Annotated in this window: 37 protein-coding genes (1 of these 37 running past the window's edge); 14 read left to right on the top strand and 23 right to left on the bottom strand. The window is 59.7% G+C overall.

From position 1 onward, the window contains the following. The 6 genes from HQL98_05525 to HQL98_05500 form a co-directional block, all read left to right on the top strand. Positions 1 to 1,144, top strand: partial view of a DUF4445 domain-containing protein gene (locus tag HQL98_05525; GenBank protein MBF0271526.1) — the 3' portion only. The gene continues 461 nt to the left of window position 1, outside the view; 1,144 of the gene's 1,605 nt are visible here — the last part of the coding sequence; its start codon lies off the left edge, out of view; the stop codon is at positions 1,142 to 1,144. Between the two features lie 43 nt (positions 1,145 to 1,187). Continuing rightward, positions 1,188 to 1,856 carry a cobalamin-dependent protein gene (locus HQL98_05520; GenBank protein ID MBF0271525.1) on the top strand — a complete coding sequence of 223 codons (669 nt, stop codon included), beginning with the start codon at positions 1,188 to 1,190 and terminating at the stop codon, positions 1,854 to 1,856. Further along, the gene (locus HQL98_05515; protein ID MBF0271524.1) at positions 1,853 to 2,881 is read left to right on the top strand and encodes a uroporphyrinogen decarboxylase family protein; all 1,029 of its coding nucleotides are present in this window, start codon (positions 1,853 to 1,855) and stop codon (positions 2,879 to 2,881) included. The genes HQL98_05520 and HQL98_05515 overlap by 4 nt, the downstream gene beginning before the upstream one ends. Further along, positions 2,863 to 3,504, top strand: a complete 642-nt coding sequence (locus tag HQL98_05510; protein MBF0271523.1) for a DUF1638 domain-containing protein — start codon at positions 2,863 to 2,865, stop codon at positions 3,502 to 3,504. Before HQL98_05515 ends, HQL98_05510 begins: the two co-directional genes overlap by 19 nt. Then, a complete protein-coding gene (locus tag HQL98_05505) occupies positions 3,497 to 5,962 on the top strand; it encodes a PAS domain S-box protein (GenBank protein MBF0271522.1) in 2,466 nt (821 codons plus the stop codon). The genes HQL98_05510 and HQL98_05505 overlap by 8 nt, the downstream gene beginning before the upstream one ends. 93 nt (positions 5,963 to 6,055) lie before the next feature. Beyond that, entirely contained in the window at positions 6,056 to 7,537 is a 1,482-nt protein-coding gene (locus HQL98_05500) for a YdiU family protein (protein ID MBF0271521.1), read from the top strand. Positions 7,538 to 7,572: 35 nt separating this feature from the next. Here HQL98_05500 and HQL98_05495 read toward each other — a convergent pair whose 3' ends face one another. From HQL98_05495 to HQL98_05475, 5 genes are read right to left on the bottom strand one after another with little or no spacing between them, the layout of a single operon-like run. Then, entirely contained in the window at positions 7,573 to 8,643 is a 1,071-nt protein-coding gene (locus HQL98_05495; protein ID MBF0271520.1) for a DUF2135 domain-containing protein, read from the bottom strand. 1 nt (position 8,644) lies between these two features. Continuing rightward, positions 8,645 to 9,016, bottom strand: a complete 372-nt coding sequence (locus HQL98_05490; GenBank protein ID MBF0271519.1) for a DUF2300 domain-containing protein — start codon at positions 9,014 to 9,016, stop codon at positions 8,645 to 8,647. Continuing rightward, positions 9,013 to 13,641, bottom strand: a complete 4,629-nt coding sequence (locus HQL98_05485) for an alpha-2-macroglobulin family protein (GenBank protein ID MBF0271518.1) — start codon at positions 13,639 to 13,641, stop codon at positions 9,013 to 9,015. Before HQL98_05485 ends, HQL98_05490 begins: the two co-directional genes overlap by 4 nt. Beyond that, a complete protein-coding gene (locus HQL98_05480) occupies positions 13,575 to 14,240 on the bottom strand; it encodes a DUF1175 family protein (protein ID MBF0271517.1) in 666 nt (221 codons plus the stop codon). The genes HQL98_05485 and HQL98_05480 overlap by 67 nt, the downstream gene beginning before the upstream one ends. Beyond that, a complete protein-coding gene (locus HQL98_05475) occupies positions 14,210 to 15,871 on the bottom strand; it encodes a DUF2138 family protein (protein MBF0271516.1) in 1,662 nt (553 codons plus the stop codon). Before HQL98_05475 ends, HQL98_05480 begins: the two co-directional genes overlap by 31 nt. A gap of 441 nt (positions 15,872 to 16,312) precedes the next feature. Between HQL98_05475 and HQL98_05470 the strand changes: the two genes are divergently transcribed. The 5 genes from HQL98_05470 to HQL98_05450 all read left to right on the top strand — a co-directional run bounded on the left by HQL98_05470 (position 16,313) and on the right by HQL98_05450 (position 24,096). Next, positions 16,313 to 17,149, top strand: a complete 837-nt coding sequence (locus HQL98_05470; GenBank protein ID MBF0271515.1) for a DUF2202 domain-containing protein — start codon at positions 16,313 to 16,315, stop codon at positions 17,147 to 17,149. Between the two features lie 227 nt (positions 17,150 to 17,376). Beyond that, the gene (locus tag HQL98_05465) at positions 17,377 to 18,378 is read left to right on the top strand and encodes a magnetochrome domain-containing protein (protein MBF0271514.1); all 1,002 of its coding nucleotides are present in this window, start codon (positions 17,377 to 17,379) and stop codon (positions 18,376 to 18,378) included. Further along, positions 18,375 to 20,306, top strand: coding sequence for a ferric reductase-like transmembrane domain-containing protein (locus HQL98_05460; GenBank protein MBF0271513.1), 1,932 nt, complete (start codon positions 18,375 to 18,377; stop codon positions 20,304 to 20,306). The genes HQL98_05465 and HQL98_05460 overlap by 4 nt, the downstream gene beginning before the upstream one ends. Further along, positions 20,300 to 21,607: an MFS transporter gene (locus tag HQL98_05455; protein ID MBF0271512.1), complete on the top strand. Its 1,308-nt coding sequence runs from the start codon at positions 20,300 to 20,302 to the stop codon at positions 21,605 to 21,607. The genes HQL98_05460 and HQL98_05455 overlap by 7 nt, the downstream gene beginning before the upstream one ends. 392 nt (positions 21,608 to 21,999) lie before the next feature. Next, positions 22,000 to 24,096 (top strand): hypothetical protein, encoded by a 2,097-nt coding sequence (locus HQL98_05450; protein ID MBF0271511.1) that lies wholly within the window; start codon positions 22,000 to 22,002, stop codon positions 24,094 to 24,096. A gap of 157 nt (positions 24,097 to 24,253) precedes the next feature. Here HQL98_05450 and HQL98_05445 read toward each other — a convergent pair whose 3' ends face one another. From HQL98_05445 to HQL98_05410, 8 genes are all read right to left on the bottom strand, one after another. Beyond that, on the bottom strand, positions 24,254 to 24,661 hold the full coding sequence (locus tag HQL98_05445) for a DUF3124 domain-containing protein (GenBank protein ID MBF0271510.1): 408 nt from the start codon (positions 24,659 to 24,661) through the stop codon (positions 24,254 to 24,256). Between the two features lie 119 nt (positions 24,662 to 24,780). Next, positions 24,781 to 26,766, bottom strand: a complete 1,986-nt coding sequence (locus tag HQL98_05440; protein ID MBF0271509.1) for a cation:proton antiporter — start codon at positions 26,764 to 26,766, stop codon at positions 24,781 to 24,783. Between the two features lie 44 nt (positions 26,767 to 26,810). After that, the gene (gene cysM, locus HQL98_05435; GenBank protein MBF0271508.1) at positions 26,811 to 27,695 is read right to left on the bottom strand and encodes a cysteine synthase CysM; all 885 of its coding nucleotides are present in this window, start codon (positions 27,693 to 27,695) and stop codon (positions 26,811 to 26,813) included. After that, the gene (locus HQL98_05430; protein MBF0271507.1) at positions 27,692 to 28,435 is read right to left on the bottom strand and encodes a zinc-dependent peptidase; all 744 of its coding nucleotides are present in this window, start codon (positions 28,433 to 28,435) and stop codon (positions 27,692 to 27,694) included. The genes cysM and HQL98_05430 overlap by 4 nt, the downstream gene beginning before the upstream one ends. A gap of 55 nt (positions 28,436 to 28,490) precedes the next feature. Beyond that, positions 28,491 to 29,585 (bottom strand): hypothetical protein, encoded by a 1,095-nt coding sequence (locus HQL98_05425; GenBank protein MBF0271506.1) that lies wholly within the window; start codon positions 29,583 to 29,585, stop codon positions 28,491 to 28,493. A gap of 82 nt (positions 29,586 to 29,667) precedes the next feature. After that, positions 29,668 to 30,135 carry a hypothetical protein gene (locus HQL98_05420; protein MBF0271505.1) on the bottom strand — a complete coding sequence of 156 codons (468 nt, stop codon included), beginning with the start codon at positions 30,133 to 30,135 and terminating at the stop codon, positions 29,668 to 29,670. Beyond that, complete coding sequence (locus tag HQL98_05415; protein ID MBF0271504.1) at positions 30,132 to 32,087, bottom strand: hypothetical protein; 1,956 nt, start codon at positions 32,085 to 32,087, stop codon at positions 30,132 to 30,134. Before HQL98_05415 ends, HQL98_05420 begins: the two co-directional genes overlap by 4 nt. Before the next feature lie 77 nt (positions 32,088 to 32,164). Further along, entirely contained in the window at positions 32,165 to 32,911 is a 747-nt protein-coding gene (locus tag HQL98_05410; protein ID MBF0271503.1) for a serine/threonine protein phosphatase, read from the bottom strand. A 352-nt stretch (positions 32,912 to 33,263) separates the two neighbouring features. Between HQL98_05410 and HQL98_05405 the strand changes: the two genes are divergently transcribed. The 3 genes from HQL98_05405 (at position 33,264) to HQL98_05395 (ending at position 36,745) form a co-directional block, all read left to right on the top strand. After that, complete coding sequence (locus tag HQL98_05405) at positions 33,264 to 33,611, top strand: hypothetical protein (GenBank protein MBF0271502.1); 348 nt, start codon at positions 33,264 to 33,266, stop codon at positions 33,609 to 33,611. 249 nt (positions 33,612 to 33,860) lie between these two features. Then, the gene (locus tag HQL98_05400) at positions 33,861 to 35,705 is read left to right on the top strand and encodes an anion permease (GenBank protein MBF0271501.1); all 1,845 of its coding nucleotides are present in this window, start codon (positions 33,861 to 33,863) and stop codon (positions 35,703 to 35,705) included. Continuing rightward, entirely contained in the window at positions 35,702 to 36,745 is a 1,044-nt protein-coding gene (locus HQL98_05395) for a hypothetical protein (GenBank protein MBF0271500.1), read from the top strand. The genes HQL98_05400 and HQL98_05395 overlap by 4 nt, the downstream gene beginning before the upstream one ends. Positions 36,746 to 36,780: 35 nt before the next feature. On the opposite strand, the gene HQL98_05390 is transcribed toward HQL98_05395, so the two are convergent. From HQL98_05390 to HQL98_05345, 10 genes are all read right to left on the bottom strand, one after another. Beyond that, positions 36,781 to 37,902 carry a hybrid sensor histidine kinase/response regulator gene (locus tag HQL98_05390; GenBank protein MBF0271499.1) on the bottom strand — a complete coding sequence of 374 codons (1,122 nt, stop codon included), beginning with the start codon at positions 37,900 to 37,902 and terminating at the stop codon, positions 36,781 to 36,783. After that, positions 37,883 to 40,153 carry a response regulator gene (locus tag HQL98_05385; protein MBF0271498.1) on the bottom strand — a complete coding sequence of 757 codons (2,271 nt, stop codon included), beginning with the start codon at positions 40,151 to 40,153 and terminating at the stop codon, positions 37,883 to 37,885. Before HQL98_05385 ends, HQL98_05390 begins: the two co-directional genes overlap by 20 nt. A 190-nt stretch (positions 40,154 to 40,343) precedes the next feature. Continuing rightward, complete coding sequence (locus tag HQL98_05380; GenBank protein ID MBF0271497.1) at positions 40,344 to 44,027, bottom strand: AAA family ATPase; 3,684 nt, start codon at positions 44,025 to 44,027, stop codon at positions 40,344 to 40,346. A gap of 19 nt (positions 44,028 to 44,046) precedes the next feature. Next, positions 44,047 to 45,297 carry an exonuclease SbcCD subunit D C-terminal domain-containing protein gene (locus HQL98_05375; GenBank protein ID MBF0271496.1) on the bottom strand — a complete coding sequence of 417 codons (1,251 nt, stop codon included), beginning with the start codon at positions 45,295 to 45,297 and terminating at the stop codon, positions 44,047 to 44,049. Next, the gene (locus tag HQL98_05370; protein ID MBF0271495.1) at positions 45,294 to 46,220 is read right to left on the bottom strand and encodes a 5'-nucleotidase; all 927 of its coding nucleotides are present in this window, start codon (positions 46,218 to 46,220) and stop codon (positions 45,294 to 45,296) included. Before HQL98_05370 ends, HQL98_05375 begins: the two co-directional genes overlap by 4 nt. A gap of 119 nt (positions 46,221 to 46,339) precedes the next feature. After that, complete coding sequence (locus HQL98_05365; GenBank protein ID MBF0271494.1) at positions 46,340 to 47,650, bottom strand: putative DNA binding domain-containing protein; 1,311 nt, start codon at positions 47,648 to 47,650, stop codon at positions 46,340 to 46,342. 14 nt (positions 47,651 to 47,664) lie between these two features. Next, a complete protein-coding gene (locus HQL98_05360; GenBank protein ID MBF0271493.1) occupies positions 47,665 to 50,496 on the bottom strand; it encodes an AAA family ATPase in 2,832 nt (943 codons plus the stop codon). 282 nt (positions 50,497 to 50,778) lie between these two features. Then, positions 50,779 to 52,890, bottom strand: coding sequence for an exodeoxyribonuclease V subunit alpha (gene recD, locus HQL98_05355; protein MBF0271492.1), 2,112 nt, complete (start codon positions 52,888 to 52,890; stop codon positions 50,779 to 50,781). After that, positions 52,890 to 56,639 carry an exodeoxyribonuclease V subunit beta gene (recB, locus tag HQL98_05350; protein MBF0271491.1) on the bottom strand — a complete coding sequence of 1,250 codons (3,750 nt, stop codon included), beginning with the start codon at positions 56,637 to 56,639 and terminating at the stop codon, positions 52,890 to 52,892. Before recB ends, recD begins: the two co-directional genes overlap by 1 nt. Next, a complete protein-coding gene (locus HQL98_05345; protein MBF0271490.1) occupies positions 56,632 to 57,534 on the bottom strand; it encodes a hypothetical protein in 903 nt (300 codons plus the stop codon). The genes recB and HQL98_05345 overlap by 8 nt, the downstream gene beginning before the upstream one ends. Between the last annotated feature and the right edge of the window lie 137 nt (positions 57,535 to 57,671).

The following is a 57,671-nucleotide window of genomic DNA, read 5'->3' as shown; positions in this document are numbered from 1 at the left end:
CCAGGAGATCCACGGGGCCGACATCCTCAACCGTTTGACCGAAGCCAACCGCACCCCGCAACGGGCCGCAGAACTGGCCCAATTGCCGCGCGAAGCCATCCTCCACGCCGTCCGCGATATGCTCGCCCGCGATCTGGGGGAGGTCACACCCATGCTGAAGAAAATCGGTCAGGTGATGATCGTGGGCAATACCGCCATGCTCACTTTGCTGGCGGGCACCAACACCACCCCACTCCTGGATCCAAACGCCGAACATCTGCCCATCCACTGCCAACCCGATGACCCCGCCGCTTGGCAACGGCATTGGGAATGGCCCAACGCCCAAATCACCCTGCTGCCGCCAGTCTCCCCGTTCATCGGCTCCGACCTGTTGGCGGGCGTGGTGGCCAGTCAACTGCCCAAAGGCCCTCCCGGATCCCTGCTGCTGGACCTGGGCACCAACATCGAATTGGCCCTGTGGGATGGCCAGACCCTGTATATCACCTCCACACCCGGTGGCCCGGCCTTTGAAGTCTCCGGAGTCCGCCATGGCATGAACGCCGAAACAGGGGCCATCCATCGGATCACCCGCCAACACGACACCCTGACCTGCCACGTCACCAACGGAGAAAGTCCCAAAGGTTTTTGCGGTTCCGGCCTGCTGGACGCCATCGCTGTGCTGCGCCAACAAGCCATCCTGAAACCCTCCGGACGCTTCGCCTCTCCCTGCAGTCCCAATGGATACCCCCTTCTGCCCGATTACCCCCACATCACCGTCACCCCCAAGGATGTGGATACCTTCCAGCGGGCCAAGGCGGCCTGCGCCGCTGCCATGTCGATCCTGCTCCAGCAAGCCCGGATGACCTGGAGTGACTTGAACCATCTCTGGATTTGCGGCGCCTTCGGCAACGGCATCAACGGGCTGCATGCCCAACAATTGGGCCTCATCCCTCCCTTGAACCCGGAAAAACTCCACAGTCTGCCGGGCGCTGCCCTGCAAGGATGCGAAATGGCTTTGCTCTCCCCAAACGGGGCGCAACTCTTTCAACAGTGGCTCCCGGTGATACACCCGGTGAACCTTTCGACAAGTACGCGATTTGAAGAGGAATTCATTCAACATTTGCACTTGCGGGCCATCGGTGATATCATGCCAATCAACAATTAAAATTATGATTTTTATTCAAAAAGACCCCATCTGAAAACCACCAATGATCACAAAGATCATCCAGGCTTATAGCGAGGCGGTGTTCGACACCGACCGTCAGGCCGCCTTTCAGGTAGTGAACGGTGCCCTGGCCAACGGAATCACTCCGGAAGAGGTGGTATTCCAGGTGGTGATTCCAGCGGTCGAAGAGATGATGTCCCGCATCACCCATGATCCGGATGCCAATCTGGCGCAACACTTCATGACCGCCCAGATCGCCGCCGAGGTCACCGAAAAAATGCTGGAACAGTTTCAACATCCCCCCCAGGTAATCGGTCGGGTGGTGATGGGTACGGCGCGGGGGGATCTGCACTCCCTGGGCAAACGGATCGTGATGGGATGCCTGAAGGCGCTGATGGTGGAAGTCAAGGATCTGGGGGTGAACGTGCCGGCAGAACGGTTCATCCAGGAAGCGTTGGCATTCGACGCCCAGGTGATCGCCATCTCGGCCATGATGGTCCATACCGCCACAAGCGACGAAGGACCACGCAAGGTACGGCGTCTGCTGCAGGAACACAACCTGGAAGCGCGTATCCGCCTGGTGGTGGGCGGCGCGCCATACCGCTTCGACGACACGCTCTGCCAAAGCGTGGGCGCCGATGGTTGGGCACCGGACGGAGTGAGCGCGGGCAAGGTCATCACCGATCTCATTCAGGAGGTGCGACGCCCATGACCCCCAAAGAGATACTCAGCGCCACCCTCCTGGGGCAACCCACACCCCGAATTCCGATTTTTTGCAATCTGCTGGATCAGGGTGCCAGAGAACTGGGACTCCCCCTCAAAGAATACTACGCCAGCGGCGAAAACGTGGCCGCTGGCCAGTTGCGCATGCGCGAACGCTACGGATACGACAACCTCTGGAGCCTTTTTTATGTCGGCAAGGAGGCCGAACTGTTCGGCTGCCAGGAGATTCTCTTCGCCGAGGACGGCCCGCCCAATGTGGCGGATTTTGTCATCCAATCCCCGGACGACATCGATCGCCTGACGGTGCCCGACGACATCACCCATCACCCGGCTTGGCAGGAGACCGCCCGCTGTCTGAGAATCCTGCGCCAGGAGTCAGCGGGACGATATCCCATCTGCGCCTATCTGACCGCCTCCACCACCCTGCCGGCCCTGCTGATGGGCATGGAACGCTGGATGGAACTGCTGCTCTCGGGCCCCGAGGCGCTGCGTGATCGGCTGTTGGCCAAGTGTTCGGAACTCCTTCAAAAGCAGGCAGCGGCCTATCGGGAGGCGGGGGCAGATGTTCTGGTCTACTCCACCCCCTTCGGTTCCCCCTCCTTTGTGGGCATGAAACGCTTTGAAAGTTTCTCCCTGCCCTGGATGCGCCGCGACCTGGAGGCGGGCGGAACCGGGGGAATCGTCTATTACTGCGGCATGGCTCCTTTCAACCGGGTGATTCAACGGGTCATGGACGCCCTCAAAATCGGGGTCTATTACATCAGCCCCTTGGACCGTCTGGAAGAGGCCAAAACACTCATTGGGGATCGGGGCGTGACCTGTGGGGTGATCGACGACATCAAAATGATCACCTGGACCCCGGAACAGACCCGCGCCGAGGTGCAACGGCTCTGCCGGATCGGCATGCCAGGGGGCCATTTTCTGTTGGGTACCGGCGTGATGCCCCTGGCCATCCCCGAAGCCAACATACACGCCATGCTGAACGCCGCTTTTGAATGCGGTCACTATCCATGATCACCGCTCCGCCATGCCAACCCATGCGACTGGTGGGATGCGGGATTCTCCACAAAGAGGTGGACCACCTGATCCGCAAAAACGGCTGGCCCCTGGAAGCCCACTATCTGGACTCCACCCTGCACAACCATCTCGACCGCCTCTCCAGCCAATTGAATCAAGCCCTGGATCAAGAAACGCAACAACAACACGATACCATCGTCTTTTACGGCTGCTGCCATCCCCGCATGGAAAACTATCTGGACCACCACCACACCTTGCGCACCCAGGGCCAGAACTGCATCGTCATGCTGCTGGGCCATGAACGGTTCGTGGAGGAACTGGAAGAGGGCAGCTATTTTCTGCTGGAGGATTGGGCATTGTGCTGGCGTCCCATGCTCGCTTCGGTTTTTGGCACCAATCGCTCTGTGGTCCAGGAAATTTTCCACGCCAGCCACAAACGTATCGTGGCCGTGCAAACCTCCTGTTCCGGAGATTTCCGTCACGAGGCGCAAGCCGCTGCCGACTATCTCGCTTTGCCCCTGCGCTGGATGCATGTCTCCCTGGATCATCTCGAAACGGTGCTGATGGAGGCCATCGCCCGCAAAGCCGCCGACCAGACGGAGCGCATGCCCCATGGATAACCCGGAACGGGAAATGCGACATCTGAACGCACGCCTGCATCGACTGGCCGAAGAAAAATCCAATCTGCAACTGATCATCCGCCTCATCGAACGGCTGAATACGGGACAGGATCTGGACGAGATGGTCCACCAAATGCTCACGTCGGTGGTGGAGACCATCGGTGGCACCGACATATCGATCCACTACTGGATTGGCGAAGAGTTGCATCTGGCCTCGTTTCTGGCCGACGATACCAAGGTTTCGACCATCACCGATCCCCTGGTCGCCCAGGTGGCGCAAAGTCGCACCTTCCTGGAGCAGTCCACCACTCCGGGTCATGTCAAGCTGCACGATGGGGTCATTCCCGGTCCCTGGCACTGGGCCTTTCCGCTGCTGGTGGGGGAAGAACTGATCGGTGTGGTCAAGATCGAAAACCTGCAAATCAACAGCGCCTCCCTGCGACAACACCTGCCGATTTTTTTCGACCATCTGGCCCTGACCCTGGCCAATCGCATCCGCGACCACATCCGGCAACGGATCCAGGAGGCCTTGCGCTGCAAAACCGCGGAGCTGGACCGTTTTTTTCACCAATCCCTGGATCTGTTGTGCATCGCCGATCTCCAGGGGTATTTCCGCAAACTCAATCCCGCCTGGGAAGAGACCTTGGGATACTCCCTGATCGATCTGGAAGGCCAGTCTTTTCTGGATTTTGTCCACCCCGACGATCTGGCCGCCACCAAAGAGGCCCTCGATACCCTGTCGAGACAGCTCCCGGTAATTCATTTTGTCAACCGCTACCGACACAAAGACGGCGGGGAACGCTGGATCGAATGGCGCGCCCGTTCGGAAGGGGAGTTGATCTACGCCGCCGCCCGCGACATCACCCAACGTATGGAAATGGAATCCAACCTGCTGAGCAGAAAGCGTCAGTTTGATGAATTGACCAGCCGCATTCCGGTAGGGGTCTACACCTTTCGCATGTGCGCCGACGAATCCATGAGCTTTGATTATGTCAGCGACCGCTTTTGCCACATGCTCCAGCGTTCCCGTGAACAGATCATGCAGGATGCCAACGCCACCTTCGCCCCGGTCCATCCGGAGGATCTGCCTGAATTCATCGCAGCCAATCGGGAAGCGCGCCTCACCCTGAACCCGTTTCGCTGGGAGGGACGTTTTCTCATCCACAATCAGGTACGCTGGATGCTCATCGAGTCTTCGGGCCGCCGGGAAAACAACGGAGACAGCATCTGGGAAGGGGTCATCTCCGATGTGACCGAACGCCACCTCTTTGAAGAGAAATTACGCCAAGCCAAAGAGGCGGCAGAAGCGGGCAATCGGGCCAAGGGGGAGTTTCTGGCCGCCATGAGCCACGAAATCCGCACCCCCATGAACGTGGTTCTGGGCATGGCCGAACTGCTACTGGAAACCGACCTCAACCCACATCAACACCATTTCGCCCAAACCATGCACCGTTCTGGCAAGGCTCTGCTGGGGGTGATCAACGATGTCCTGGACTTCTCCCGCATCGAATCCGGACACTTCCAGTTGGCCCAGGAGCCTTTTTCACCGCGCCGGGTTCTGGAGGATACCGTGGACCTGATGCGCATGGCCGCCGAAGAGAAAGGGCTGACCATGACCGAATGGAGCGCGCCCCAAATCCCCGAATCGGTGCTGGGGGACGACAATCGGGTGCGTCAGATCCTGATCAATCTGTTGGGCAACGCCATCAAGTTCACCACCTCGGGTCAGATCGAGGTTCTGCTCACCCCCAGCCCGGATACGCCGGACAGCTTGCAGTTTTCGGTCCGGGACACAGGCATCGGCATCGCGCCGGAACAGTTGGGACAAATCTTCGAGCGGTTCATGCAGGCCGACACCGGTATCACACGCCGTTTTGGCGGCACAGGTCTGGGGTTGACCATCTCCCGGCGTCTGGTGGAAATGATGGGGGGAACCATCCGGGTGGAGAGCCAACTGGGTGCAGGCAGCACCTTTCATTTCACCCTGCCGGTGCGCACGGCGCAGGCAACCGTCTCCCCCGTGGTGGCCGATACCAACAGTCCCACGCCCAACGCCACGAGACTCAACATCCTGCTGGCCGAAGATGTGGAAGAAAACCGCATACTCTTTGAAGCCTATCTGCAAAACACCCCACACCGCCTGGTCATGGTGACAGACGGGGTGGAGGCGGTGGATCAGGTCCTCCAGGAGTGGTTCGATGTGGTGATCATGGATGTGCAGATGCCCCGCATGGACGGCTACACCGCCATACGGCAGATCCGAAAATGGGAACAAGAAAACGGCCATCCGCCACTGCCCATCGTCACCCTCTCCGCCCATGCCATGGAAGGAGAGGTGGAACGCTGCCACCAAGCCGGTGGAACCCTTTATCTCACCAAACCGATCGGTAAAAAAAAGCTGCTATCCACGCTCCAGGATATCCCCAAGCGTCCGCAACCCGACCCTCTCTCCTGCTGACAAGTCACCCCTTCGCGTGACCCGCGCATACCCTGAAGGTGGACACCAAAGCAGAAGAAAACAGATGGATCCTCACAACAGGAGTTCTGCCTGATGACACCACCTTCGATTGCCTTCAATTTCAAAAACAGCTACCAGACACTGCCCGAATCTTTTTATGCCCGGGTCGCCCCGGTTCCGGTGGCCAACCCACGTCTGATGGTGTTCAACCACGCCCTGGCCGCTGAACTTGGACTGGATCCCGCCGCTTTGGAACCCTGGGCGCCTCTGCTGTTTTCCGGGAACCGATTGCCGACGGATGCCGTTCCGATCGCGATGGTCTACGCGGGGCATCAGTTTGGACATTTCGTTCCCAGGTTGGGTGACGGACGCGCCATTCTGCTCGGCGAAGTCATCGACCGGAATGGAAACAGACGCGATATCCAGTTGAAAGGATCCGGCAGAACCCCCTATTCGCGTCAGGGCGACGGCAGAGCCTGGATGGGTCCGGTATTGCGGGAGTATCTCGTTTCGGAGGCCATGCACGCCCTGGGCATTCCCACCACACGCGCCCTGGCCGCAGTCGCCACGGGAGAAATCGTCAGACGCGAACAACCCCTGCCGGGCGCTGTCCTGACACGGGTTGCCGCCAGTCATATCCGCATCGGCACCTTTGAATATTTCGCCGCCAGAGGCGACCATCAGGCGGTGCGCCTCCTGGCGGATCATGTGCTGGCGCGCCATTTTCCCGAAATCGAACCCCAAAAGGATCCATATCTGGCCCTGTTGCAGGCAGTGACAGAACGACAGGCATTCCTGATCGCACGCTGGATGCTGGTGGGGTTCATCCATGGAGTGATGAACACCGACAACATGACCGTATCGGGGGAGACCATCGATTATGGCCCCTGCGCATTTCTGGACGCCTACGATCCGGGAACGGTCTTCAGTTCCATCGATCAGTGGGGGCGGTACGCGTTTGGAAACCAACCCGGGATCGCCGCCTGGAATCTGGCCCGATTGGCCGGAACACTGCTGCCGATCATGGGACTGGGCAACCAGGTTGCGCTGGAACGGGCAAGCGCGATCATCGACGGATTTCACGGACGCTTCACCCAATACTGGCTGGAAGGCATGCGCCGCAAACTGGGTCTTGGCGCCAGCGCCCCGGAGGATGTCGCGCTCATTCAGGATCTGCTGTCGATCATGCAAAACGGCGGAGCCGATTTCACGTTGACCTTCCGGAGACTGTGCGCCGCGGCGGTGGATCACGAAGCCGATGCGTCGGTCCGGTCTTTGTTCACGCAACCCGCCGCATTCGACTCCTGGGTGGTACGCTGGCGCACGCGCCTGCAACGGGATGCGATGGACGCCAAAGCACGGTATGCCAGCATGCGGGCGGCCAATCCGGCCTACATTCCACGCAATCATCGGGTCGAAACCGCCCTGGAGGCCGCACGCCAGGGTGACATCGGACCGTTTGAAACACTCCTGGCCCTGTTGCGTCACCCCTGCGACGATCAACCCGCCGCAAAAGGCCATGCCGACCCGCCTCCCCCACCCCAACGGCCTTTCCAGACCTTCTGCGGCACCTGACTAAAGGCCCACGCAACGATTGAAGCGAAAACAATCTACGGATACAAAAATTTAGCCACCTCCACCAGTTCGCCCGGACGACGCACCGGAACCGTGAAGGTCCGCATTTTTTCGTCCGGTGTGTTCTCCTCGGTCACCACGGTGATGGTGGCCACGGTGATGGGCTGAAGAGGATTCGGATGCCTGTCATCCGAACCGTCGCCGAAATAATTGAGATAAAGCAGATATTGACCAGCAGGCGGGGTCGGATGCGAAAAAATTTCCGGGCCGAATCCCGTGGTCACATCCACATCCAAGGCCCCGCCACTGGGAATGGCCCGGTTGAAATAGGCGCAATGCTCCCCCTTGGGCGTGATGACATGCAAATCCAGATCGGTACCATTGCTGTCCCACGACAACACGATCCGCATCCGGGGCCGCACTTTTTCGTTATAGGCCTCATAAAACTGCCGCCGCACCACAGCCGACCCATCCGGAGAACGAATCTCCACCCCGTTGGAGCCGGTCCCGAACAAATAGGGTCGGGCAAAACGACCATCCTCATCCAACAGCAAAGGCATGGGAATCCCGTTGACGATCATCTTGAGGGGTTGGTCGCTGGAGGGTTTGAGATGTGACGCGATCCGGCCCCGGATCAAGGAGGCATTCTTGCGGGCCACGCCGAACTGATCCCCCTCCTCCTGGGTGTTGACGCCGGTGGCCGGATAGTTCACCTGCTGGACGTAGACCACCTCCTCGCCGAAGTCGTTGCGCCATCCCCCAATCGGCCCATCCAGGACAATCGGCTGGGGAACCAATTGTTCCAACACCACATTGCGTTGCCGATAGACCTCTTTCAGACAGGCGACATCACCACAGCGGTTGCGGGTCTCCTTCAGCCAGGTCAACTGGGTCTGTTTGTGCCATGTCCGCTGGGTCTCGTCCTCCTTGAACACCTCTTGCAGTCGATTGAAGATGTCCACCATGCGGGAATCAGCCGCCACCAGTTCCGCATCGCCACAAATCAGGCGTTCCACCGGTGTGGCCGCCTTCTGACAATCAAAACCGGCTGCCCCAACCCACACCGTGGACAGCAGCCAGACCAAAAGAGCCAATGGGCGTTTCATGTCATTGCTCCCCCAGAATCAATTCCCGCGCCATCTGTTCCACAAACCGTTCATCACGGGTGCGGGGATGATGGCGAAAAACCAGATGCACATATTCGTGCGCCACGGACAACCGCGCCTCCTCCTCGCGTAACGGAGGCAAAACGATACGCCCGCCACGGGCATGGGGCCTGCCCGCAGGAATCCGGCAGATTTCGATGCCTCCGGGAGGCTCGGCGCCCGCCAAAGGCGCCAAACGGCGCCACCACGCCCCGGCGCGTTGCGCCATCCACGCCTCCAGGTCGAACGCATGGGCGCAACCCGCCCAGGCCACATCGACCTGGCACCACCACAGGCTCAATCCCATGCCAATTGCCTTCCAGGGAGGTCTCATGGCACGGTCAGCCGCAATCCGGCCCGACCCATGGCCCACTCCGCCGGGTTGTACATGGAGAAATAACGCACCGGTGGCAACCGCATGGTGCCATAAACCGGAAATCTCAACAAATGACGCAACGTCACCACACCGGATTCACCCCCCGCCCCCAGTTTCGGAATGGGCACGATATAATGCTCATCCCGCTTCTCGGCGTGGGTTTCGGTCAGCATCACCGGCTGCTCCGCGTCGTTCAAACCCGCAACCGCCATGCCCCAGGTGAACGGCTCCATCTCTCCTCCGGGGGGAAGCGGCACCTCCAGCAGACCATAACGAAAATGCCCTTTGCCCGGATCCAACGTCACTTCGTCCAGATAGATCGCCGCGGACTCCAACGGCTGGTCCGGTGTGACCGCACTGGCCTCAAACAGCGTCTCGACCGGATTGTCTTCGGAATAATCCGGCGCCGGTCGCTCCTTGGCAGGGGTCAGACGCCACAAACGACGGGTAATGGCCATCGACGCGGTTGGTTTGTCTGGGGCAGGCGCCTCGAAACCCAGATACGCGGTCCATCCCGTCTGTTCCCCCGTGGCGATTGGCACCTCCACCGGGTTGGCGACGGATGAGGCGGGCAGCACCCAGCTCACCACTCCCGGCAGCCGCTCCTGACGAATCCAGGGAGACGACAAGGTCGGCGCCACCGGCGGCACACCGGAGCCTCCGGTCAGACGATCCAGAAAAATCAAGGTCAAGGCCCGGTCGATGGTGGCGGAGGTGGCAACGGTTTGTTGCAGCAGTTCCGCCACTTTTTCCGGTTTCACCAGCTTGCGGTCACGCTGCCCCTGCGCCATCAACACCGCGGCCTGAGAGAGCAGACTGCCCTTGGCGGCAAGACGTTTTTCCGCCTCCTGGGCCGCCCCGGACAAGGCTGGCAGCAGGCGTTTTTGTCCATTCACCATGCCGTTAAGCAAAACCAGGGCAAAATCCCGGGCTTCCGGGGTACCATCGTCCCCCAGCACCAGTCCGGCTTTGGAAAGCCCCTTGCCGGCACGAGGCTCCGGTTTGTCCAACCACTCCTGAGCCACCCCGGTAGCCATGGTCTGCACCGGCAATTTCATCTCCCCGGCCAGCCACAGGGCCAGGGTCCGCAACAAGGGGGATTCGGACTCCGCCGACTTGCGATAAATATCCAACAGTTTCATCCAGTGATCACCACCGACCGCCAAACCAAGCGCGGAGAGCGCCAGATGATCCGCATAATAGGCATAGGCCGAAAAAAAGACGCTGCCCCTGCCCTGATCCCCCCACCAACCAAAAACCGCCTCCGGTCCCGCCATCTGGGCCAGCCGAAAACGATGATTGGACACCCGATCCCGCATCTCCTCCAACCGGTTGGCCGGGATGGTCCCCTGACGACGCAAGGCGCGATAGGCAAAGGTCAACGGAATCAGACGACTGGCAGTCTGTTCCGCGCAGCCGTATGGATAGTCGATCAAATCGGCGGCCACCCGCCACCAGTGGGCGTCCCCATCCCCCGCCAAGGTGGCGCGCACGGCGCGGGCACCCGCCGGCAGGTTCACGGGGGTCGTTTTGCCTCGCAACGGCACGGTCAACAGACCCTCGACGTTCCAACCCATGGGCAGCATGGTGATGGGCACCTGCAAGCGGTCCACTTCGACATCCTGGATCCGCAAGCTCGCCTCCACGCTCAGATCGGACCGGATGGTCAACGGCAGCGGCACCGGATTGCTGCCGGGAACCAGGGTCACGGCGCGCTCCTCCACCGTGGCGCCGGCTTGCAGCCGAATGCGCCCCTGCACCGGCTCATGACCCATGTTGAAAGCCAGCAGCATGCCCTGCACCGTATCCCCTTCCCGGAAACGGGTGGGGGCGGTCCATTTGAGATAGGCGGGCTTCTCCGCGATCAACGTTGCGATCTGTTGACCGAAGCGTCCCTCCGTCGTGGTGGCGCGTGCGGTGATCCGCCAACGGGTGATGGAGTCCGGCAGCACGAACTCGAAACGACCCCGTCCATCCGCGCCGGTGCGCAGATGGGGCAACCACAAGGCGGTATCCATGTTCTCCCGTCGTGGCCGTTCCAGCAACTTGAGAGGACGGTGGAAGGTGGCGCTCTCCTGGTCCGGGGAGACCACCGCCTGATCGTAGGTGTGAAATTGCAGGCTGGAATGGGTACGCACCTGATTGCGGCGCAAATGTCCGAAAAACTCCCGTATATCCGGGGCCAGTTCCGGTTGCAACAGATAGACCGTCTCATCCACCACGCTGACCGTCAGGTCGGCGGAGACCGGCTGGTTGGCCAAAGAGGTCTCCAGATCCACCGTGACCCGTTCTCCGGGCTGATAGCGGCCTTTGTTCGGAGTGAGGGTCATGACAACCGGATCGTTTTCGACCCGGATGCCTTTGTTCTGAAAGATGAAGGCGCCATCCGCCACCATCAAGGCCGACAAGGTGAGATTGGGTTGGAACAGCGTGGTCACTGGAATTTCAACCGCCCATTGCCGCTCACTCTTGCGGGTCAACCGCAACCAGTCTCCCCCCTTGGAGAGCGTACCCAGCCGATGAACCTGATCCCGTTCGAGGGTGAACAGAGCGTCTTGCACCGGTGTCGGGAAGGTGATCAGGCCATGAACCGTCTCTCCGGGACGATAACGCTCCTTGTCGAGCAGAATGCCAATCGCGCCCCGTTCCCCCTGAAGGCCGGCACCGCCCACCCAATGGGCCACGGTGCCGAGGGTATGGCCCTGGGCATCTTGCAGCATGACCGTATACGAACCGGCCTTGTCGAAACGGACCTCGATGTGATCCCCCTGCACCGAACCTTCCAGACGGGATTGATCCTCCAGACAGACCGCCCGCCAGGTGACCGCCGCTCCCTCCGGGGAGGGACGCCGGCGCAGGGTGAAACGAACGGACTCCCCCGGCTGGGTGAGCTGTCTGTCGCTCTCCAGGGTGAAAACAGGGGTGGCGGAATCGATCAGCAACTCCTTCACCGCCGAAACCCGATAGGAGGAACCGTCACTGCCGGCCACACGCAGGGTGTAACGACTCGCTTCCGCTGCCGCGGGCAATTCAAAGCGCACCTGCCCCTGGGCATCGGTTTTCCACTCCTTTTTGGCCAAGGCGATGGGAAAACGTCCCCGTTGCCGCTGTTCATAGTCGCTCAAAGCCAGACTTTGACCCCGCAGGTTCAACTCCAGGGTCAGATCGCTGACCGGACGCCCTCCCGGATAGGTGGCCCGGATGGTGCCGGCGATGCCTTCCCCGGTGCGATAGGAGGGCTTATCCAAAGTCATTTCGATGTCATAGTGGGGCTTGGCGTAGCGGGCCACCCGGAACGAGGCGGCATACGGTTCATCCCGATACAGCATGCGCAGGGTATAGCCCCCGGCTGGCGCCTGCTCCGGCAGGCGGAAACTGCCATTTCCACCGATGACGGGATCGAGATGGAACGTGGTCGATCCCACCGGAGCGCCATTGGGATCCAACGCCACGACCGAAATGGGACCAGCCTCCAGGGAAACGGAGTTCTGGGCATCCTGAAACCGCCGTCCCACCAGCTTGAACTGCACCAGATCCCCCGGACGGTAAAGCGACCGATCGGTGAAGGCATACAATTTGGCGCTATGGATTTCGCTGTCGTAATAGAAATTTTCCGCCACGAAGACCCCACCATCCGGGTCCATGGCGATCAGATGGGAGCGTTCCGGACTTTGACGCGTGAACAAGGCGGTGCCATCGGCGCCGGTGTTCAACTCCTGCAACGTACCCGCGCCATCGGCGAGCAGCAGTTTGACCCCAGGGACCGGCACGCCGTTCTTCTTGTGGGCGGTCCAGACCAGCATCTGCTGGCCGGAGGTCTTGGTGATGGCCACGGTGTCGGAGACGAAAACCAACGCGGTCGCCCGAAAGCGTCCCAGCAACCCTTCCACCAGATAAAGACCGGGTTGCAGTTTGCCCAGGGGCAACAGGACATTACCCAGACGTTTCTTGAAAAATTCGTGGCTGGATCCCTCCACCTTGACCGAGGCGGAAGGCGCAATCGGCTCCGCCTCCCACAACGGATAACGAAAACGACTCACCAGCGGAAACTGGGACAAGGGACGAAACTGGGGATTGTCCTCGAATTCGGTAGTATAGGTGTAAGCCGGCGCCTGACTGAGCAACGGCGCCTGACTGACCGCACTGAAACGGGCATCCGCGGAAAAAATCCGCTGCCAAGCCAATCGGGATTTCTTGTACCAGACATCCCAGACATAATGGACGGCATTGGACAGCCCTTCCCCATCGTACCGCCCCGGCAGTTGCACCCGGTGAAGATTGGGCTGCTTGCGCAAAAACCCGACAGGATCGGGAATCCGGTACAATAGGATATCGATGCCGGTATAACGTTCCAGAGCCGCCGCCGGACCTTCCAGACGGATCGTCGCCGTCTCACCGGCGCCAAAACCGCTGTCCGCCAACAAAAAGAAGCTTTCGCCCTTGACCATGCCGTAACCGCTGGGCTGAATGCCCAACAGACCGGCATCGCTCCCTGCCCATCCGTTGCCGGACGCCGTCAACGCGACAAAAAAGAAAATGAATAGACACCCAAAAAATTGGGATTTTCCGGTCTTGGTTGCCATCGACTATCCTTCCAGTTGAGCAGTCTTTGCAGCGCAACCGCCCGCAAACCATGATCCTGACGCGAAGACTCCCCACGATGATAGGTCACGCCATCGCCGACCCAGATCATCAGGTGTTGATCCTCTCCCTGATCGAAAAAAAGCAGATCTCCCAGTCTGGCATGCAAAAGATCCCGGGTCACAAAGACGGTATTCTCCTGCACCAACCCCAGGGCGGAAACATAGGCGGCCTTGTTGCCTTCCGGGGTTTTCCAGCGTTGCCCCAACCCCATCTGTGCCGGGGTGAGGGAGAGTTCCGGCGGCAGCAGGGTCTGGGTCATGCCACTGCTTTTGCGCCATTTTTCGTCGTGGATGCGCAAGGTCTCACGCACCGCGAACCGGACCAGACTGGCGCAATCCCGATGCACCCAGCGGGGCGAAGGCCCCCGACGCACCTCTTCGGCGACGATGCGCACAAACCAGGAGCGAAACAGCTCCGACTGCGCGGCGTCGAGTCGCGGTTCCTCGTCCGCATACCCCGGCCAACCCGGTCCCCATACCGCCAGAGACAGCCCCAGGCCGAAAAGGGTCAGAAAGCGTGCCAAGCCAAAGGCTCCCAGGAATCGGATCCCCGAGGCGTCCCCAGGGCAAAGGGGAACATGGCGCTGATGTGGTCCAACTGAGGCAACAGACGCTTTTCAACGCTGGCGCGAAACACCTTCTCGCTGGCGGGAGGCAGGCTTTCCAGCACGCTCTTGCGCAACAGGGGCGCCAGTTGCGCCGGGGAAACCAACAGGCTGACCTCCGGGGTTCCGGCGGCCAACTGTTCCATCAAGGGGGGATAATGCTTCTCCAGAACCGCCAGGGCCCGCTCCGCCACGGTCCGATCCGGAGAAAAAATCAACGCGCCATGGCACAACGCCACTGTCACCGGAAAATGACGATACGCCCCCCCCTTGCTCCCCTGGCCCGAGGCCTGCTCCAGACCATGGGCCGAGCGCACCGACCGTCGCCAGATCCGTCCACCCGGACAGGCGCGATCTTCCACCGGGAGCAATTCCAAAGGTGGGGCATCCTTGTTGAGCAGGGGGGGCGGCGAACCGATGAGGCGCGCGAAAAGCTCCGCCAGCATGGGCATCCAGGCTTCGTTGACGTTGCCCACCGGCACAACGGCCAGGGGGGTATGCAGATGGGAGTCCCCATACCAGCAAAGTGCCGCCGGCGGACGCAGGGCCTCCACCAGTCGGGGCAATTCCGGATTGTCGGTGAAGGGACGCAGATACTCCAACAAACGGGCGCGATCCACCGGCACCGCCAGGCACAACGCCGGATTGGCGGGCAGACGGCCCCACAAGTCACCCGGAGCCGCCAGGGGGGCGGAAGCCAACAGCCACGTTTTCCACCCGGAGGCGTCGAAGTCGAAACGCATCCCGGTCAACGCCGGAAAAAAATGCTGATAACCAAAAGAGAGATAATCCCCCCGCACGGCAATCGCATGTTTGCCCGCCAGTGTCGGCAGGCGCAAACCCGCCCCCAGGCTGTCAGGACCGAGGCTGGAGATGAATTGTCCGACCACTCCGGCCCGTTCTCCGTTCTGCCCGCTCTCCAGCAGGGTCGGATCGGTGAAGATGGCCAGATGGCCCTTCAGGGTGGTGAAAAAAAGGTGACGTTTCGGGGTATGTTCCAAGCGCCAGATGGTGTGGGAAATCTCGCCACCCAATTTGACTTCGGCGTGCCGTTTGAGTTGGGAATCGTGGGCCGCCACCTTGGCCACGACATCCAGAAAGCCCACCAGCCCCTGCTTCGGCAACAGCACCAGATAATTTTTAAGTTTGCCATCCTTGTTTTTCCACAAGGCCACCTGGGCGGGGGTGTCGAGCACATGGGCGATGATCGTATCCCCGACCCCCATGTCATGCTCATAGGCGATGCGGCGCAAACTGCCTTCCAGGCTCAGACGGGATTCGTTCTGCTGGTAATAAAAAACATACTCCTCGGTCAAGAGCGTATTCAAGAAAGGCACCGCGAGCAGGTCTTTCGGCAACTGGGAGAGGGAGCGGCTTTGAATCACCAGATCCGGATGAAACAATCGATCCGCCGGCAACGGGGCCGGAACCGACGGCTGAGACGGGGTGGCCGGCGGTGGGGAGAGGGATAGTTGGCGCCATCCCGCCCACACGGTCACCACCGCGACCATGGCGATACCCACGGCCCATGCCCACCACCGACTTTTTGCAAACAGCCTGGTCATGCGTCCCTTTACCCCACCTGGCCTTGCTCAGTTTCCCCGACAGGGATCCACTCGTGTTGTGGCTGGAAAGGTTACAGCCGGATCCCCAAAAATGACCGACTCCATTCTGAGCACTTTTCCTGATAAACTAAAGGAAAATCAACACATCCGGCGCGTTTTCCCAAACAATCCGCAAAGAACGCCTCGAACGGCAAGCCCGACCCGGTATTGCCCCGTCTCAAAACCTGGAAAAAATGGACGCGAGGGATGAATTCCGCTTGAACTCTTTGATGGATGTGACAATCAGAGATATAATCACTCCGTTGCAGGTCAAAGGAGGCCCATGCTGTCCGACTTGTGACCGCTGCGCAGACAATCCGGATATTCTTATTTTAATGATGGCCGACTGAAAGACAGAACCAATAATATAAAGAATGAACAGGTTCAATCCGGAGCAATAAAATGAATCAAACCCGATCCTCCTTCTCTGGCTCCTCATGCCATATGCGTTGCCAGAACAAACCGAAGAATCCTGACGAGGATTGCGTGGAAGCGTGTGGCATTTCCGCAAACGAACCCACGCTTCAGAAGCGGTTGTTGTTCTGGCTGGGTGGATTGGCGGGAGTGGCGATTGTCATCGTGCTCATCACACTGTATGGAACAGACCATTTTTCTCCCCATCATGGCAAAGAGCATCACAACAACAGCCCGATCGCCTCCTCATCCGGCGCCTATGCGACCCCTGTCGTGGCGCAATTTTCAAGCGGTCCACTGACAGCCAACGAGACACGATACATCCTGTTTATGCGAGAAGAAGAAAAACTAGCGCGGGATGTCTATCAGGAAATGCACCGCCTGTGGGGAATATCCATGTTTGTCAGCATTTCCCGCGCCGAGCAGCGCCATATGGACACCGTGGGACAATTGATCCAGCGTTATGGATTGCCGGATCCGGCAGAACAAAAAGCCCCGGGATCCTTTGTCGATACCCATCTGTCACAAATGTATCAGCAACTGACTCAACAAGGACAACGATCCGTGATCGAGGCGTTGCGGGTCGGGGCCTTGATCGAGGAACTTGACATTCTGGATCTTGAAAACGCCATCAAGGAAACCGACAAACCCGATATCATTCAAGTCTATTCACTCATTCATCGCGGATCTTTCAATCATCTGCGCGCCTTTGCCCATGGCATGGAATTGCAGGGCGTCGCGTATGCGCCCGTCAAATTGTCTGCACAGTCGTTTGACACGATTCTGCACAGCCCCATGGATACCGGTCTTTTCCAGAACCAGTAACAATATGAAACCGCTTGACATTTTATAAAAAACAAAGGATCCTTCCTTTGGAAATACAAAAAACATAGTCACCCATGCGTGACCAGATACAAACGACAGCAAGGAAGTTTGATGATTTCCAACCAGTCATCTGACGAAAACACAGATCAAGCCCCTCTGGCAACCGTTTCCACACCCAGACAGACTGGTCCAGTCCACCCACTGGCCCCATCCGGATATTTTGAGCCATGAAACAGCTTCAATGGTTCATGGCCATCAGCATTGCCTTCAGTCTGGTACTCTTTTTCCTGTCGGTTTTCGCGGAAGATCCCTGGGAGGACCACGTCTATAACAAGGCTCCGCCCATCGCGGCGGGCATGTCGGCGCCCCATCTGGATGGGCGGGAGCGGATGACCTGTTCCAGTTGCCATGAAATCATCGCCAACAATCCAAACAGTGGGATCGCCTCCACGCCTCCCCTGGTGGATGGCACGCCCGCGGTCGCCTCCCATCAAGACGGGCGGGATCGGATGCCCTGCGCCAATTGCCATCGCATCCTGCCCAATCCCGCCCAAAACATCCCGGTCACGGACGCTCCGGTGAACACCGGTGTCGCCTCCGCGCCACCGGTGGTGGATGGCACGCCCGCGGTCGCCTCCCATCAAGACGGACGGGATCGGATGCCCTGCGCCAACTGCCATCGCATCCTGCCCAACCCCGCCCAGAACACCCCCACCCCGGTCGTGGATGCTCCGGTGGATCCATCCCCACCCATGGTCACGGCCCCTGCGATGCGTACCACAACCGCCCCGATCGAGCCTGCGACCCCCGCCGGGATGACGGTAGCCCTGTCCCTCTCCTCAGCGCCGCCCCGGACCCCCGCGTCCGCCGCCCTCGACCCGGAATGGCATGAACGGTTCATCCCCACCCGGTTTCAGGGGAAAATTGTGCGTGTTGTTGAAAATTCGGTCCAATCCGGTCGTGTCAACACCCATATTCTGGTGTATGACGGCATCAATGAGGCAACCTGGATCAATCTGGCGCCCGATTGGTATCTCAACAAACAAGGCTGTCGCATTGGCATGGGTCTGTTCGTCAAAGGAACCGCCTACAAAGAGACAGGCAGCAAACACACGGCCCTGCGCTACGCCAAAAGCTTTTCAGTCAATGGGCAGTCTTGCACCCTGCGCGACAAACATTTGCGTTGCGCCTGGACCGGCAACGGCTTGAAGGATCAGGACGAAGAATGACCCCTCTCAACGAATCGACGCTTCCTCCCAAAAGCCGGACCGATCGCAACAATACCCTCTACCTGCTGTCGAGTCTCAGCACGCTGATCATCGCACTGGCGGTGGGTCTGCAACCCCTCTATCTGGATGACGCCCTGCGCATTCCTTATGAGGAGAGCGGCGTCATCAACTCCCATCTGGTGGTGGTGACCGAAATCATCAGCCTGTTGCTGATCGGATACATTGAATTCATTCAAAAACGAATCAGCAATGGGGTGTTGTTGTTTCTCGGCTTCCTGGTAGCCGGCATCGGGGCCACATTGGCCCCGTTGAGCCACGAAACCCATCACGCACTGGGACTGAGCGGTCTGGTTTTTTATTATCTCATGCGCATTCTGATCTCCATCGGCACCAATACGGCGCAACTGGAAATTTCCACGCTGATCGGTAAATCCGCGGCCTCCGACCACTCACCCAGCATGATGATCAACAAAATCATCATGCTGGTCCTCGGCGGATCGGTGATATTCGCCATTCTCATGCAAATTCCCCATGATGCCGGAACCGTCTATTCGGTCATGGTCATGATGGCCCTGATCTCGATCGCGGGCACCTGGATCATCCAACAAAAACTGATCCCGCATCAACAGGATCTGGCGGTCGAACCCTCTGGCGGTGACGACGCCTTGAAATTGATCGCCCGTGATCCGCGCATGCAATTGAGTCTGGCCGCAACCTTTTTTGTCCGGGCCGACATGATCGTACTCAGCCTGTTTCTTTCCATGTGGCACATCTCCATTGCGGATCTGGTGGGGGTGAGTCGGGTTTATGCCACGGCCCATGCCGCGGCCCTGATCGGCCTGGTCGGAATGGTGTTGCTGATCTCCATTCCGGTCTGGAAACAGTTCATGGAAGCCCACAGTCGGGTTACCGCCATTGGGGCGAGCCTGTGCATTTCCGGCGTGGGTTTCATGCTGATGAGTCTGGTGGTCAATCCCTTCAGTTGGTCCATCTGCGTGCCATTGGCCATCATCGGATTCGGATCGGCAGGCAGTCTGACGGCACCCAAAATCTTGACCCTCGAACTGTTCCCCGCACCGATGTTGAGCGCCGTCCAGGGCGTTTTCTCGCTGGTGGGCAGTCTCGGCGTGATCGTCTTGGTGCAAAGCGGGGGATATTTTTTTGATGCCGTGGGACCACGTTCCCCTTTCGTGCTGATCGGCACAGGCAATCTCCTGCTCATGATCTATGCCATTTGGCTGGTTCACGGCAGCATGACCGAAAACGCCCAACATGTCCTGCTCGCCAAAGGACGCAACCGTCTGGATCTCAAGCCACTCATCTGGATGATCTCCATGTTGCCGGTTCTGTGGCTCCTGGGACGGGTACTGCTCAGTGGTTATGTGCCGGGCAGTTCCGTGGGTCAGATGCCGGTGGGATTCATCAACCGTTATCTCGGGGACTGGGCCTTCAATTTCTTGTTGATTTCCCTCTCCCTGCGTCCCATCAGCGAGTTGACCGGCATCAAACAATTCGGCCAATACCGCCGGATGATCGGCCTGTATGCCTTCTTCTACGCAACCTTGCATGTCGTGACATTCGTCTGGCTGGAATGGAACCTGAAATGGAATGACATTGTGGCAGACATCTACAAAAGAGAATTTACCCTGCTTGGCGTGGCCGCCTATGCCCTGTTGATCGTGCTGGCGGCAACCTCCACCAACAACGCCATCCGCAAATTGGGCATCAAACGGTGGAAACAGATCCATCAGATGACCTTCCTGATCAACATTCTGGTTGCGTTCCATTTCATATGGGCCTCCTCCCATGACAACGGAGAGCCGTATGTGTATCTGGTACTCGTCAGCCTGTTGCTGTGGTATCGATTCCAACAATCGCTCCAGGCCCCACCGCCCAAAACCATCCAGAAGAACCGCGCATCATGCTGACCGCTCACCAAAAGACGCAACTGGTACGGTTGCGGTGGACTGGGTTTGTCGTGGTCGGTCTGGCGTACATGCTGTCCTTCTTCCACCGTTATGCGCCCGCGACGATTTCCAGTGATCTTCAACAGGCGTTTCAGGCAAACGGCGTCTCCCTGGGAGGACTAGCGGCGACCTACTTCTATGTTTACATGGTGATGCAAATACCCACAGGCATCCTCGTGGATACCGTGGGGCCACGCCACGTGGTGGCGATGGGCGGATTGATCGCCGGGGGAGGTTCCTGGATATTCGGCATGGCGGACACCCTTTCCATCGCGGTGACCGGTCGGTTGTTGATTGGGCTGGGGGTCTCGGTGACCTTCATCGCGTTGCTCAAGCTGAATGCCGTCTGGTTCCACGACCGACATTTTGCAACCATAACCGGCGCCACCATTCTGCTCGGCAATCTGGGGGCGCTGTTGGCCGCAGCCCCCCTCACCTGGGTGTTGGAGCATGTTTCCTGGCGCACCGTCTTTGTCTTCGTGGCGGAATTTTCTTTGCTGATGGCCATGCTGGCCTGGTGGTTGGTGCGGGATCATCCGGGGACCATCGGCTTGCCCAGTCTGCGGGAACTGGATGGCAAAGCGGCACACCCGTCCCATGAGGGACATTGGTACGACGGACTGAAGATCGTCTTGAACAATCGTGCCACATGGCCGGGCCTGTGGGTCAACATGGGCATGGCGGGTTCCCTGTTTGCCTTCGGAGGGTTGTGGGCCGTACCGTTCTTGCGCGATGCCCATGGTCTGGACCGGGCCTCTGCCACGGGGCGCACCTCCCTTTTGTTGCTGGGATTTTCCATCGGCGCATTTTTTGTCGGCACGATTTCGGATCGCATCGGTCAACGCAAACCCGTAATGATGGGGGGAGCGTTGGCCTATTGTTTGTGCTGGTTGCCGCTGCTGACCGGGGTGACAATGCAGGGTGCCACAGGCTATCTTTTCTTTTTTGTCATGGGATTGTGTGCCTCCAGCTTCACCTTGAGCTGGTCATGCGCCAAGGAGGTCAACGCCCATTCGCTCTCCGGCATGGCCACCAGCGTCGTCAATATCGGCGCCTTCCTCGGAACCGCGGTCTTGCAACCTTCGGTGGGATGGGCCATCGATCTCATCCATGCGGGCGCCACGAACCACGCGCCAGGACTCGCCGCGTATCAGGCCGGCATCACCATTCTGTTGTGTTTTTCCCTCATGGGACTGATCGCGACGCTGTTCATACGCGAAACCTATTGCCAATATGGATCTGCGGCAAACAAACCATCCTGATATCTTAAGATTATCTTAATCAGCCATATTTCATACCGGCATCTCCCCCCTGCGAATTTGTTTTTCCTGAACCGTTCCAGACAAAAACAAAACGCGCACGCTTTTCTATGAAGTTTCTGTTTAATATTCAAGAATGAGATTGACAATCGTTTCCATCTTCAAGATAATTTTTCCTCCACGACACAGCTCCAACCCACTCATAGCGTGTTAACACTTATTAATACTAATCCTGTACTCATAAAAAGGGACTTTTATTGATGACCATTCCAAACAGTTTTCTCAATATGAAGATCACGACTAAAATTAGTGTTGGATTTGGGGTGGTTGGCATTTTGTTTTTGGGAGTTGTCACACTTTATCATAAGACGCTCACCCAATCCTTAACCACCTTCATGGAAGATGTGTTGGAGCAGGCCGAGGTGGAAAAATCCAACGCGCAACAGTTGAATATCCTGATGCTGGAGGCCCGACGCGGAGAAAAAGATTTCTTGTTGCGCAAGGACCCCAAATACAATGACGCGGTCAAAAAACGCATCCAGGCCATGCAGCAAATCGTCGATGACATGACGGCCAATTCCCAGAAGAATCATGACCCCGAAAGTGCCCGTCTGGCCACCGAAATCAAAAAGAAGTCAGAAGAGTACCTGACCACCTTCTCGAACCTGGTCAAAAACGAAACGGAAAAAGGTCTGGATCATCAATCCGGACTCCAGGGAAAATTCCGGGACAGCGCCCACAATCTGGAGAAAAAGATCAAGAATTACGACACAGAGGCCATCTTTGTCACCCTGCTCCAAATGCGGCGTTCCGAGAAGGATTTCCAACTCAGGAAGGATCCGAAATATCTGGATCAATTAAGAATTCAGGTCAAACAATTTCTCAAGGATGTGGCAGACTCCACACTGAATGATGAAGTCAAGAAGGAACTGACAATCAAGGCGGAAACATATCTGAAACACTTCGAGGAATCTGTCACCCAGTCTCCCGAGAAAACCGGGGCAGGCTCCGACCTCTCCTTCCGCAATCTGGCGCACGACATCGAAACCGTGTTGAAACTCCGTTATGTGCCTGGATTGTCTCAGATTTATCTTGAAATCCGCAAAGATGAAAAAGATTATCTGCTGCGCAAAGACGAAAAGTACACGATCAACCTAACAAAGAAACTGGAAACTTGGCGACAACAAGTCGCGACCTCTTCCATTTCCGATGAGGACAAAACCATACTGTTGGATACCGGCAAGCAGTACCACCAGACCTTGATGCAATTGGTGTCCAAGGAGAAAGAACTCGACAACCTGATGCAACACATGCGTGCCGCCGTACATGCCATCGAGCCACTCCTGGAAAACTTGACCAAAAAAGCCTCCGAGGATATGACCACCACATCCAAAACCGCCAGCGCGTCGGCTCAACAGCAGGCCAGAATGGCGATGGGTGCCAGTGGAGTCATTTTTCTGCTGGGCTCGCTTTTTTCATGGCTCATTGGTCGAGTCATCGCCACTCCGGTCCGTACACTTCAGCAGATGACGCTGGAGTTTGGACGCGGCAATCTGACCGTCACCAACAACATCCAGCAAAAGGATGAAGTGGGCATCATGGCCTCCATCATGGCCGAGGCGATTCATAAACTCCACGCGATCATCGGTCAGGTCAAAATGGCGGCCACCGAAGTGGCTCAGGGCAGTCAACAACTGTCGGAAGCGGCTCAGGGGCTGTCACAATCCTCCACCCAACAGGCTGCATCCGTGGAAGCCACCGTATTGGCCTTGAAGGAAATCACCGGAAGCTGTCAACTCAACACAGACAGCGCCAGCACCACCCAAACCATCGCCATGAAAGCCTCCCAGGATGCCGCCAAGGGGGGAGACGCCGTGAATCAGGCGGTCCACGCCATGAAAGAAATCGCCTCGAAAATCGGTATCATTGAAGAAATCGCACGACAAACCAACCTGTTGGCCTTGAATGCGGCCATTGAAGCGGCACGGGCGGGGGAACACGGTAAAGGTTTCGCCGTGGTGGCGGCGGAGGTCAGAAAATTGGCCGAACGCAGCCAGATCGCAGCCGGCGAGATTAGTCATCTTTCCGCCTCCAGCGTTCACATTTCCGAACAGGCCGGCCTCATCATCAGCAAGCTCGTGCCGGATATTCAAGATACCGCCGAACGTATCCGAGGGATTACGGAGTGCAGCAGACAACAACGCGAAGGCATCTCACATATTGACGAAGCCATTCGTCAACTGGATCAGGTGGTTCAGCAGAATGCCGGCACATCCGAGGAGTTGGCCGCCACAGCGGAAGAATTGAACGCGCAAGCCAACCTGATGGCTCAAGCGGTTTCCTTCTTCAATATCGGTCAGCACCTCCAGTCACCCTCCAGGAAGACAACCCCTTCCCTGGCATACGACCACCAGAAATCGACACGCTTGACGCACACCCAACAAATCTCCGATCAGCGCCCCACGTCCGACGCTGCGTATGAAACCTTCTGACGCAAAAGCATCCATTCGCTTTTCCCCTCATTGCGGCGTCGCGCCCCAACCAGGCTGTCATGGCTAGCGGATGCCCCGGGGGAGACGACAACAAAAAGGCCGTCCTGGTGTGACGGCCTTTTTGTTGTTTTTCTCAACGCTGCCAACCAAAAGCCATTCAGTCGGGCTTCCGGGTCGCCTCTCCCTCATGCATGTCGATCACCTGCCCGCGACTGACAAACGATTGGGCCTGCGTACCCCAGTGATAGATCTGCACCGTCTCTAGAATCGGCTGATTGATGGCACGTTCCGCCTTCCAGGTCACGACAAAATTGGCACCCGTGCCCCCATCCCGCTCTTTGTATTCCACGAAGAACTCCATCGATCCCATGGGATGCAACGTCTTGGGGGCGCTGATGTGTTCCCTCAACACCCGGCCATGGGTGTCGTAATACTGAACCGAAGTGATGGTCAGGGGATATTTCGGATCGGTGTTGCGCACGCTCAACATCGAAGAGAGCAGAATTTCGGAAGGCTTGCCATTGTCGTTGAGATTGCCATGCATCACCGACGAGTAGACCGGCACATACACCGACTGTCCTTTGGTCAGTTGGGGTGCCTCATGGGCTTCGACCCCTCCGGCGACCACCCACAGCCCCAGAGCCAGACCTGAAAGACTCAGGGAAGAAAAACGACGCCAACCATTCATGCCTCGACTCCTTGCTCGGGTATGGGTTCAGCCAATCGACAAAAAACCCCACGGGCCTCGGTTGCCCCGATGATGGCCACCAGATCCCCGGATTGCAAGCAGAAATCCGGACCAGGATTGTTGTGCGGCACGCCGTGACGCCAGACACACAAGATGGATACCCCGCTGTTCTTGCGCACATCAATCTCCCCGATGGTACGGCCCTCCAGAGAGGAACGGGTCTGCACCGCCACCCATTCCAGATCAAACAGATTTTCGGCAGCCCGCAGATGATCCATGGAGCGAACCACCCCCTCTTCCTCCTCGCCCAGGGCGGCGTAAATCTCCCGACGGGAATTCCAGGCCAGACGATGAATGGCCGCAGGGGGCATGCCCATCAACACCATGGCGTGACGGGCCATTTCCAGACCGGCCTCCAGATGGGGCCAGACCACATCCGGAGCCTTCAATTTACGGACCTCTTCGATATGCTCCAGGCCCGTCACCCGGGTCACCACCTCCACGGCATCGTGGATCTCCCGGGCACGGGTGATCACCGCGCACGACGTGACCAGATCCGGAATCGTGATCATCAGCATGCGACACTTCTCGACACCAGCAGCCCGCAACACCACCTCGCTGGTGGCATCGCCGTACAGCACCGGAGCGCCCATTTCCTGGATCCGTTCCAGCCGATGCAGATCCATCTCCACCACCAGACGGGGCACACCGATGCGTCCCAGCAAATCCGCCACCTGACGACCCACCCGACCCGCGCCGATCACGATCACATGTCCCTCGTTGCCCTCGGCGGGCAAGGTGACGGTATCCAGGGGTTCCGCCGCGCTGCGGCGACGGGTCAGGGCGTACAACGTGGCAGTCATGCCGGAAACCAGGGGCGTCAGCAGCATGGTGACGATGGTCACGGTCAGAAAAAGGGCATAGGCATCCTTGTCGATGGAGCCTCCGGCATGGCCGATCCGGGCCAGCACAAAGGCGAACTCACCGATCTGGAACAGTCCCAGGCCCACCGCCCAGGGCACCACGTTGCCATAACCGAACAGCCGGGAGACACCAAAGAAAATCGCCCCTTTGCCCACGCCCGCCAACACCACCAGCATGGCCACCAGACCGATGTGATCCACCAGATAGGCCGGATCGAGCATCATGCCCACCGACACGAAAAACAGCATGGCGAACAGATCCCGCACCGGGGTGATGTCGCTCAACGCCTGATGACCAAAATGGGATCCCGCCAACACCATCCCGGCGACAAAGGCTCCCAGGGCGAAGGAGAGGCCCGCCAGATAGGTGGCATAGCCCACCCCCAACCCCATGGCCAACAACGAAAGCACGAACATTTCGCGGGAGTTCCAGCGGGCGATCTGGCGCATCAGCCACGGCAGGAACCGTGTTCCCACCAGCACCATGACCACCAGAAACACCACGGCCTTGAGGGCGGCCCGACCCAGCACCGAGGCTCCCATATCCGGGTGATCCAACTGGGGCAGGATGATCATCATCGGCACCACGGCCAAATCCTGGACAATGAGCATGCCGATCATCACGCGGCTGGAGAGGGTTCCCATCCAGCCCTGGTTCATCAAGGTTTTGAGGATCACCATGGTGCTGGACAACGAAACCATGGCCCCGAACCACAAGGAGACCTGCCAGGAAAGACCCGCCAGACGCCCCAGGCCATACCCCAACAGCATGCTGGCGATCAACTGCAAAGGGGTGCCCAACAGGGCCACCTTGCGTACCGGACGCAGATCCTTGAACGAAAACTCCAACCCCAACGCGAACAGCAGCAAGGCCACGCCGATTTCGGCCAGCAGTTCGATATCGTGAATCTGGGTCACGGTCACGCCGCCGGAATACGGTCCGACCGCAATTCCCGCCACGATGTAACCAAGAATCAGAGGCTGCTTGAGCAGATGGGCGATGCCCCCACCCAGCAGCGCCGCCACCACGATGATGACCATATCGGTCGCAATGCCCATGGCGCTCTCCAGTCCGTCACATGCTCCGGTTAAAAAAACCGTCCTTAGAACAATGAGCTGGAAAGATAACGATCTCCCCGGTCCGGCAACACGGTGACGATCACGCCGGGTTGGGTCAACTCTCCGGCCAGACGCAAAGCCGCCGCCACCGCCCCGCCCGCCGAATGACCGGCAAAGATCCCCTCCTCCCGGGCCAGACGATGGGTCACCTCCCGGGCCTCTTCTTCGTGGACATCCAGAATCTGATCCACCCGTTGCGGCTCGAAAATTCTGGGCAGATACTCTTTGGGCCAGCGGCGGATGCCCGGAATACGGGATTCCGCATCCGGCTGCACGCCGATGATCCGAATGGCGGCATTGCGCTCTTTCAAGGCCCGGGAGACCCCCATGATGGTCCCGGTGGTCCCCATGGCGCTGACGAAATGGGTCACCTGACCATCGGTCTGGGCCCAAATTTCCGGACCGGTGGTGCGATAATGGGCCATCCAGTTGTCGGGATTGGAAAATTGATCGAACAAAATCCCCTCCCCGGACTCCACCATCTCCCGTGCCCGATCGATGGCCCCTTCCATGCTGCCGGCCTCGGGGGTCAGTTCCAGATGGGCGCCGAACGCCTTCATGATGGCGCGCCGTTCCAGGGTCATGTTTTCCGGCATCACCAGCGTGATCCGATACCCCTTGCGGGCGGCGATCATCGCCAGGGCGATACCGGTATTGCCGCTGGTGGGTTCGATGATGCGCATGCCGGGTTTGAGCACACCCCTGGACTCGGCCCCGTTGAACAGACTCAAGGCGGCCCGATCCTTCACCGATCCCGCCGGGTTGTTGCCCTCCAGCTTGACTAGAATGCGCGTTCCCTTAAAAGGCAGGGGCAAACGGGTCAGGTCCACCAACGGCGTATTGCCAACACAGGTTTCCAAGGTGATCATCTCTTTGCACTCCCCCGGCCAATCCGCGCCAACGGATCCTGCCGAAAATAAAGTTTCAACAAGGCGTAAATTTCAGGATACCCCGCGTCGAGGCATTCCGGGTCCACAAAAAAGGTTTCACACGCCACGGCAAAAAATTCCGCCGGAGACTCCCCGGCATAAGGATCGATCAAACTTTCGCGTTGATGCCCGACCGCCTGACGCAAGGCCGTGAAGGCGGTGGTAAACTCCCGGATCCAGCAGCGGCGATCCATTCCGGAAGGTAAAGGAGGCACGCCGTCGAATCCCCCGGTGCGCCCATCCAACTGATGACACATCTCGTGAATGACCACGTTCATGGGATATTCCCAATCCCCGGCCAGATCCCGTTCCACATCCCGCCACGACACGATCACCGGACCATTGGGCCACGCCTCTCCCACCCGGGATTTGGACGGGTGGACCACGCCAGCCTCGTCCACCTCGGATCGACCGGGGGTGAACTTGCCCGGATAGACAATCAGGGTTTCCCAGTGGTCGTAGGCATCCATACCCAGTGACAGAATGGGCAGACAGGCCAGGGCGGCCAACAGCAGCCGCTGATCCTCTTCCAGCCGGACCCCACCCACCAGATCGAGATTCTTTTCGTGCAAAAACAGCTCCGCGAGCTGACGCAACGCCATGTGCTCGGCGTCGGTCAACCCCGCGAACAACGCGACACGCCGCATCAAGCGCCGCCATACCCCCTGATCCGGGGACATGGCGGCCAGAATCCGGCGACGCTTGAATGAGCGGACAAAGGAAATCAGATTGAATTCACTGCTTCAGAGCCTTGATCAGGCATCCCTGGGCCACGCAGCTCAAAGGATCCCCCGCGTACCGGACTTCGGAAAGCTCCAAAGGCCAGGAACTCTCTTCCACCTGGACGCGGATGTAGTCCAGGAATCCCCCGGCCAACGAAGTGCCTCCGGAGATGATCAACGGAATGCGATTCGGGAATCCCAGATCCAAATCCCGCCGGTCCAGCTCCTGCAAACAGCTTTTGACCACGAACTGAATAAGATTCTTGTAATAAAAACCCAACGCCTCCCGGACCTTGCGCTCTTTCTTGCGGCCCATGTCGAAGCGGTCCAGATGGAAATCCTTCTCCTTGATGGCCACCACCCGGTTGGGAATGGTACCGACCGCCATGGCCACATTGTCGTCGATCCAGTCCCCGCCCCGTCCCAGAGCGAACTCCAGCACCGGAATGGATTTGTAGACCACCGCCACGTTGGTCAATCCGGCCCCGAAGGAGATGCTGATCCCGGAAAAATCCGAATCCGCGCACTCGGCGTAGATAATGGCGGTGGCCTCGTTGAGAGGTTCGGCCTCAAACCCGATCTCATCGATGATCCGGCCCAGAATATTGCGATGATACAACACATTGGATTTGGAGTTGATGGGATCCCCAGGCACCGAATAGACACACTTGCCCGGCATCACCCCCGGTTCGATGGCCAACAGTTCACGGATCATCACCGCCAGGATATCTGTGGAGTTGATATCCTCGGGACTGATCATGCCCTTTTGCATCGAGCGGCTGAGACGGTGGCCAAAAATATTGGCAAAATTATAGGCATCGTGAGACAAAATGAACACGCCGTCATCGATGCGGGCATGGCTAATTTTGGAGAGGTCCATGCCTTCGATGTTCACGTCATCCACGGTCAGAAAGACGTTTCTCAAGCTGGAGATCTCGATTTTTCCCAGGGTATTGGCCCGGGCGCACACCAGATTCATGGTGCCCACGTCCAGTCCGAGGTTCACCTGCGGCAGACGCACCGGGGCGGGGGGACGGACGACCGGAGGGGTAGAGGAGTGCAAAACAGGCGCCGCCGGGGATGCCGGGGTGTCAGAGGATGTGCTCATGAGGCGATTTTCCTCCTGATGGGTTTTGATAAAATGGACAGGCATGAGATTTAGGTCAACCCTTTGGCAAAGTCAACGGCAATCAATCACCGCGCTGCATGGAGGCCAGTTTGCGCGCCACATCCTCGACACTGCGCTCCACGGTACGCCGGCCATGGCCCATCACCGAGCGACTCTCGGGCAGACTGGACTGAATGGCCGGGAAATAACGATCCCGTTCCGGATCGTCGCGAATTTCAAAACGGGGTGCGGGTTCGTCCTCTTCCTCATCGTCTTCGGCATCCGCCTCGACCAGGATCTTGAGCGCCTCCACCCGTTCCTCCAACGTGTGCAAACGGCCATCGATGGCCCGGGTCATGGCGAGCAACTGCTCCAGTTTATCATCCTGCCGACCCAGTTGACGCTCCTGCTGTTCCAAAGGAATCAACAACCCCACCAGCACCATCAACGCCAGAGAGGCCAGATAGATCTGCAAAGACTGATCACTGGCGTACAACAGGGCGAACCCCAATCCCAGCCCCACCAAAAGACCACGCACCACCTTGATCATTTCGTCTCTCCCCGACCCGCATCCATGGCGCTGAGCCGATTCACGCTGTGCAACAGATCACCATTGACCACCTTTTTGCCCGGAGGCGGAGGCACGCCGTCCAGTTTGCCCGCGTGAATCGATGGAATGAACGGCTCGTTCTTGCGGGTGTCGAACTGGCGTATGATATCCCGCGCCACTTCCGGATACTCCTTGGCGGTCACGCTCAGCAGTTGCCTCAAGCCATCCTGCTGGGCCTGTCGGTTCCAGCGCCGACCCAACCAGGCCAGCACCCCGGCAAACAGCAATCCTGCCACGGCGAACAACGCCCCGACCCAGGCCAGCGGCGGCTGGCCATCCGGCACCGGAGTCGAAGTCCCACCGCTTGCGGCCTGGAGCGGAGCGGTCCGCACCGCTTTTTCCAAAGCGGCGACCCGATTGGCCAGGGACTCCCCATCGGTACGGGAAAGCTCCAGGGCCGACACCCGGGACTCCAGCTTGACCTGCTGGGCCTGACTGCTTTTCAGCACCTCGGTCAACTCCCCCAACTGGCTTTGCAACCGGACCAGGATATTCTCCAGCCCCCCTCCGCTGCCCGGCGGGGCGATGCTCACCAGTTGGGATTGGGGCGGCGACGCGGCGTGAGGCTCCTCACGGGGGGCGGGTGCCGTGGTCCGTGGCTCTCCCGACGCCGCGGCGGCCACAACGGCCTCCCCGGACGGGGCAGTGGGAGAAGACGCGGAGGAGGCGGGTTTGGCCCCGTCGATGGGCACCAGCAGCACATTTTGCGGCGGGGGTGGCACGTTCTGACCTGCCAGCATCTGTTCCCAGGCCTTGGTGTGGGCCATGCACAACACCCGGGCCTGACGGTCGTTGATGGCCCGGACTTCATCCATGGAAGGGATTTTCAGAATCCCGCCGGAGATCAGATTGTTCATGTTGCCGGAGAGAAAATGTTCCGGATTGCGCTCATAGATGCCGGCCATGAACTGATGCAACGTCACGCCCTTGCTGGTGAGCAGACCACGGGCGATGGAAGTGAGGGTGTCGCCGGCCCGAACCGGACCATACTGTTTGCCGCCGGGGGACAAAGACGGACTGGTCTGGCCCGATAGACTCTTGGCCCCCTGGAGCGGAGTTTTTCCCTTGGGATTGGATTTGGCCTCGGCGGCCTTGGCCTCTTCCTCGGCCAACTTCGCCTCGATGGCCAACTGGGCCTCCAACGGCACCCTGACTTCGCCACCAGCCGCCTTGGCCGCAGGCTCTCCCTTGGCGGCAGTCTCCTTTTTGGCCGGCGCTTCCGCCTTGGAGGAAGTCTCTTTTCTGGCTGGGGTCTCCGCTTTGGGTGGGGTCTCCGCTTTGGGTGGGGTCTCCGCTTTGGGTGGGGTCTCCGCCTTGGGTGGGGTCTCCGCTTTGGGTGGGGTCTCCGCTTTGGCGACGGAGGTTTCGGTTTTGGCGGCGGACGAGACGGTCTCCCCCTTGGCGGCTGACGCCCCCGAAGCGGCCTCGGAACCCGGTTTGGCAGCGGATTTTTCCTGGGCCAAATCACCACTGGTCAGGGAGGGGGAGTTGCCCTGAATGCGAAACACCGGAAAATTGGTATGCTTGGAGGAGGTGACCCGCAACAACAGATCGAACCCCTTCGGGGACAAGGGGGTGTCGGAGGAGAGATAGACCCTGGTTTCCGACCCATTCTCGACGGTTTTGACCGTGATGTTGTCCAACGACTGGGCGCGGGTCAGACCCATGACCCGGTAATCCGTGGCATTGCCCAGCCTGACCAGCTTGATCGACTCTCCTTCGTTCAGACGCAACGGGATTTCCGCCCGGAACTTGCGGGCCGGGGGAGACAAAACCGCGATCTCTCCCACCGCGAAGGCCGCGACATCACCGGGTTGGGCGCTGGCCCAGCCGATGAGCAGAGCAATAACAATCCGGCGCTTGTCCACGTTGCCATCCCCAAGAGTTGACATGACCATGATCCCAAACCATAAAGGTACAGCATACCCCCGAGCCAGATCGGCGACAAGTTTCCGCTGGTTTCTGATTTTCAGGTGGTCAGAAACCGTTGCTCCGTCCCCTCCAGGACCAAACCAGTCAGATGCCCGGAGTGATAGGCTCCGGTATCGATGCCGATGCGGTTGGTGGTCACGACCGGAGCGGCCACCACGGTATGGCCATGCACCACCATTTTCCCAAAATGGCCATCATAATACAAAAACGGGTCTCTGATCCACAATAAATCCGGTGGTCTTTGCTGGCTCAAAGGCAGGCCGGGCCTGACCCCGGCATGGGTGAAAAAATAGTCTCCCAATTCAAAACGAAACCGTAACGATGCCAAAAAGGATTGATGCTCCACCGGCATGGCCACCAGCAATTGATCCCGCAGGTCACGCATGCGCTCTTCCGCCACAATCCGGGGCGCCACCCGCACCTGATAACTCAACGCCGTGTTCATGCCCCCGCACTGGGTCCAAAGATGGCCACCGGTGGGATTGACCAAAAAATCCTGCAACTCGGCTTCGTGGTTTCCCTTGAGAAACACTGTCTCGAAACCGGGCAATGGCTCGTTCAACAACAGGTCGATCACTCCCTTGCTGTCTTCGCCCCGATCGATGTAATCCCCCAGATAAACGATGATCCGACGCACCGAAACGGACAAACCGGCACAATCGTCCCGGATCAACCCGTGAAGAGTGCGCAGCAGGTCGGCACGCCCATGGATATCCCCCACCGCGTAAAGACGGGTATGGTCGGGAATCCGGGGCACGAACGGCACCCTCTCCTCCGGGGGCACCGGCGGCGCATTCCACTCCGCGTCGTCGTCGGAGACAGAGGAAAACAACCATCTGAAAAACCTGAGCACCGGCTTATCGCCTTGTTTTGTAAGAGTCCATGATCCATCACACACGGGTTTACCCCCCCGGCTATCTTCTGGCAAGAAAAAATCCACGTCAAGTCAGCCCGCACGGGCAAATTTGACCCCATGCCCCGGGCAATTTTTGCCCGCTTCCGCCATGGCCCGAAAACGAACAGCCGAAAAACAGCCATTTTTCCACCCGGCATAAACTTTGCGTCAAGGCTCTCCAGACCGTTTCAAACGCGAAAACGGTCCTTCGTGTTTCACGGTTCACCCTTGGGAGTTACGGATGATGATATCCCCAGTGCACATGGAATCCTGGATCGATCAAGCCCTGTCGATCGTGGAAGTCGGCCCCGAACATCCCGCCTTCGACGATGCCTGGGAGTACCTGGCCATGAGCAAAGAGCCTCAAGTGCGTCAGGCCATGCGCCAGGCCATGGAGGAAATCTTCGGCCCCCATCCCCAACCCACCGGATACGACGAACACGGAGAACCCTATTGGCGCACCGGTGTCATCGCCAACTACTTGAACATCCCGGAAGACGAAATCATCGAAACCGCCTTTGAAATGAAAGAGAAATGGGGCTATTCCGCCGGGGTCGCCCAGACCCGCGACCTGCACCCCATCCACTGACCGATCCCAACCGGCAAGCCAGGGGCCGCCCCTCGTGGATGGCCCCGGCTTCCTGGGTTTCCGGCCCATCCCCGCGCACCTTGGAATGGGCACTCCCCTGCCAAGACGCCTGTTGGACATTCCCTGCCAAGACGCCTGCACCGAACCGCCCGCTTGTCAATTCATCTTGAGTGAGTGAAGGTTCGAGGTTATTCTGACCCGATTTCACCCCCCCCACTCGTGCGCGCCATCCACAAGGGTCAAACTGCCGTGTCCGCAACGCATGCCGGATCGAAAATCATTGAAAGATTATTGCGTGATCCGATTTTCACACAATGCCATTACCCCGCGCTGGCCCGCCTGCTGCCGGCCATCGAAGAACGCGTCTGCCCCGTGGACACCGCCTTGTTCCAGGCCAACACCCCGGCGGAAGGGCTGTTTCTGGTAACCTCTGGCACAATCCGTCTGCAAAAAGAAGATGGCAGTACGGTTTTGGTGGAACACGACCGCTGCGGAGAAGAGAGCGCCACCGATTTTGCCGGCTATTTCGTGACCTGTCTGGCCATCACCCCGGTTGAGGCCCTGTTCATTCCCCGGACCGCGCTGCGGGCGCTGGTGGCGGAACAACCCCAGGTCCAGATCTCCTGCGTCGGCGCGCTGATGAGCCGCATGAGCGGTCAGCACCTCCCCACCCTGGCCCCGAAAGCCTCGACCCGCAAACCCGACGACCACACCTCCAGCCAGTCCGTGGGCTGGCTGCTGGCCACGCTGCTGCCCATCGGCGTGCTGGTGGCCGGCGAACACTGGAACCTGGATCGCAACATCTCGTCGTTTCTGGCCATCTCCGCCGCCACGGTCATGATGTGGATGTTCACCCTGGTGGACGACTACATCCCCGGTCTGTTCGCCATCGTGGCCATTCTCATGGCCGGTCTGGTGCCCCCGGCGGTGGTACTTTCCGGATTCACCTCGAACGGCTTTCTGATGGCCATGAGCATCCTGGGATTGAGCACGGTCATCGTCTCCTCCGGACTCGGCTATCGCACCTTGCTGCTGTTATTGTATCACCTGCCGGGTTCCCGCTTCTGGAACAACTTCGGCCTCGCCATGACCGGTTTCTTTCTCACCCCGATGATTCCGTCCATCAATGCCCGTCTGGCCATGGTGACCCCCTTTTTCGAGGATATGGTCCAAAACCTTCGTTTCACGCCCCAGGGTGGCGCGGCCACCCAATTGGCGGTCAGCGCCTTCAACGGGGTGAGCCTGATGTCCGCCCTGTTCGTCACCAGCAAATCGGTCAACTTCGCCCTGTTCAGCCTGCTATCCCCCCAGGCCCAGGATCAATTTCAGGGTATGGGATGGCTGACAGCGGCAAGCGTGTTCGCCCTGATCATGCTGCTGGCCCATGGGGTATGCGCCTCCGTGCTGTTGCGCAACCAGGAGTCCCCCCGACTCGACAAAACCAGACTGGAATCCCAACTGGCCCTCCTCGGCCCCCTCAAACACCGGGAGTGGGCCGCTCTGCTGGGCATCGGGGTCTTCATCCTGGGCATGGCCTCCTCCTCGCTGCACCGGATTCAACCCACCCTGCTGGGCATGGCCATTTTCTATGGTCTGCTGCTGTTTGGCTCGTTGCGAAAAAAAGAGCTGACGGAAAAGGTGGATTGGCCTTTTCTGCTGTATCTGTGCGAACTGACCGGACTGGTGAGCGTGTTCAACCATCTGGGGCTGGACCAGCATCTGGCCAGCGCGTTGCCCACACTGGGCGTCACCATGCGCGACGACTTCGGACTCTTCGTGCTGCTGTTGTTCCTGTTGGTCTCCCTGGTCCGTCTGGTGATCCCCATCAGCATCACCATCATCGTGCTGATCACCTTGTTCATCCCTCTGGCGGGAGTCTACGGGGTGAATCCCTGGATCGTAGGATTCATCATCCTGATTTTTGGCGAAATCTGGTTCATGCCCTATCAATGCTCGTACTACCAGAAATTTCAGGAGGTCAACACCTTGTACCGGGAATCGACCTTTCTGGCCTTCAACGCCTGGATGAACCTGTTCCGCCTGCTGGCGATCTACGCCTCGTTCCCCTATTGGAAAATGCTGGGCCTGTTATGAGACTCTGGACGATTCATCTCAAAAAATGGCTGATCGGCATTTTTTTCGTTCTGTCGGTGATCCTGCCCGCCTGGTTCAATGGCAGCAAACCGAAGATCATGATCCTGCACAGCTATGATAAAAATTATTCGTGGGTCAAGGATGTCAACATCGGGCTTCACCGGGTGCTGGATGACCATCGGGAGTGCGCCATCACCTGGTATTACCTGGACACCAAACGCCATCCCTGGCCGGAATTCAAAACCAACGCGGGCACCTCGATACGCCGCATGATCGATGTCGCGCCGCCGGACGTGATCATCGCCATCGACGACGACGCCCAGGATTATGTCACCCGCCATCTGATCGACCATCCCACCATCCAGATCGTGTTTGCCGGGGTCAACAATCAACCCGCCGACTACGGTTTCGATCACGCCCGCAATGTCACCGGCATACTCGAACGGCTCCCCATGGCCGCCCTCCGGGAGACCCTGCTGCTGATCGCCCAGCACAACGCCATGCGTCAACCCTTGGCCATCCGCTTCATCGGTGACCTCTCGGAAACCGTGCTGGGGGATGAAAAGAATTTCCGCGCCCACGACATGGCGCCGATCCGGGTGCTGGATTCCCGACTGGTGGATACCTTCGACGCATGGCAACAGGCGGTGCGGGAAAGCGCGGGTCAAGCGAATTTTCTGATCACTTCGAATTACCGCAAGATCCGGCGTTCGGCCACCGGTCAGGAGTTGGTGCCGGCCCAGGAGTTGATCGACTGGACCGAGCGTCACGCCACCATGCCTCTGATCGGCACCAACGGATTTTTCGCCGAGGATGGGGGCATGCTGGCCATCGGCACCTCTCCGTTTGAACAAGGCGAGGTGGCGGCCCGACTAGCCCTGACCCTGATCGGTTCCAACAAACCACCCCAACCGCCCCCCATGCGCGCCACCGAGCAGTTTGTGGTGGCCATGCGCGCTCCGCTGGTGCTGGCCCGTCATCTCACCTTGCCCCGGGTATACGAAGCGGCGGCCCGCTCCATCAACAAATATTACGAATGACCCATCAATCAGGGTCGCGCCGCAGACTGACCGCTTCAGGCTGACGCTTCCGCTCCATGGGGCAGACGGATCACGATGACGGTTTCCCCCTCCCGGGAAGCATCCAGACGAATGGTCCCCCCCAGGGTGTTGACGATGAGTCTGGCGGAATAGGTGCCCAATCCCACCCCGTTGCTCTTGCCGGAGGTGACGAACTTGTCGAAAAAGGTGCCCCGGATCGCCTCCGGCACACTGCCCTTGTTGCCCATGCGGATCTGGGCCATCTCCTGGTCCCGGGTCAGATCCACCAGCAACTCCTCGCCCCGAGGTGAGGCCTCCACCCCGTTCTTGAGCAGATTCGACAGCATGGAGTGACACAACAACTCCTCCCCCAACACCAGGAACCGCTCCTCTCCCTGCACGGGCCGCCCCTGCACCAGAATGCGCATGACCAATTTTCTGGTGTTCATTAGGCGGTTCAACTCGGAGAGAATCCGCCGCAACACCAGCAGCACATCCACCGGCTTGGCCATCACCCGATAACTGCCCCGCTCCATTTTGTACAGATCCAAAGACCGATTGATCATCTCCAGCATGCGAAATCCCGCATCCTCGATCACCTGCAACGATTTGGCCTGCTCTTCGTCCAGATTCCATTCGGCGATCAACACACTCGGCATGCCGATTATGGCGTTCAGCGGCCCTTTCAAGTCGTGACGCACGATCTGCTCCACGTCATCACGCAATTTGGCGGCGTTGCGCAACTCCTCGTTTTGTTTCTGAATGATCTGCTGGGCCTGCCTCAACTGCAAATGGGACTTGACCCGGGCACGCACGATGGCCCCCTGGATCGGCTTGGTGAGATAATCCACCGCCCCGACCTCCAATCCCCTGACCTCGTCTTCGATCTCGATCCGGGCCGTGACGAAAATGACCGGAATGTCCCGGGTGGCCTCATGGGATTTCAGCCGGGAACAGGCTTCATAACCATCCATGTCGGGCATCATGATGTCCAACAGAATCAAATCCGGTCCATCGGCGGCAAGACGCAACAGCTCCTCGCCGTTTCTGGCGAACACCAAAGCGTATTCGTGACGCAACACCTCCCTCAACAGTTTGAGATTGGTGGGTTCATCGTCCACGATCAGAATCTTGAAGTTATGAGATTCCGTTTCCATGCCGCTCCATTCCCAGATCAGCCATCAGTTGACGCAACGTTTCTTGTGCCTGCACGCAATGGATCTCCTCCACCAACTCGGCCAAAGCCTGAAAACCGGATTCAAAACGGGTGCCGTGCAACCATGCCTCCAGTTCCGGCAAGGCGGCCTCGGCGGTCAGGGCGTCCCCATGGTCCAAGGCAGCGGCGATCCGCTCCACCAGCGCCACATGACACGCCTCCACAACCACCATCCCGCCCTCCAAGGCCACCGTGGCTGGACTCCCATCCGGCTCCGGATCCAGAGTGCGACACGAGACCACCACCCGGGACAAAATCCCTTCCACACCCGCCACCAGCGCCTCCAGATGGCGCGCGCCGGTACGCAATCCCCCATCCAGGACCGCGGCGGCCTCTTCCAGTTCCGCGGCGGCCAAGGATCCTGCCGCACCCTTCAAGGCATGGGTCAACACCTCGGCCAGTCTGAAATTCCCGGTCCGCACCGCCTCCCGGATCCGCTGGGCATCCCCGGCGTGTCGCCGGGCAAATCCGATCAAAGCCTGACGGTATTTCCCGGCGTCGCGCCACATGCCGATGCCGGCCATCACGTCCAGCCCCGGCAATTCGGGGAATCCCGACGCCTTGACCACGGTTTCGCGACACTCCATAAGCACGCCATCCCGGACCGTCGCCGGAAATATGCCGGCCATGATCCCAAACAATCGCGCGAAATCGATGGGTTTGGAGACAAACTCATCCATGCCCGCCGCCAGACACTGCTCCCGGTCCTCGACCATGGAATGGGCCGTCAGGGCGATGATCGGCACATGTTCCGGGGGATTGGATCCGGCCTCCCGCTCCCGGATCCGACGGGTGACGGTCAGGCCATCCATGTTGGGCATTTGCAGATCCATCAGGATCAGGTCAAAACGGTGCCGTTCGCAGGCGTACAGGGCCAAAAGGCCATCCTCGGCCACGGTCACCTTGTGTCCCCGCTGTTCGAGACGGGTGACCGCCAGAATCCGGTTGGCCTCCACGTCTTCCGCCAGCAAAATGTGCAACGGCGCCCGCATCAGCACCCCCCGTTCCACCCCCCGCCCCGGATTGCGGCGCTCCCGGCACCAGGGTACCCCCTTGGCCGACTCCAACGGAATGACAAAATAAAAAGTGCTCCCCTGACCCGGCGCGCTCTCCACCCAGATGCGCCCCCCCATCTTTTCCACAATCTCTTTGGAAATGGTGGTTCCCAGACCGGTTCCCCCGTATTTGCGGGTGGCGGAAGGATCCCCCTGGGTGAACCGGTCGAAAATCCGCCCCTGACGATCCATGGGAATGCCGATTCCGCTGTCGCGCACCGCGAAACGGATCCCTTCGGCAACCGGTTCCACACCGATCTCCACGCCGCCCCGCTCGGTGAACTTGATGGCATTGCCCAGCAAATTCATCAACACCTGCCGCAACCGGGTGGGATCCCCGAAAAAACAGTTGGGAATCCGCGCCGCGATCTGCCAGGTCAACTCCAGTTTCCGGGACCGGGCCAGGATGGCCATGGATTCCAAAGACTCCTCGACCACCTGCCGCAGGTCGAAGACCACGGTTTCCAGTTGCAGATTGCCGCTTTCGACCTTGGAAAGATCCAGAATATTGTTGATCAGCCGCAACAGGCTGCGGGCCGATGACAGGGCCGTACTCAAATATTTGCGCCGTGTGGGATCGGCTTCGGTTTCCAAGACCAGTTCGGTCATGCCGATGATGCTGTTCATGGGGGTACGGATTTCGTGGCTCATGTTGGCCAGAAAATCGCTTTTGGCCCGGTTGGCCGCCTCGGCGGCGTCCCTGGCCCGGGCCAGATCCTCCATCATGCGCCGCAGGGAGTCCCGATGACGCTTGAGTTCCAGATGATTGCGCACCCGGGCCAGCACGGCGTTGCTGTGAAACGGCTTGACAATGTAATCCACCGCCCCCAGGGCGAATCCCTTGGCTTCGTCGCTGGCATCCACCTTGGCGGTGACGAAGATCACCGGAATTTCCCGCGTCACTTCTCTGGCCTTGAGTCGCTCGCACACCTCATACCCATCCATGCCGGGCATGATGACATCCAGCAGGATCAAATCCGGCATGGGAGCCTGTCCAGCCAGTCTCAACGCCTCTGGACCGTGGGTGGCCACCGATACCGCATACTCCCCCCGCAAGGTCTCCACCAGCACCTTGACATTGGTTGGCAGGTCATCGACGATCAGCACCCGCGCCTGTTCAACAAGGGCCCCGTTCATATTTCGCGCTCGCTTGGACGACGACCGGAAGTGCGCCGCCTTCGGATGGGTCAACCGGATCGGAAAAGATCGCCGGATCGAAAAAACAAAGTGGGCATCATCAATCCCCACCCATTCACGCCATATATTCCATACAGCCCTTGCCCCGACAGGTCAAGCACAACACGACCCCCACACTCCCAATCCGAAATCACCCCCTGGGTCCATCGCACCCCGGTCCGGACAACACACTGCGACCACCGGACCGGGGCGTGACCCGAATCCGGGTGCGAATCCGTTCCTGAAGCGCGGAAACGTGGGAAATCACCCCGATCAACTTGCCCTCGCGACGCAACCCGGCCAACGTCTCCAGGGCCACCTCCAAGGCCTCCTCGTCCAGGGTGCCGAACCCCTCATCCAGAAATAGCGAATCCACCCGGATCGTGCGACTGGCCATGCCCGACAGCCCCAACGCCAACGCCAGACTCACCAGAAAAGTCTCGCCACCGGACAGATTCCGAGCCGAGCGCACCTCCCCGGCCTGATAATAATCCACCATGTGAATGTTCAACGGATGCTCCGGGTCCGGCACCAGGGCATAACGATCCGTCATGCCGCGCAACTGCCGGTTGGCCAGAATCAGCACCCGCTCGAAGGTCAACCCCTGCACAAACTCGCGATACCGTTTGCCGTCTTCGGAACCGATCAGCTCATGCAACTGCTCCCAGCGGGCGCACTCCCTCTTTTGCGCCTCTAAAATCCGCAACTGCTCTTGTTTTTGTTGCTGGGCCAAAGCGTGTTCGGTCAGTTTCAGACGCATGCCCCCCATCGCCTGCTGCAAAGCCCGCTGCCGCACCCCGCACCGGTTGCGGGCCAACTCCAAAACCTCGACGGATCGATCCGTCATCTGTCTGGAGCGCTCATCCGCCAGACGCCCGCGCTTTTCGTTTTCCAAAGAGCGCAGTTCCGTCTCCTCGTCGGACAACCCCTTCTCCCGCAGCAGCCCCTGCCGACGGGCCTCCTCCGGCAAAACCGCCGCGACAAAATCCGCCTCGTCCACAAATCCCAACCCCGCCAACTCCACCCGGAACCCGGACTCCTCCCCGGCCAACTGTCCCGCCCGTTCGTTCAGGGTCCGTTCCAGCTCCGCCAGTCCGCTTTCCAGCCGCGCCCGCTCCTGCCGCCCGCGCTCCAGATCGGTGGTCAAACCATTCACCCGGTTTTCCGCCGCGCGCACCGCCTCGGCCAGCCGCCACTCTTCTTGATCCGGACTCTTCTCCCCGAACACCCGCCACCGCTCCCCCTTCAACCCCTCCCACTCCTCCCGCAACGTCGCCAGCCCGCGCTCCAGGGCGTGCGCCTCTTCTTCCAGCCCCTGAATCTGTCCGGCCCGATGGTTCAACGCCCACTCCAGCTTCCCAATCGATCCCTCCAAAACCCCTTTGCGGGCCTCCAAAGCCAGCCAACGCTCCCGCCGCCGGGTCAACTCCCCCCGCAGACTCTCCAGATCATCAAACCTGCTCAAATCAAGGCCATACTCCGCCAATACCCGCTCCAAACCATGGCGCAACTCCCGCTCCCGCCGCTCCAGATCCTCCCGCTCCCCACCGACCCGCTCCAACTCCCGCCCGATCCCCTCCCGCCGATGCAAGGCCTCCCCACGCTCCCGCTCCGCGCTGGCCTCACGGACACGCACCCCCTCCAACGCCTCCCGCAACACCCCCACTTCCTTTTCCAGCGCATCGATGGCCGCGACCCTGGCAGACTCCCGGATCAGACCCTCCCGACTCTCCTCCAGCAGTCGCGCCGCTTCCGACTCGCAGGCCATCACCCGCTCCACCTCCAGACCCAAATCCGCACACGCCTGCTGGACATCCGCCTCCAACTCCTTGGATGCAGCCCCACACTCGCCGATGCGACCTTCCACCCGCTCCAGATCCTTTTCAGCCCCCAACCGTTCCAACCGCAACGCTTGCAGCCCCTCCCACACCTGTTGCCACGTCTCCCGCACCCGCCGCAACGCCTCCCGGGTCTCATCCGGCACCGGCAGGTGATCCGCCTCCACAAACGGATGCTCCCTGGCCCCGCACAAGGGACACTCCTGCCCCGCCCGCAAACGCTGACGGGCCTGCTCGAAATTCAAGATGCCCTGAATGTCGGACAACCGCTGCTCCAGCCCGTTGCGCTCCGCCTCCCGCTCCAGACGTTGCCGCTCCGCCTCCTCCAGCCGTTCATCCAGTCGGCGTTGCACGGCCAACAGCTCTGCCCGACGCTGCCCCAACCCCTCCCGCTCCTCCCGCAACTCCCGCAGTGTACGCAGAAAACCCACCAAAGACTCCAGCCGCAACGACCGCTCCCGCAGCGCCCCCCACTCCCCACGCCACACCGAGGCGTCACGCCGCTCCAGCCGATCCTCCAGATCCCGCCGCTTCTCCAGATACCCCCGATGGCTGCCGGCAACCTGCTCCTTCAAGGCGTTCCACGCCTCGTCACAGCGGGTCAACACCACGCCGCTCTCCGCCCACTGCCGGGTCAACCCCTCCACGGCCTTCAAGGCCGCCCGACGCCGCACCCCCACCTCCCGCCACTGCTCCAGACGGGCCTGAATCCCGGTGGACTGCTCCACCAACCCCCGATCCAGGGCATGCTCCGTCAGGGTGATCCCCAACTGTTGCCACTCTTGCGATTGCCGCTCCCAGGCCAGCCGATCCTTTTCCCGGAGCGCCCGCTCCCCGCTCAACCGCCTGTGCGACGCGGACAACGCCTCTGTGGCCATGCGCACCGGTCCGGCCTTCTCCGCCAGACGCACATCCAGCTCCCGCGCCACCCGAATCTCCATGGCCACCGCCTGCTGATCGCTCCGGCTCCGCTCCCACCGCTCACGGGCCTGGATCAGCATCCGTTCCGCCTCTTCGACCGCGACCACCACCTTGGGCCGTTGCTCCAACAGCACCTCCCGGGCAGCCTGATCGGCAGCCTGCAACCCCCGCAACCGGGACAACTCCTGATACCGGGCCATCCGTTCCCAAGCCAGATGAGCGCGGCGCAACTCCTCCCGCACCGGGGCAAACGCCTCCCAGCGTCGGGACCACTCCTGTCTCCGGGCCGCCAGTCCAGCCAATTCCGCTTCCAAGGCCACCATCCCGGCCCGCCAGGACAACGCCCGCTCCAGCCCCGCCAGCCGATTGCGCAACGCCTCTTCCACCAGAATCCCCCGGGCCAGATCCAGGGATAAACGCCGCTCCTCCTCGTCATCCAGGGAACGGATTCCGGCCAACTCGTCTTCCAGCTTCTCTTGTTTGCGCCGCTCGTCGCCGCGACGCCGATGGACCTGACTCGAAATCCGGCTGTAGACCTCCGTGCCGGTAAGCTGCTCCAAAATCTCGGCCCTGGCGCCCTGGGCGGCGTGCAGAAAAGCGGCAAACTGCCCCTGGGCCAGCAGCATGGAACGGGTGAAGCGGTCGAAATCCATGCCCGTCACCTGCTCCACCCGCCCGACCACCGCCGCGAGTTTCTCTTCCAGGATCTTGCCGGTGTCGGCGTCGGCGATCTCGTGGGCCGGAGGCTGCAACTCCCCTCCCGCCTTGCGGCGCGCCCGATGCTGACGCCAGTGACACCGATAACGCCCACTGCCGGTCTCGAAAGTCACCTCGGCGAAACACTCACCGCTCAAACGGGACATGATTTCGTTGTCGCCGCGACTGATCCGACCCAGCCGGGGCGTGCTGCCGTACAGGGCCAGACAGATGGCATCAAACAAAGTGGTCTTGCCCGCCCCGGTGGGACCGGTGATCACAAAAATCCCATCCGCCACAAAGGCCGGATGGGTCAAGTCCATGGACCACTCGCCAACCAGGGAGTTCAGATTCTTGAAACGCACCTGCAAAATACGCATCGCCCGCTCCTTGCCGTCGTCACGGCGCGTGGGGATCCTCATCGTGAAGCGCAGCCACAATCTCCCGATACGCCAGACGCAGCCCGGCACACTGCTCCTCGGGCACCCCCCGGACCACCAGACAACGCTCGAACACCGCCTCTGCGTCCAACTCCTCGACCCGCTCCCCCTCCCGGTCCGCTCCCCCGGCCACCCCACGGCCCGACAGCCGCTCATCCTTGATGCGCACGATCTCCAACCCACTCCCGGCCACCCACTCGGTCAGCCGCTGCCGCAAATCCCCGATCAACTCGGCACCGGTGTGGACCACCTCGATCCATACCCGCTCCGGCTCGCCCTGCGTTCCCTCTTGCACCAACGTCCGGATGCGCTCCAGAATCGCCTCCCGGTCCCCCCGGATCCGTTCGAGCCTGCGAAACACCGGCACCGGAAACAACGCAACCTCGGCCGCCCGCCCCTGAAACGTCACCAGACACACACTCTTCGGCCGTCCCGCCTCGCCAAACCCCAAAGGCAACGGCGAGCCGCTGTAACGCCGGGTCTCCTCCCCCCCCAGTTTCTGGGCCAGATGCAGATGCCCCAGGGCCAGATAATCCACCTCCTGCGGAAAGATCCCGGACGAAACCTGGGCCAGGGAACCCACATACAACTCCCGCATGCCATCCCCGTCGTTCACCCGTCCCCCGCTGGCGAACAGATGCCCCATGACCACCAGAGGAATCTCCTCCCCCCACTCCCGACGCTGACGCAAGGCCAGAGAGATCACCGTGTCGTAATGATGGCGGATCCCCTCGACCAATTTGCGATCCTTGTCTTCCAGGCTTTCGGCGGCTTCGGACAGGCGGATATCCCGATCCCGCAGATAAGGCACCGCGCAGACGAGCAGTTCCGGTACCCCTTCCGGGGATTTCAGCACCAGCACCTCATCGGCGGGATGGTCGGTGATCGCCCCGACCACATGGACATGCAGCGCGGACAACAAACTTTTGGGGGCGTCCAGGAAAGAAGGGGAGTCGTGATTGCCCCCGATCACCACCACATGCCGACACGACGACCGCGCCACGGCGGACAAGAAACGGTAATACAGTGCCTGGGCCCGATGGCCCGGCGTGGCGGTATCGAACAGATCCCCGGCAATCAGCAGCGCGTCGACCTGTTCGTGTTGAATCGTGGCCACCATCCACTCCAAAAAGGCCGCGAATTCTTCATGCCGTCTCTGTCCGCACAGCAGATGACCCAGATGCCAATCCGAGGTGTGACAGATTTTCATGCAGCACCGGATCCGATCGGATTGGTGACACCCCGCACCACATGACCCGCCGGAACGAAACGGCGCACCGACTCGCAATGTCCGGTCTGATCGTCGAAGAAGATATCGGCCCCGAAGGCGGCCAGAAACGATCCCTTGTCCCTTCCCCCCAAAAACAGCAGCTCATCCACCCGAATGTCCCAGGCCCGCAAGGTGCGGATGACCCGTTCGTGGGCCGGCGCCCCCCGCGAGGTGACCAAAGCGGTGCGAATCGGGCAGTGGACCGGATGCAGACGTTGAATCCGCTGGATCGCCTCCAAGAACGGCTTGAACGGCCCTTCCGGCAAAGGCTCTCGGGCGGTGCGGGCTTCGTGTTCCTGAAAGGCGGCCAATCCCTGCTCCTGATAGATCCGCTCCGACGCATCCGAAAACAGCACCGCGTCCCCGTCGAAAGCGATGCGCAACGGACTGTTGCCCGCCTCCGACACCGACTCCCCACCGGGGGCCAGAATCACCGCCGCGGCCAATCCGGCCTGGGAAGCCAGCCGCGCGTCTTCCGGATCCAGCGACAAGAACAGATGGGCCTGAAACGCCGCCGCGTATGGCCAAAGGTTGCCACCGGTGGTGAAAACCGCCCGGGTGATCTCCAACCCATGGTGCCGGATGGCGTTGAACACCCGCAAACCGGTATCCGCGCTGTTGCGGGAGAGCAGAATCACCTCGACCCGGCTGGGCAGGGCCGGATCCAGCCGGTTCAAGGCCAGCAGCTTGCGCACCAAAGGAAAAGCCGGCCCCGGCTTCAGGGGTTCTTCCTCCCGTTCGATCTGCCAGCGGGCATACGCCTCCACTCCCTGTTCACAAAACACCGCGTGGCTGGCCTCCAGATCGAACAACGCCCGGGAAGAGATCGCCACAATCAACGGCATGGTTGCATCACGGGTCATGGGGCATCATCTCCGAGACAAACAATAAAACGAAATCACTCTCCAGGTTCCGCAAGAACGCCGTGTCAAATGGACCCTATTGAAGCGAAAACGGGTCGAGTCATGCCGCTGCTGGCTGGTTACTCACCCCGAGACTCTGTGATCATCCGATCCGCATCCACTCCTCCCGCAAAGATGGTCAATTTGATCCCTTGACCAATCACTTCAAAGGAAGGAGTGCGACCGGACAGCTCCATGCTTTCCCGTACCAAAGAGAGAAAAACCACGCCTCGTGCCTCCATCAGGCTGCGTCCGTTAACAGGGCTGGGAAAATCACGGAAAAAACCAGACAAATGCTGATTACGTCGCATAGGCTGACAACCGGCGTACAGGTCTTCCGGCTTCAGGGTATTGTGCAGGAAACCCGGATTTCTGATTTCCAATCGGTCAGGAAATACGTTGATGATGATCTGGGAACCCGTCAATTCATAGTCACGATGGACCACGGCATTGACGATTGCTTCCTGAACGGCCAGTGCGCTATAGGCAGGTTTATCCACTCGCCCCAAGGCGGTTTTTTCAGAACGGATGGCGAGAAAAGGGCTTTTCAGAAGATAATCGAGCACGGATTCAATTTGATTGCTGACCGGTCCTTCAAAACGTTTGACATCCAAAGTATTTCCATCGGCCACCGCATGATCGTGCATGGCGATTTCGATGTAAGCACCCGTCAGGTGGTTTTGTGGACGATCCGTGAACAATAGAACCCCAAGATTGGTCAAACGCCATGAACCATCATCCATCCTCAGCCCCAACTTCAAATTTTCCAGTAACCGCTCGACAGGAACGCCGCTTTCACGCAATGGGGAACCAAAGCGTCTCGTATAGTAGGCATCAAACCGTTCCCGATTAAACGAGTCCAGCAACGTGCCAGGACAAGGACGTTCCTCGAAGGGCATCAACAAGCTTCTGGTCGCCAGTAAACGCCCAAGTTGCTCCGCAGGAATGGGGGTGCGATGACTGCCAACCCGTTTCAAAAATTTTCCATCCGACGTGTGATGAACATAATAACGCGACTTTGGAACATCGAGATGCAAGACCAACTTGTCCACACCATCAAGGTTTGGCAGATAACGCCAATTCAATCGCGGCTCCAGGCTGCCTTTTGGCTCACAAGAGTCCAAGGCACAGTTGACCACCCATTGTTCCAGGAGGTTGCGTTTGTCAGGGTCGATACCCACCACCTCCCCGAATTTGTTGATACCAAATACCACGCTCCCGCCTTCGGTGTTGGCCATGCTCACGAAAACTTCTGCGATCATTTTGGGTGCGCGGCCTTCCTCGTTGGCAAAACGGGGTTGGTCTCCACGGAAGACCACCTCCTTGAATTCCAGGTAGGTGTCCTCACCCGCGAGTATTTCGCGCATCAATTCATCAGTGGATTCATACATGGATGTTGTCCGTTTCAGAAATGGTACTTTTCTTTACGCTGGCGAAAAGCCTGTTCAGATCCCTCCATGATGTCCAGAACTGCCAGGGTCACATCCGCCCGATCCAATCCTCCTGTAGCGCGTTTGACGCCATGCCCACCCTGCGCTTTAAGCGCATACACCAAGTCGGCATCTCCGTTGACGGGGAGATTGGCGTTATGGGTGACCAGGATGATCTGTCGGGAATGCTTCAATCGACGCAGCATGGGAACCAGTTCCTGGAAAATAAAATTGGAATCCAACTCGTCTTCCGGTTGGTCAATAACCAGAGGATGATTCCCTCTGGCCAACAACATGGCCAAAGCCGCTGTATTACGTTGACCATCGGAAAGAGTGCCATCCGAAACCCGACCAACCTCGTCATGACCATTGCTTTGGTACAACACAAGATCCACTGTGTCGTCGATACGAATCAGTTGCGTTTCCTGCCACTCCTGACGTACAGTATCAGAAAAATGCAATTTGATTTCTGTCATAGAAATCTGAAGTTTCCCAAGTTCTGTTTGCAACCTGGCTGGCATGGTTTCTTCGGATTCCATCCAGGATTGCAAAATGAACCATAAGGAAGCACGGTCGCCATACCCACCATTCAGATACTCTTCTCGGAAAATTTCCCCAATTTCTTCCCAGTTTCGTCCCAACCGAGTAGTGCCTTTTGGCTTTAATTTTCTCCAAACCGTTTTAAATGAAACCGCATCTGAAAAATAGGATACCATCAATCCGATCACCGACTTGCTACCAGACTTAGCAGCTTGCACGATCTCATCGGCGACGCGCTTGCGAACCTCATGACAGGCCAACCAATTGGCATGCAGTTGCTGGAACAATTCCGGCATCTTTCCCAGAAGCTGTTGCAACCGGAGACGTTCTTTCTTCTTCTGTTCCAGTTCCTGCTTTTTGAAGGTTCTCTTCTGGCCAATTTCCTGAATCCGACTGACATCTGCGGGATCAATACCCTTGGCCGCGCAAGCCTGGGCAAACGTCGCATCGGCTTGTTCAAACTGCTGTTCGATGTCAGGCCATTTCGGATCGCCTCCAAACATCTCGGAAACAGTCTTGCGGCAGGTTTCCACCGCTTGGCCAATGGTGTCTTTCAGGATTTCCTTGGCTTGTAAAATCCGCTCATTCTTTTCCTGGAACCACGCTCCGTGAGGCCATCGTTCGATGATCGATCCCAAGTCTACATGCGTTTCGTAAATATCGTTCGCCACATCTGTCAAACGAACAAAATCCTCCTCCAAAGCGCTTTTCATTTTTTGAATATAGGCTTGTTCTGCTTTGAGTCCTTGATGTTTGCGGGCATCCTCCTGAAGGGCGGAACGGGCCTCCCATTGCCGTTCCAGGTCGGCACTTTCTTGTTGCAGACGACTCAGATCCTTGTCCGTTTGCTCAAGAATGGCCGTGGATGTGAAGAGTTGCCCAATCTCACGTCGCAGTTCGGATTCCTTTTGCAACAAAGGTTTCAGTTCCTCTCTGGAGAATTCATCCAGGAGGGTCAATAGCACATTTCCACCTCGTTCCGTGATCTGATTCAACTGCTGCTGACTGAAAAATTGCACCGGCAGATCACTCAGAAAGGAAGAGAGATCCTGCATGGATCGATCCGCAACGCGGCAGGAACCATTGCCTGCTTGTGTTACCACGTAAAGCAGATGATCCTCCACTCCGTCAGCATCACGCCAATGGACCCGCACTTGGGAACCAGCATTCTTTGTCAACAACTCCCGGATGCGCCTGACCTTCTCCCTGGCTCTGTCATCCAACTTTGGATCATCGTCCTTGCCCATGGCCAGACGCATCCCTTCCAGGATCGCCGACTTGCCACTGCCGCGACCGCCAATGATGGCGTTAAAATTGGGAGAAAAAACGATTTGCTGATTCCCCAGGAAAGCGGCATTGTTTACCGACAGAGACAAGATGCGCGCGTGTTTTTCCTGACTGGATGGATCGTCTCCAGATGGACGGATACGGGAATCCGGATCCAGGAAGGCCTGTCGCAACGACTCGATGGACGGTTTCGACATCTTGATCCAGGTGTACCGATAACCCAAACTGTTGGCTACCGGTCGGCCTGATGCATCTTTTTCGATCAGCTTTTTATTGTCAGACCCCATTAAGGTGGCAATGGGGCGAGATCGTCGCCATCCGGGATCACAATCTGATCCTGAACGAAACAATTTTTTAAAATTCGTTCCCATTCTTTCGACGGGTTTCGGAACTTCAACCGCCAAAAGATCAGGATTGATGAATTCTTCTTGTTGCAGCCATTCGCTGATCCGGTCATTATCAAATAAACTGTTTTCAAAAACATGCGGGACAATCACAATCCCACGCCATCCCGATTGCTCATTTCCCTTTTGAATAATACCAAGAATCTCAGGCAACCTCTTAACCGACTTCTGGAGTCTGCCATCCTGAACTCTTGGGAGATAAACCCCACATTCCGTCAAAATATGGTCAATTGTCAACAGATTCGTATCCGGTTCAAAAAGACAAAGTACATGCATGCCTTTTCCAACATCGGCTTCAAATTCGAATCCTGGAAACAGTATTATCTTGTGTCCATGTTTATGCTCGATCTCAGCCAATGCATCCTTGAGATAGGGCAAAAAGTCTTTACTAAGGAAATTGTGATCCGTGACGGCAATCGCATCCAATCCAGTTTGATGGCACGCCTCCGCAAACTCTGTGGCGCTCAGTGACTCCTGGCCGGGAACGATGGGGGAGCCTTGCCAATGCTGTGGATCTGCTGGCGTATGAACATGCAGATCGCATTTGAACCAACGCATACCCTGATATTCGTTCATGGGTGTACCTCCTTGAGTCCCCCAACAGAAGCCCGTTCACGCCGTGATCGCTTTGTCGCTCTGAACGCCGATGGAGCAACTTTAACGGGCTGCGGAGCGGCTTGGCGTCTGATTGACCTATTCCTTCCTTAAAATCAATGAGATTTACCCATCTTTAACCACATTCTGGACCATTTTCGGCACATTTTCCAGAATTCGGGCGCAACTGTAGCGCAAGAACCGCTTCACGTTGCTTTCATCCCAACCATCCTACCACCCCACCCCCTCCAATACCAACACCGATCACCCCAATCCCCCCCCTTCGCCTGCCACCACGCCACCGGCGCGGGTCACGCGGCGGGTCACCGCCTGTTGCAGCAGAGAGCGATCCCCGGCGCAGGCCAGCACAAAGCCATCACGGGCGCGGGTGATGCCGGTGTAGAGCAGTTCGCGGGTGAGGATCGGGGTGGGGTGATCGGGCAGCACCAGCGCCACGCGGGAGAACTCCGAGCCTTGGGACTTGTGAACCGTGAGGGCGAAAACCGTCTCGACGTGGGACAGACGGCTCGGCGGAAACCAGCGCACCGTCTCATCCGTGCCACTCTTGCCGGGAAACGCCACCCGCAAGGTCCATTGCCCCTCCACGGGCCGCTCCAGGGTGATGCCAATATCCCCGTTCATCAGCCCCAGTTCATGATTGTTGCGGGTGATCATCACCGGTCGGCCCGGATACCACTCCCGGCCCCCCGGGATCCATCCCGCCTCCCGCAAATGGCGGGCAATGCGTCCGTTCAACCCCTCCACCCCCCATGGACCCTGACGCAACACGCACAACACCTGAAATCCCCCATGGGCGCAAGCCACCTCGGTCGCCCAGTGATCAAACGCCTCGGGTCCCGCCTCCAGCGCCGGTCTGCGCTCCCGCACACAGGCCAGATATCCCCGATACCCCCCCCGACGGGCGGCATACTCTCCGCCTCTGGAAGAGGCCACCACCACCGAATTCACCACCTCCACCCCATCGACCACCAAAGCCGCGAACAACGCCTCCTGTTCGGCCATGGCAAACCACGCCAGATCCTCATAGCCTTGATTCCAGATGGCCGCCACCGCATCCGGATCCCCGGTGTTGACCGCCTGAGCCAGCCGACCGATGCCGCTCGACTCGGAAAAACGAAAATTGCGCCGCAGCATCACCACCGCCTGATCCAAAGGAGTCCCTTCCGGATCGATCCGCTCGTCTTCCAGCGGGTGTCCCGTGGACTCCTGCAACCAAAGGGCGGTCTGCGGGGTGTAGTGCCCGGCCACCGCCCGTTGACACAACTCCCCCAGCAAGGAACCGGCCTCCACCGAAGCGAGCTGGTCCCGGTCCCCCAACAAGAACAGGCGGGCCGAGGCCGGAAGCGCGGCCAGCACATCGGCCATCAGTTCCAGCCCCACCATGGAGGCTTCGTCGATCACCAACACATCGATCCACAACGGATGGGTGGCATTGTGGCGAAAATGACGGCTCTCCGGCTGCGCTCCCAACAGGCGGTGCAAGGTGGTCACCTGACGGGGAATGGCCAGATCGGTCTCTTTTCCCCACCCCTGACCCGTTCGGGCCAGACGGTCGATCTCGCCGGTGATGGAGTCGCTCAAACGGGCCGCCGCCTTGCCGGTGGGCGCGGCCAGACGGATGCGCAACGGACGCGGCGGCCTGCCTCCCGACTCTCTCTCCCCTTCCGGCTGCCCGCCGAGGGCCAGAAGCTGCAACAGGGCCAACAGCCGGACCACGGTGGTGGTCTTGCCGGTGCCCGGCCCGCCGGTGATCACCCCGAACCGGCTGCGGGCCATGAGGGAGCAGGCCATTCTTTGCCAGTCCGCACGCTCACCCAACCCGGTACGGGTGGGCAACAGCCCATCGAGAATCCGTCGGATCGCTCCGGCCTGGGGCATCGGCGTGACCGGCATGGCCAGACGCCACGCCAGACCCGCACGCACCTCCCGCTCGCACTGCCAATGGCGACGCAAATACAGACAATTCCGATGGAAAACCAACGGGGTGTTGCTGGCCTCCTCGCCGCCGGAATCCCACTGCACCACTACGGGATAGGCGAGGGCGTCCTGCCAGCGTTTCAGGTCCAATCCGGCCAACACCCGGTCGGGCCGATCCGGATCCCGAAGCTCGGGGACTCGGACCCCTTCCGGGGGAATGGCCAGGGCCAACTCCGGATGGACCAGCACCGCCCCCAGATCCAGTTGCACATGTCCCCGCCCGGCCTGATGGCTCACCAGGGCCGCGGCCAGCAACAACCACGGATCGCAGGCCGGGGCCATCTCCTGCAAAAAACCGGCAAAAGCCACATCCATGGGCCGCAACCAGGAGTACTTCTGCCAACGGGCCAGGAGCGCGAGCATATCGAATGGGGTCATCATGGCTGCTCCTCCGGCTGGAGATCGTCGAACAGCCCATCCAACGCCTCGAACAGTTGCCGGGAGGGTCGATCCACGAACACCCCCTGCCCCGGAGCCTCCAGCCCCCGCACAAACCAATGGATCGCCCCACCCATGTGGCGATCATAATCATAATCCGGCAACCGCGCCTGAAGATGGCGATGCAAGGCGAACAGATACAACACATACTGCAACTCATAGCGGGCCTGGAGCATTTCGGCGCACAGATTCTCCCCGCCGTAGGCCCGATCCTCCCAACCCAGGTGATTGGATTTGTAATCCAGCACGAAATACCGCCCCCGGTACTCGAACACCAAATCCATGAACCCCTTCAGCATGCCATGCAACACCTGCTCCGCCACGCCGGGACGCTCCGCTCCGCGCAAGGTATGGGCACACACCAGCCGATCGATCTCCCCGGTCCGAACCCGTCGGGCCGCCACCAGAAACTCCATTTCCGCCTGACAGGTGGTCAGATCCATCAGGCGGCACAGGCTGTCCGGCTCGCCGGTCAAGGCAGAAAAATCCAACGGTGTGGACACAATCCGCAGCAGCCACAGGGTCACCACATCGCTCCAGCCACTCCAGCCCCGAGGCTGACAACGCCGGGCCACCACCTCCCGCAACCCTTCCGGGTTGGCGACCACCCGCGCAAACCCCTGCAACGCGCACCAGGAGAGCAACTCGTGCAAAAAGGTGCCTGCCTTGGCCCCCCGTGGAAAGGCATGCCAGGAACGCATCCCCCCCATCTCCGCGAAAACAGCCTCTTCATCCGGCTGCCCCTCCTCCCGGCCCCAACCCAACTCCCGGAACAGATCCTCCCCCGGACTCTCCGGAGCCTCCACCCCCGCGATCCGGCCAGCCGGGGTGTTGATGGCCGAATAACTGCCGATCCACCACCCCTCCCGCACCACCCTGCGGACACGACGGGCGCCACCGATGGCCTGCCGTTGTTCGACAGGCTGAAAACGCAACGGTTCGGGAGCCGGGGCGGGAGCGGCCAGAATGGGGGATCCGGGATGATTCAGGGCGGTCAGCAGCGGGGCGAGTTCCTCAATGGTGAGCTTCTCCTGGCTGGTCAGAAGGTGTCGGATGGCGCTTTTGTCAAACCCTCCACTGCCACCCGTGACCACGATCCCCACCCAGGTGGCATACCGGGCGCGGGTCAAGGCCACATACAGCTTGCGCACATCCTCCCGCAGCCGCTCCCGGTCCAACTGCCCGATCACCGCGCCATCCGGATCGTCGAACGCCAAACGGGCTTCTCCCTGAGCGTCACGCCAGACCGTGGGCAAATCCCGGCTGCTCACCGGGCGGCAACTGGCGGCGAATGGAAAAAAAACCAACGGGTACTCCAGCCCCTTGGACTTGTGTACGGTCACGACGCGCACCAGATCCGCATCGCTTTCCAGCCGCATCAGCCGTTCCCCCTCCTCTTCCGCACCCCGCTCCCCGTCCCGGATCTGCTGATCCAGATCCCGGATCAACGCCTGCTCCCCCTCCCGGGCGGCGCTGTTCTTTTGCAGCAGTTCGGCCAGATGCAACAAGTCGGTCAACACCCGCTCCCCATCCGCCTCCCCGCTCCACCCCTCCCCCAGCAAGCGTTCCGGCACCCGGAAATCGTGCATCAGGCGTCGCAACATCGGCAACACCCCCTGACGACGCCAACACTCCTGATAGACGCGAAACTGCCGGATGCGCCGATCCAACAGCCCCTCATCCCGGCTCAAAGCGTCGATCTCATCCCAGCCCAGTCCCAGAATCCCGGTGGCCAAAGCGGCGCGAATCCGTTTCGGATCCTCCGGCGCGGCGCAAGCCGCCAGCCAATGACGCAACTCCACAGCCCGAGGGGTCTGAAACACCGACTCCTTGTCGGAAAGATAGACACACCGCACCCCCCGCGCCCCCAGGGCGACCCGCATGGCCTCAAACTCCTTGCGGCCATTCACCAATACCGCCATGTCCGACGGCGCCACCGGTCGCCAGAGCGCATCCGGCCCGGCGAACCCGGCCCGACCCGACTGTCCCAAAGTCAACAGCCGCACCATCTCCCCCGCGCAGGCCTCCGCCATGGCCGCCAGAGAATCCTCCGACCACCACACGGTCATGGCGGGGGGGATTTCCTGGTCCACCATAAAGACATCCCCCCGCCCCTGGGCCTCCACCGCCACAAAAGGAATGGGATTGGCGCCATCGCTCCCCCGCTGCAAAAAAGCCCCGGCTCCCCCCCGCCCCTCGGCGCTGGAAAACAGCCGGTTGACCGCCGCCACCATGGCCGTGGTGGCGCGATGGTTGGTTTTCAAGGTGTGGATACGCGCCGGGGGCAGACGCCGGGCCAATAGATAAGTATGGATGTCCGCACCCCGAAACGAATAGATCGCCTGCTTGGGATCGCCGATCAAAATCAATGCCGTGCCATCCCCCTCCCCGGTGTGGTCCGGATAAACCGTGTCAAAGATCCGGTATTGCAGCGGATCCGTATCCTGAAACTCGTCGATCAGGGCCACGGGAAATTGCTGACGGATGATCCCCGCCAGTCGCGCCCCATTGGGACCGCGCAATCCGGCATCCAGACGCTGCAACACGTCGTCAAACTCCATCAAGGCCCGCCCGGCCTTCTCGGCCGCGAACCGCTCCGCGATCCAACCCGCCGCATGCCCCAGCAAACGGTGACCATTCCGCGCCAGCCCCGCCTGTTCCCGCCGGATCACCATCAAAGCGCGCAACGCGGGATGCTCCGGCGGGGCATCCCGCTTCCACGCCTCAGCCAGACCATCCTGAGTCAGACGCTGCCAGGCAGTGTCGCTCAAGACCAACAACGAAGGCGCGGGATCCTGGGCCCACTGCTCCAGGGCGTTCAGCCAGGGTCCGTAATAACGGGCCTGGATCTTGCGCCCATCCACCTGTTTGGCCGCCACCGCCCGATCCAGCAACCCGCGCAACTCCGGCACCCATATCCGCCAATCCGGCTTCATGGCCGCAAGCCGTCGCTTGATGACCAGACCTTCCTCCAGAATCGCGGCGGGAGGGTCGGTCTGCCCGTCGTTGATGCCCTCGGTGTGGCGCAACAGCCGACGCACCTTCTCCTGCAACACCCCCACATGCGGCCAACAGGCGTAAGCCTCCCGTGCCGGCTCCAAAGTCAACGGAGCCAGAAACACCCGCCAGTAATCCCGCACCACCTCCGCCAGCAACTCCCCCTGATCCGCCTCCAGTTGCTGGGTGAACAAACTGTCGCTGTCGAAAGCGTGTTCCCGCAACATGCGGTTGCACCAGCCATGAATGGTCTCCACCGACGCCTCGTCCATCCACTCGGCGGCCAGTTGCAGCTTGCGGGCGCAACCGGGCCAGGAGTCCGACGGATACTCCCCGCGCAGGGCCAAAAGGGCCTTGTCACCGGATTTTTCTCCAGGTCTTTCTCCGGCCTTGTCTCCGGTTGCATCCCCGGCATCGGCCCGGAAACAGGCCGCCGCCTCGGACAGTCGCACCCGGATCCGGTCCCGCAACTCCCGGGTGGCCGCCTTGGTGAAGGTAACCACCAGAATCTCCGGAGGGGTCAATGGCCGCACCACCCCCTCCCGCGCCTCCCCATGTCCCAGCACCAACCGCACATACAGCAACGCGATGGTGTAGGTCTTGCCGGTTCCGGCGCTGGCTTCGATCAGGTGACGGCCCCGCAACGCAAACCGCAAGGGATCCAGTTCCACCGGCAACATCCCCTCAGCCATCACGGTCCCCTCTTTCCGCCGCATCCCGCAACGGTTTCAACAGCGCCTCCGCCAGGGTGGCGAAACCCCCGCCGGCCACCAGCGACGCATAATCCGGATAGCTCCGCCGCAGATAAGGATTCTCCTCCACCTCCCTGGCATACTCCACCGCGCCGTCTGGCCCATTCTCCCCATCCGCCTGCCCCGCCAGCCAGACAAAAGCGGTCCGGACGGCCAGGGGCAACGGCTGAGACATCCCCTGCCGCCAGGCGGTCACAATCCCGTTGAGCCTGTCGCCGGCCTCCGCCACCGTCAAAGGCCCAAACACGATCTCCCCCCCCCGACCCAGCACCACCGTGGTCAACGGACCTCCGGCCAGATGGGCCCCCAGATGCTCCACCCAGGGCACGATGGTCTTGTCCAACCGGCTGGCCTGACCCTTCACCAGCACACTCGCCGTCACCACCACCCGACCCCGTCGACCCAGACCATCCACCCCCACGCCGCTCACCCGATCCACGATCTTCACAAGCTCTCCTGCGACCACCCCCTCCCAGGCCACCTCCTCCTCGTCGGCAACCGCAAGCGGCCAGCGGGCCCGCGCCACCCGACACCGCCCCGATACCTCTTCCCAAGGCGCCCGCAACGCTTCGGCCATCAGCACTCCGAACCCACCGGCAGCCAGTTGACCCCGCAAACGAACCCGCTCCAGCCCCTCGGACACCCCCCGTTCCTCCGGTTCCCGCAACAGGCCATCCAGCAACTTCCAGGTCTCCAGACCGTCCAGGGCAAAGGGTTCCTGATCCTCCAGCAAGGTCTCCTCGCTTTCAAAACGCACCCCCAACCGCTGCTGAAAGAAACTCTTGACCGGATCCTTCAAAAAACGCCCCAACTCTCCCAAGGTCAAAGGCTCCACCCGCGTCCGTGGTGTGGGGGCGCCTGGTCAGCATCCAGACAATGGACCGAGAGATCCCGAGTTGGCAGCGTGTCGAGATATTTTTGTTGCGTCAACAGCATGGAGCAGCAGGAATCACGCAACATGTAGGCAAGCCG

Source organism: Magnetococcales bacterium, from assembly GCA_015231755.1.
Classification (GTDB): Bacteria; Pseudomonadota; Magnetococcia; order Magnetococcales; family Magnetaquicoccaceae; genus Magnetaquiglobus.
This window is presented reverse-complemented; position numbering and strand designations above follow the sequence as displayed.

Bases quoted from the DNA above. Each gene is read 5' to 3' on its own strand.
- HQL98_05520 (MBF0271525.1), top strand. From the start codon at position 1,188: ATGATCACAAAGATCATCCAGGCTTATAGCGAGGCGGTGTTCGACACC.
- HQL98_05515 (MBF0271524.1), top strand. From the start codon at position 1,853: ATGACCCCCAAAGAGATACTCAGCGCCACCCTCCTGGGGCAACCCACA.
- HQL98_05510 (MBF0271523.1), top strand. From the start codon at position 2,863: ATGCGGTCACTATCCATGATCACCGCTCCGCCATGCCAACCCATGCGA.
- HQL98_05505 (MBF0271522.1), top strand. From the start codon at position 3,497: ATGGATAACCCGGAACGGGAAATGCGACATCTGAACGCACGCCTGCAT.
- HQL98_05500 (MBF0271521.1), top strand. From the start codon at position 6,056: ATGACACCACCTTCGATTGCCTTCAATTTCAAAAACAGCTACCAGACA.
- HQL98_05495 (MBF0271520.1), bottom strand. From the start codon at position 8,643: ATGAAACGCCCATTGGCTCTTTTGGTCTGGCTGCTGTCCACGGTGTGG.
- HQL98_05490 (MBF0271519.1), bottom strand. From the start codon at position 9,016: ATGAGACCTCCCTGGAAGGCAATTGGCATGGGATTGAGCCTGTGGTGG.
- HQL98_05485 (MBF0271518.1), bottom strand. From the start codon at position 13,641: ATGGCAACCAAGACCGGAAAATCCCAATTTTTTGGGTGTCTATTCATT.
- HQL98_05475 (MBF0271516.1), bottom strand. From the start codon at position 15,871: ATGACCAGGCTGTTTGCAAAAAGTCGGTGGTGGGCATGGGCCGTGGGT.
- HQL98_05470 (MBF0271515.1), top strand. From the start codon at position 16,313: ATGAATCAAACCCGATCCTCCTTCTCTGGCTCCTCATGCCATATGCGT.
- HQL98_05465 (MBF0271514.1), top strand. From the start codon at position 17,377: ATGAAACAGCTTCAATGGTTCATGGCCATCAGCATTGCCTTCAGTCTG.
- HQL98_05460 (MBF0271513.1), top strand. From the start codon at position 18,375: ATGACCCCTCTCAACGAATCGACGCTTCCTCCCAAAAGCCGGACCGAT.
- HQL98_05455 (MBF0271512.1), top strand. From the start codon at position 20,300: ATGCTGACCGCTCACCAAAAGACGCAACTGGTACGGTTGCGGTGGACT.
- HQL98_05450 (MBF0271511.1), top strand. From the start codon at position 22,000: ATGGAAGATGTGTTGGAGCAGGCCGAGGTGGAAAAATCCAACGCGCAA.
- HQL98_05440 (MBF0271509.1), bottom strand. From the start codon at position 26,766: ATGGGCATTGCGACCGATATGGTCATCATCGTGGTGGCGGCGCTGCTG.
- cysM (MBF0271508.1), bottom strand. From the start codon at position 27,695: ATGATCACCTTGGAAACCTGTGTTGGCAATACGCCGTTGGTGGACCTG.
- HQL98_05430 (MBF0271507.1), bottom strand. From the start codon at position 28,435: ATGTCCCCGGATCAGGGGGTATGGCGGCGCTTGATGCGGCGTGTCGCG.
- HQL98_05425 (MBF0271506.1), bottom strand. From the start codon at position 29,585: ATGAGCACATCCTCTGACACCCCGGCATCCCCGGCGGCGCCTGTTTTG.
- HQL98_05420 (MBF0271505.1), bottom strand. From the start codon at position 30,135: ATGATCAAGGTGGTGCGTGGTCTTTTGGTGGGGCTGGGATTGGGGTTC.
- HQL98_05415 (MBF0271504.1), bottom strand. From the start codon at position 32,087: ATGTCAACTCTTGGGGATGGCAACGTGGACAAGCGCCGGATTGTTATT.
- HQL98_05405 (MBF0271502.1), top strand. From the start codon at position 33,264: ATGATGATATCCCCAGTGCACATGGAATCCTGGATCGATCAAGCCCTG.
- HQL98_05395 (MBF0271500.1), top strand. From the start codon at position 35,702: ATGAGACTCTGGACGATTCATCTCAAAAAATGGCTGATCGGCATTTTT.
- HQL98_05390 (MBF0271499.1), bottom strand. From the start codon at position 37,902: ATGGAAACGGAATCTCATAACTTCAAGATTCTGATCGTGGACGATGAA.
- HQL98_05385 (MBF0271498.1), bottom strand. From the start codon at position 40,153: ATGAACGGGGCCCTTGTTGAACAGGCGCGGGTGCTGATCGTCGATGAC.
- HQL98_05380 (MBF0271497.1), bottom strand. From the start codon at position 44,027: ATGCGTATTTTGCAGGTGCGTTTCAAGAATCTGAACTCCCTGGTTGGC.
- HQL98_05375 (MBF0271496.1), bottom strand. From the start codon at position 45,297: ATGAAAATCTGTCACACCTCGGATTGGCATCTGGGTCATCTGCTGTGC.
- HQL98_05370 (MBF0271495.1), bottom strand. From the start codon at position 46,220: ATGACCCGTGATGCAACCATGCCGTTGATTGTGGCGATCTCTTCCCGG.
- HQL98_05365 (MBF0271494.1), bottom strand. From the start codon at position 47,650: ATGTATGAATCCACTGATGAATTGATGCGCGAAATACTCGCGGGTGAG.
- HQL98_05360 (MBF0271493.1), bottom strand. From the start codon at position 50,496: ATGAACGAATATCAGGGTATGCGTTGGTTCAAATGCGATCTGCATGTT.
- recD (MBF0271492.1), bottom strand. From the start codon at position 52,890: ATGACCCCATTCGATATGCTCGCGCTCCTGGCCCGTTGGCAGAAGTAC.
- recB (MBF0271491.1), bottom strand. From the start codon at position 56,639: ATGGCTGAGGGGATGTTGCCGGTGGAACTGGATCCCTTGCGGTTTGCG.